The organism is Methylomonas sp. (assembly GCF_023228165.1).
Lineage (GTDB): Bacteria > Pseudomonadota > Gammaproteobacteria > Methylococcales > Methylomonadaceae > Methylomonas.
This window is the reverse complement of the sequence record NZ_JALOBS010000014.1, coordinates 1-57,671: the sequence shown is the minus strand read 5'-3', so window position 1 is coordinate 57,671 and position 57,671 is coordinate 1. Positions and strand designations below refer to the sequence as shown.

The window sequence follows — 57,671 nt, the reverse complement described above, 5'->3', positions numbered from 1 at the left end:
AAGCTTCGGCTTTGCTCATGCCGCCACGGGAAGGCCGATAAGCGTTTTGCTGATTCTGATGTTCCTCGCCGCCACCGAAAATTTGCCATAACCGGTGCAGCTGCGGAGCATAATGTAAGATCACGGGCATTAATCGAACCGCGAATGCGATCGCCACACCCAGAGCGGCGAATAACACATTCAGTTTCCCAGTGCCTACCAGCAGCAAAAGCAGTAAAATGGCTAATAGCCATCCAACTTTTTTAATCTGTCTACCCACTTCTTCAGCAGGTGTTTTTTGAAACCAGCGAATAGTCCAATAAATCGCTATCACCGGCACTAACAGCAATAAGATGCGTATCACCTTTACTCCACCACCCGCAAAATCAATCTCATAATACCTTAGAATAACCGTTCATTCACTTTCACTCCGCCTGTCGATGACTTATCCGCCGATTTTAGGTTTTGCTGCTTTCAGCGGAACCGGTAAAACCCGTTTGCTGACACGACTGATACCGTTGCTGAAACAGCGCGGATTGAACATTGGTGTGATTAAACATAGCCATCACGATTTCGAAATCGATTATCCGGGTAAAGATAGCTATCAGCTGCGCGCTTCCGGTGCAACACCTGTCATGATCGTATCGCCATACCGCAGTGCGTTGATTACGGAATTTTATCCGCACCGCGAAATCAGTTTAAAGGAGCAACTCGCGAAATTTCCCATGGCAGGACTGGATTTGATTCTAGTCGAGGGGTTTCGGCATGAGCATTTTACCAAAATAGAATTACATCGACCCAGCCTAGGCAAGGAACTTCTATACCTTAATGATGCCGATATTATTGCCATTGCCAGCGATCAGCCACTCGGCACACCGGATTATCTACCTTGTTTGGATTTGAATAATCCGCTGGCGATCGCCGATTATATTTTTCATTATTTTTTTTGAACAGCTGAAATGACCGCTATTTGTTATCCCAAAACCGCAAAATTGCTTTCCGTAGCGCAAGCGCAACAAAATATTCGCCTGGCCGTACACAGCATAGATGAGCAAGAATGCGTTCCTCTGTCGAGTGCTTTCGGCCGCGTATTGGCCGAGAGCGTTTATTCGCCAATCGATATACCGCCACAGCGCAATGCCGCGATGGATGGATATGCCTTTTCCAGTGCCGATATTACTGCGGGTCATGCGTTTTCCTTGCGTGTAGTGGGTACCTCCTGGGCAGGAAAACCGTACTCCCACAACGTTGAAAAAAATCAATGTGTGCGAATTTATACCGGAGCCGTGCTGCCGGAATTTGCCGATAGTGTAATCGCTCAAGAGCAAGTTAGCAGATACGGTGACACTGTAGGCTTTCCTGAAGACAGCAAACCCTATAAAAACATCAGAGCCGCGGGTAGCGATGTGACTCAGGGTGAAGTGCTAGTCAGCGCACCCCAAAAATTAACAGCCAGAGATTTGGGTTTGCTGGCAGCGGCAGGTGTCGCTGAGGTGACGGTAAAACGGCGATTAAAAATCGGCTTTTTCTCCACCGGCGATGAATTAACAGGCTTGGAGAACACATTACTGCCCGGGCAAATATATGACAGTAATCGTTACCTGTTGGCTGGATTATTGATCGATCCCAATTACTTAATAACCGACTTGGGGGTAATTAAGGACGACCCTCGCTTACTGGAACAAACCTTAGTGTCTGCTGCCGGATGTTTTGATGCACTGATTTCCACCGGCGGCGCATCGGTCGGTGATGCCGATTTTGTAAAACAAACCCTGCAAAAATGCGGGCAGGTTAATTTCTGGAAGTTGGCTATTAAACCCGGCAAACCGCTGACATTCGGCCGTATCAACCATTGCTGGTTTTTCGGCCTGCCCGGCAATCCGATAGCCGTTCTGGTCACCTACCGACAATTCGTCGAACCGGCGCTGCGGCAAATGGCTGGCACTTTACCCACAACGCCGCTGCAATTAAAGGCCCGCTGCGAAACCGAGCTGCGCAAATCGCCGGGCCGCCAGGAATATCAACGCGGCATTCTCAAGCAAACGGCTCCCGGAGCGTTTACTGTAAAACCGGCGGGGCAACAAGATTCTCATCAACTTAAAGTCGCCAGTTTGGCGAATTGCTTTATCGTGCTCGATGACGACTGCAGCGGCGTGTCAGCCGGCGATATGGTAACCGTTGAGCCTTTTGAGGTATACATCTCCAGCTAATTAGCGTTTGCGGCTTATCGATCGTCAAAAATTAAACCGGGTGGATAATTGCACCCGCTGCAATTCGCCATTTTGCCCGTTGACCAATTCGCGATTGGCATAAATGTATTCCAGTCCGATCGTGGTCTGCAGGAAAGGGCTCCACAGCAAGTTGGCATGTACCGATTGAGCCTGATGATTCGCATTGCCGGCAAAACCCGGTTGATCGGCCCCGGCAAAGCCATATGCAACCGTGGAACGCCAAGCCTTGTCCCACCAATACTGGTAAGCAAGCATGCTACTGTAACCGACGAGGGTATCGAATTCTCCTGAGCCGTTAACAGTCCCATCCGCAAAGAAATTATTGACCGCATAACGGCCGAAGGCGTCACCGTAACCGAGCATAAACCGAATGTTATCGGAACCGAAAGTATTGATTTTTCCAGCCAGATTGACCGCGCCGCCCCATACTGTCTTTTCAACATTCAGTTCAGTGGGTCTAATCAGCAATTGCCTACCCATGGCAGCCAGCGAGATATTTCCCCAATCTGGATTAAGGTTAAGCCGCGCCACCAGATCAGGATAATGACTAGCGCTGAGCGTGGTCATGGTCTGATTTCGCGCGTCCCAGACACGGCTTCTTGGCGCTTCGGCCGCCAATTGCCACTCCATGGCTAAACCATCGAATGAAAATGGTTGGGTCCAACGAATTTGGGGCTGACGTAATGTCAACAGAGAGCCAACTGAGTTACTGTTATCCAAGGTATCGGCTATTGCCTGACTATTTAAAAACGTACTCCAGGTTTGCCCGGCCAGTAGATTACCTAATGAGCCATAGGCATGCCTTAAACGTGGCGTGTAGGTATATGCTGCAGAATCGCCAAACAAGTCGAACTCCAGATAAGTGGTCATGTCGCCCCATTGGCTGGGAGTCAGCGCCTTAATCCAAAAGCGGCTTTCCTTGGCATGCATGCTGATTTGATCGCTTTCACCGGCTGGTGTTGTGCCTACCGGTATTTCAGCCACTTCCAAGCGTTGATTACCTAATTTATCGTTGCCCACGCTACTGCTACTAAAAAGCGTATCCAGTTTGACATAACCGCCGAAGCCAATCGAGGTGGCCGTACCGGGTATTTTTAGAGCACCTTTGATGTCGCCGGCGGATACCGCGGCTTTGGTATTGCCGTTGGCCGCGGATTGCATGACTGGTATCCTGTCGGGTTGCGGTTGAGTAGTCGCAGCGTCGGTAGCGGAAAGCTGTTGCTCTGCTGTTGAACGGATCAGCTTTTGTTCTAAATCATCGATACGGGCATTGGATTTCGCTATTTGCGATTGTAATGCCTTGACTTGGTCAGTCAGTTGCACGACTAATTCACGTAGATCTTGTTCGGCACATGCCTTGTTCGGTAAGCCGCCCGCTAGCAGTATCGCGAGAAGAATCGAATAGCGAATGATCATGAAAAACGGCTCAGAATTGACGAAATAAGGTGTGGCAAGCCGCGCAGGTTGATTTCATCTCATGTAAAGTTGCTGGGATGGCATTAAACGCATCATGCTCGGCTTGAGTCTTTAACAACGTTGCATATTGGCTTAACTTATCAGCCAAGCCGCGAAAGGCATTTTCTTCATCCGTAGTCAAATTTAAATGCGGTATTTTATTTACTAAATGACCCGCGGTATTCTGCAAAGTAATTGCGGTAGCTATAATTTGTCGGGTATATTTTCCACGTACTACATCCATTTCATGTTCGGTCATAAACCGCTCCAACATCAAGCCGTTCATCCTGTCCATTAATTCCCGTAGCTCTTGATCTTGAATGGCGTGTAACGCCGGTCGATCACTAGTGCGGCTGTCTTTGAATTCATCTTGCGAAAGTGATGCGGAGCAACTGCAGATAAAATTGACAACCAGGATGGCAGGAACAATTCGGTTCATGAGGTTAGACATACCCGGCAACGGCTGACATATACCAGCAAGTGAAACGGCTTGAGATAAGTGAACTATTTCAATCAATGCCGAAGATGGTTTATATTTCCCAAAAGGAATTATCTTCAAAATAAAACAGCTCGGATTCAGGCTTGGGTTGAACTATTAACTCATTTAAAGGCATGGGTTTATGAATAAAATATCCTTGGCCATAATCAACCCCTATTTCCTTAAGAATCTGTTTAATTTCGGCGGACTCGACGTATTCCGCAATAGTCTTTAAGTTTAAAGAATGTGCAATCTCGTTCATGGATTTAACTATGGCCAAGTCTGCTTTATTATTTGTCAGGTCTTTCACAAACATGCCGTCAATTTTAAGAAAATCGACATTCAAATTTTTTAAATAAGCATAAGAAGAGTAACCGGAACCAAAATCGTCTAAAGAAAATTTACAACCAAATTCTTTAATCGCCTTGATAAACTTTTTGGTAAAAATCAGGTTTTCGGACGCAACGGTTTCGGTGATCTCGAAAACCAATTTCTCAAGCGGAAACTCGGAAGCGGATAAAAGCGCCTGTAGAAATTGCAAAAATTCTTCACTATTTAAAGACTCTCCGGACAAGTTAATGGAAAAACCATCCATGTTATCGAAACTTTGTCTATTACTGTCAATCCAGTCAAACACTGTATTGATTACCCACTTATCGATTTCATGCATCCTTTTACTACGCTCCACCGCAGGTATAAAATGATCTGGCGGTATGATATTGCCATCCTCATCTTTTATGCCGAGTAAAATTTCATAATGTACGTGGTTATCTTGAAGCGGATCTATCGTGGCGATCATCTGGCAACGAGCAAACAGCCTATCCTCGGAAAAAACGGTGTCAATTCGGCCTATCCACTCGAGCAACTTGTTTTGATATTTTAAATTCTCATTATCGCCCTCAAACACTAGCACAGCATTTTGACCGGAATGCCCGGCGGATAAGCTCGCGGAATCGGCTTGTTGAAGTAATTGGTTAATATCGAGACAGTTATTTTCGAATGGGGCTAGACCCATGCCAAGGGTAATGGGGAAGCTTTTTTCCTGCCATTTAAAATGGGAATCGCTAACCAGTTTTATTACCTGCATTGATAAATCAAAGGCTTCATCGGCCTGGCAGTTTTTATACAAAATTGCAAAAGAGTTATCGGCCAACCTAGCAAACAGATCGGAAGTTCTGAGTTGCGCAGATATTAGTTGCGCAATATTTTTCAACATCTGTGTACTGCCCGTAACGCCGCAAATATTTGTTAGTACTCGAAAATCCAATATATCAACGTGACATAGCATATGCTGAGTATTACCGAGTTTCGGTAATTCATTTTTTAGTTGCTTAATAAATTCATCGCGCGTCATTAAATTGGTGTCAGGATCATGCGTAGCATTAAAGACAAATTTGTCATGCATACCTTGCAGCATTGAATTAGTGGTTCGCTCGGTGAGCGGCACATCCAAATTGTCGGTTTTTTCCGCACAACCTTGTCGAAAAAGCGTTACTAATTCATTTCTATCAAACTGTAGGCTTTTTAGCCCTTCAGTATCCACAAATACATAAATGAGCGGAATATCACCAATCCATATCAGTTTCATGGGCTCGAATAAGCCATCGTCATGCTTTATTTTTAACCATTCGCCGACGGTTAATTGATCTATCAATAACTCCCAGTGATTATTCGCCTCATCCTGCAAACGGATATCATCCAACTTTTGTTTTGCAATTTTAATGGTTTGAACGGATTTTCGAACCTTGGGGCTACCGACACCTAATAAAAGTGCGGTCAGTTCTTCAATCACTTGCTTACGTTCAAAAACAGGCGTGCCAGTTGAACTCAACTGGTCTTCGATAAATGTAATAGTTGTTTGTATGCTGCTGGTCTGAATTTTCAGCACCGAGTCTTGCTCAAAAAGCCAAAACATTAAATCATCGATAACATTTAAATAATCAGCTTTTTTGCCGCTTAATTTTTCTTTATTTAATTCTGCCAAAACCAGTAAATCTTGCCAGCCGGCATCCAGCAACATCGGGATCACGGTCGGCACTGCGCGACCTGAAATACGCTTATCGACTTCATCCTGAATAACCTGCCTCGCCATAGCTAGTTTCTGTTGCCCTTCGTGAATATCAATGACATGCTTAATTCTTGAATCTATTGGTTTTTTTACCTGCTTTGTAAATGTATTTAATTTTTTGTCAATTTCTAATAGGACATTTGGATTAGTGGAGGCTTCCTGCGCAATCCGTGTGGTAATTTTATGCAAAAACTCTTTGATTACGTCCTTTTTAGCGGACCTATTACTTTTCATGGCTTGGTCCAAAATGGCCAGCTGGTTAAGTATATTTTTGACAGGATGGGAATCCGCTTGTAAAAACTCGTTGCCTTGTAAGGGTAAAGCTATCAAGGGTAAGTATATACTTTCCAGATAAGGTAATATTTCTTCCGAAATATTAGGGTCCTTGAATAAAGTATCAAAAAAACTTCCGTAAATATCCAAACGATTGCTATCGTCATGGGAAAGTACCTTGGGCTTATTGATAAGTTTGCTTAAATTTTGTTGAATGCTGTCTTTCAGTTGCGCATAGTCATGATGAACAACTTTCGCGGCGGGGTCATGCTGTAATTTGGAAATAGCTGCCGTGATTTCCGCTTCATCATAAAAATCGACCGGCTGAGAAAAAACATGTTCCGCACTATCTTGCTGCTCGGGTTTGGAAGCTCCCGTATCGGGTGAATCGACGTCATTTAAAAGATCAAGCAATTTGCCGGCAATATAGGTTAACGGTTGGCTTTGATGGCTTTCTATCTTGTAATCGCCTTGTAATACCGGAACCTTATGCGAGTCTAGAAAAAAATCCTGCCCCTGCTCGGAGCGCGTGATTTTTGAAGTTTTGTGCGGATCAAAGGCCGCTTCGCCGAGGTTCTTTTCGGCGGATTTGACTGGAGCTAAAAATCCACCGGCTTGTTGATAAAATTCAGGTAGTGATTCTAACAAAGTGTTACCGAAACCAATATAGAGTACCTTATTGATTTTATTGTCTAATTTAAATTGTAGAATAATTTCTCTGAAGCAATCACAAAGTACCGCGGGACTAATCGGATTGTTAATAGTTGTTTTAGAGCGACCCAATATTCTACTTAATTCACGAGTCACTTGATTTATCGAGTCTTCAAAGTGATTGGTCAGCTTTCTTATAATTGCCGACATATTCAACCAGTCTTCAAAATCTTCTTTTTCGACTAGAGAAAGGGTTCTATCGAAATGTGTAATGTCTTCTTTTTTTTGGTTGTGCTCGGTAATCCAATCTATTTGATCAATAACAGAGTGGCAAAATTCGCTAGTAATCGTTTCGATGTTCAACTTTAATGTAGTGACCAAATCATCTAATTCCGAGCGATTGGTAAAATAATCGGAATGTACATTAGCCCTTTTCAAGTTTTCGCCGAGGGCTTCAAAAAAGTCGGTCACTAACGTGGACAAATGCTCAACCAAGCTTTGCTTCAAAAACAGTTTGAAGGATTCATAGTCGAAAGGCTTATGGTCGTTATCTGAACCCTTGAAAATGTCCTCGCCTTGAATTGTTTGTGCCTTTAGGGCATCGAAGGCGGCAAGCGGCATGTTATCGATCATAACCCCAACACCATCCGGGGAGTGGTGCATCAATTGAGCATCGATTTCGAATGCTTGCTTTCCAAAATCGGCTGGAACCGCGAACTGAATTTTGACGTGTTTGGGTAACGGCGTTTCAAGACTGGCTTGGTTGATTCTTAAAAACAGTCCGTGCGAACAAAAATCCAGGATTATGCAATCAAAGCGCTCCGATTGGCTCACTAGGAGCACAGCGTCCAGTTCTATTGCATAGCGAATATGTCTACGCTGTTTGGTTTTTTTGCTATTGAGTTGCATTCCCGGATAAATCTCAGAGTCGATAACAGAAGAAAAGCAAATACTGATAATAGCTCAACTAGGAAAACCTTTGTTGTAAGCGTAAGTTCGGATAGAGCACAGCATTAACTGCGCGTTTCCAAAGACGAAACGCGCAGTTAAAAAACCTGCCGTAACTTAAAATTGCTCGCTGATGGAACGTTAGGTAATAAGTTGATCCGGCAACGATACTAACATTAAAAATGCATCGCGGGTATTGAAGAGTATTACCTCCCAACCAGTTCAGCTAAATAACCGTTTTTTCGTGCCAGGTATTCGTCCACAAATGCCTGCATAGGTAAGGCTTCGTAGGCACGCAGACCGCTGACAGCCAGTTTTTTAAACCCAGACCCAACAACTTCATCGCCGGACTTGATCTGAAAATGCAGATAAGCTGTGGCGCGTTTGCCGTTAACTTCCATTTTCGGCTCCAACATCTTGAGACTGGGGTTTTGCACATCCAGTTTCTGCATGCGCAACGTCATGCTTTCGTAGATCACTAAAGGGCGATCTATATTGAACATGACGTTTTCTTTTTCAAGTAAAGGCACCAGCACGTATGGGAAATTTTGCCCCGAAAATGCCACATAATCCCGTATCAATGTTTCGATCATGGCATGATCGTGACTGACTTTACCGGATCGCTCAATCCGCAGGTAGGTTTTGCCTTGATTGTCGGTAACTTCAATCTGCTCGGCATTGCTATCCGGAAAGTTCAATAAAACACCGTCGCCCACCATGCCGGAAAAAATAAAATGCATCTGTTCGCTAAGACCGTACTTTTCCAGAACCAGCGAAAATAATAAATCACCAGGTACGCAAAATCGCTTGGCATCCACGTCGTGCAGCGGGTTGAAATCGTGGGCAATTTCTTTAGCAAACATACTGGCCTGTTGAGCGGCGATACGAATGCTGCTGTCGTGAGTATCGTAAAATTCTTTCAAAAACATGATTATTATTATTTTTTTTTAATAACGTGGGACAGTGGGATCGCAGCTAACAGACCAGGCATCGATACCGCCCTTAAGGTTGTAGAGCTGGTTAAACCCGTATTGCTCTAAGAACAAACAAGCCTGCTGACTGCGCATGCCGTGATGGCAAACCACCACAATATCTTGTTCGCTATTCAGCTCCGGCATCCTTTCCGGAATTTGGTTTAATGGAATATGTATGCTGCCGTCAATATGGGCAAAAGCATATTCATTGGGTTCACGTACATCAAGAAGCAGAAATGTGTCTCCCTTTTGCAAGCGTTCCTGTAGGTACTGAACAGTACATTGTGTTATCGGCATATAAATCGTTCCAATCTGGTTAAAGCGGCGGCCATTCTATCCATAGATGCGGTATATGCAAAACGGATATGTTTATCCGCCAAATATTCTCCAAAATCCCGGCCCGGCGTCACGGCCACCCCCTCCTGTTCCAATAAAAGCCGGGCAAATTCGAAACTGTTATCCGTAAAGGCACTGCAATCAGCATAAATATAAAATGCGCCTTCGGGCTTGCAGGTGATTTTGAAGCCCAATCTCAATAAATTTTCGTATAAAAAATCACGTCTGGCTTTAAATTCCAATCTACGCCGCTCAAGTTCGGCCATATTTTCGTCGGTAAACGAGGCCAGTGCCGCGTATTGCGAATGCGTGGGCGTGGATATGAAGATATTCTGCGCTAATTTCTCTGCGGCCTCGACAAAATCATCCGGCACCACCAACCAGCCGACGCGCCAGCCAGTCATACCGAAGAATTTGGAAAAACTATTAATCACGAAGGTATCGTCGCTGTAGGCTAATGCGCTCATGGCTGGCTGGTCGTAAATCAAGCCGTGGTAAATTTCATCGGAATAGAAACACCCACCCAACTCATGCACTTTGTCTATGGCAAGTCTTAACTCGTCGCCCCCCAACAAGGTTCCGGTTGGGTTGGAGGGCGACGCCACAAATACGCCTTTACTGCTTGGGCACCAATTTTCACCAATCAGATCGGCAGTAAGTTGATAATTGCTACCCGAATCGACATTGATAAAGTGGGTGTGGCCATTAAAAAGGCGCACAAAGTTATCGTTACAGGGATAACACGGGTCGGCCATCATGACTTGTTCGCCTGGATTCAAACTGATTCCGAATGCCAACAAGAAGGCACCCGAAGCCCCCGGCGTAACAAATATTCGAGCTGGGTCGAGTTGAACGCCGTATTGCCGACGATAATGTTCAGCTATACTGCCGCGCAATTCGGGCAGACCGGCCGCGGCGGTATATTTAACTTCACCTGTTTTCAGTAAGGCGCGGCCCGCATCGATCACACCCTGTGGGGTTGGAAAATCCGGCTCACCGATTTCCATGTGAATAATATCCCTACCTTCCCGCTCCAATTGCTTGGCGCGTTGTAATAATTCCATGACATAAAATGCAGAAATACCCTGCATTCTGTCCGCGACTTGTTGTTTCATAGTGGCTTTACCAATGGGCTATTGCGCGGGCATGATAACAAACTTCTTGCTTGCCCTTGCCCATTCTGATAAAAAGCCCCGATTTTTTTAAAAGATAGCCAGGAGTCAATGGATGAATAGTTCCACGTTAGAATTCACCTTCAAACCTTATCAAGAGACTGAAGGTGAAGAATACATGAACGAGGCCCAGTTACAGCATTTCACCAATATCCTGAACAACTGGAAATCCGAGTTGATGGAAGAGGTGGATCGTACTGTGCATCATATGCAAGATGATGCGGCCAACTTTCCCGATCCTAATGACCGAGCCACTCAGGAGTCGGAGTTTAGCCTGGAGTTGCGCACCCGTGATCGTGAGCGAAAGCTGATCAAGAAAATTGAAGAATCGCTTAAAAACATTGAATCCGGGGACTACGGTTATTGCGAAACCTGTGGCGTGGAAATCGGTATTCGCCGTCTGGAAGCACGCCCAACGGCAACCTTGTGTATCGACTGCAAAACCCTGGATGAAATCAGGGAAAAACAAATGGGTTAACCCTGGCGCAACTCCCCCCCTCCTATATCGGCCGGTTTGCGCCTTCGCCTACCGGCCCGCTTCATTTAGGCTCGCTCTACACGGCACTGGCCAGTTATCTGGATGCTCGTCGGCACCAGGGGCAATGGCTGCTGCGTATCGACGACTTGGATACCCCGCGCAATGTGCCTGGAGCCGGCGATGCCATTTTACGATGTCTAAACCGGTTTCAGTTACACTACGATGGCGCCGTGTATTACCAAAGCCAGCAATTGGAAAGCTATGCCGAAGCCTTTGCGAGATTACGCCAACAGCAATGGCTCTATGCTTGCCGTTGCAGCCGCAAGAGCTTAGCCGGTATATCGGTTTATCCCGGGCATTGCAGGGAAGCCGGCTTTCCTCTAACCGGTTCGTCGGCTTGGCGGTTGCGAGTAACAGATTTATCGATAGGCTTTTACGACACACTGCAAGGCTGGATCAATGAAAATCCAGCTCTCGAACATGGCGACTTCATCGTGCGCCGTAAAGACGGTATTGTGGCCTATCAATTTGCAGTGGTGATAGACGACTTTCGGCAACGGGTCAATCGCGTGGTGCGCGGTGTCGATCTGCTCGACTCGACAATTAAACAACTTTATTTACAAACCCTATTGGACTATCCGGAACCGCGTTACATGCACCTGCCGGTGCTCGTCGACTCACATGGCAACAAACTGAGCAAGCAAACCCTGGCCGCACCGGTTGACGCTAATCACCCGTCTGATACATTGTTCCTATTATTGCAACTGCTGCGGCAAGAGCCGCCATTATCCTTGCGTAAGGCACCCGTTAATGAACAACTAGCCTGGGCCATCGCGCACTGGAGCCCCAAAACGCTGAAAAAAATACCTATTATTCATGCGCCGGAATAAGATGGTTGCGAGGCCATCCTACTCAGCCATAATGCATTCATGCAACTTAACTAGGTAAACAAAGCGCCGACCCATCTATAATATCGCAAAGAGATATTGCCAATAACGCCAAATCCCCTAAAGAACATCAACTTAAAGCCCCAACGATGACAGTAGAATTTATAATTTATTTCGCCGTGCAGTGCCTTGGAACCGGTGCAACCCTGTTCCTTGCCTACCGTTCATTTCAAAAACGCCGAATACAGCTAGGCGACGCCCCCACGTTACCTCAGTATTTCAGTCGCAGGAGCGCTTACTGGAGCGGAATAGCGCTATATTGCGCGCTGATGGTTTGCATTTATTGGCTGCTGACTTGGCAGTGGCTGTCCTTGGAACCGCTATTTACGCTGATCGTCAGCAACCTGCGTTCCAGCGAATGGCTGGATCTGCTACAAGGTCTGGACGGCGGCACCTTGATTCCGCTCATCGTTGCGGGTTTGTTCCTGTTCTTTATCGACTGGGAAAACCGCTTAAACCCCTTGCTGATACTTAGAGACAGCGTTCACGACGCATTCGCCATTCCGACCAAAGCCGCGCAAGTCTATAATGCACTGATGGCATCGAGGCTATCGGCGGTGGACGATCACATTAAGGCGCAAATTGCCGATCGCTTATTGGTGCAAAGCATCGATTCCGGTGACTTCGACAAATCCGGGGCCACGGTCGAATATAAATGGGCTCACAATTGCCTGTTATTCGATCGGATACAACATTATGCGGACCAGTCGTCTTATCGACGCTTTTTCAACGAGCCTTCGCTGAAATGGGGGGAAATCTGCATTACCTACAATGCGATGTCTGAGAAGGTCGCCATATGGAAAGACGCGGAACCGCACTACACCAAGACAGTGCTGCTGATCAAGGATCTGGACGCCCTGACTGGGCTGCTTTGTCGCCTGCTCGCCTCGCTGATCGTGTTCGGCAGTGCCAGTGAGAATGAAATGTGGGACACCGTCAAGCAACTCGGCGGTAAAGTGCATGAGTCCCATTTAAAGCACACTTACAAATATGTGCTGATATTTACCGCGGTTACTACCCTCGGCGTCATACTCGGTCGGGAAATTTCAGTGGCACTGCACAACTCTATCCTTTTCCCGGATAAACCGCTGCCGCATTTTAGCTATACCACATTACGCTGGATTGCCTATGCCATACCGATGTATGTGCTGCCGATAGCTTTGGTGTTTGTTGCCCGGGCGTTTACCTTTAGACAACAGCACGAGCAATCGGACCGCTACTATGGATTTTACATGGCCATGATGATCATGGGAGCCATAGTAAGCACTACCACGGCGACAGTGGTGCTGGAAGTGACTTTTTATCATAGAGAGCACTTCGAGTTCCTGAGCAGCTTTATCCAACACATTCGCTGGGGCATTCTGCCGGCGCTTATCAGCGGTTATGTCGCCTATCGCATGGATACGCCGATCGCCGAAGCCGAAGCACCGGTTAAGTTATTGCTGTCCGGCGTCTTGCGGTTTCTCGGCTGGGGAGCCGTAGCGGTGATATTTATGTTGTACGCCACCGACGATTTGCCTGTAGAGGTTTCCAACCTGCGCTTCATTCTGGTCGGCACCGCCTTCTTTGTGATCGGGCTATTGGCGGCATTCGCCTGTTTCAAGACCACGCGCTCTTAACGCGATGCTTGCTCAAAAATCGATACCGATTCGAAAATTTTACATTTGCTGCAGGGGCCGGTATTTGGTGGTTGAATTTATTGGATTGAGTTACGCTTAACCGCACGAAAACGCTGTCGGTGAGTCCCGAGCCGACAGCTCGATAAAAAGAACCGGAACAGGACCCAAGGACTTAGCATGTCAGAACATCACATTTATCCAGTCAAACCCGAAATTGCCGCCATGGCGCATGTCGATGCGGATAGCTATCAACGCCTGTATCAACAATCGCTAACCGATCCCGAAGGCTTTTGGGCCGAGCAAGCCCGGCAATTTCTGGACTGGGAACAACCCTGGCAACAGGTGATGAAATGCGATTTTCAAACAGGCGAGATACATTGGTTCATGGGCGGTAAACTGAATGTCAGCGTCAACTGCCTGGATAGACACCTGGATACACGCGGCGACCAAGTAGCGATCATATGGGAAGGCGATCACCCGGATTATGATGACAAACTGACCTATCGCCAGTTACACAGCGAAGTCTGCAAATTCGCCAACGTCCTGAAAGCCCATGGCGTCAAAAAAGGCGACCGGGTGTGTATTTATCTGCCCATGATCAGCGAGGCGGCGGTGGTTATTTTGGCTTGTACCCGGATAGGCGCGGTGCATTCCATCGTGTTTGGCGGTTTTTCGGCGGACGCCTTGCGCGACCGAATCCTGGATGCCGATTGCAGACATTTGATTTGTGCGGACGAAAGCTTTCGGGGCGGCAAAATCGTCCCCGCCAAAATCAATGCCGATAAAGCGGCCGCGCAATGCCCTAACTTATCGACCGTCATCGTCATCAAACACACCGGCCACGCTATTCCATGGACCGAAGGCCGCGACGTCTGTTATCGCGAAGCCATGGCCCAGGCTTCCGCCGATTGCCCGCCGGAAATGATGGATGCGGAAGATCCGTTATTTATCCTGTATACCTCCGGCTCCACGGGTCAACCCAAAGGCGTGTTGCACACCACAGGCGGTTACCTGCTGTACGCAGCCATGACCCACAAATATGTGTTCGACTATCACGACGGCGACATTATTGGTGTACCGCCGACATCGGCTGGATTACCGGCCATTCCTATGTGCTTTACGGCCCTTTATGTAACGGCGCCACTACCTTGATGTTCGAAGGCGTCCCCACCTTCCCGGCCGCCGATCGATTTTGGCAGGTAGTCGATAAGCACCAGGTCAATATTTTTTATACGGCGCCGACCGCGATCCGCTCACTGATGGCGCAAGGCGATGATTATGTAACCCGCACCGATCGCGGCAGCCTGCGCATCTTAGGCAGCGTTGGTGAGCCGATTAACCCGGAAGCCTGGGAATGGTATTACCATGTGGTTGGCGAGGCGCGTTGCCCTATTGTCGACACTTGGTGGCAAACCGAAACCGGAGGGATTCTGATCACGCCGTTGCCGGGCGCTACCGAGTTAAAACCCGGGTCGGCTGCATTACCGTTTTTTGGCATCAAACCGGCGCTGGTGGATAATGATGGCCATCTTCTGGAAGGCGTGGCCGAAGGCAATTTAGTCATCACCGATTCATGGCCGGGACAAATGCGCTCGATTTACGGCGACCACGAACGTTTCATCGAAACCTATTTTAAAAAATTCCCCGGCCTTTACTTCGCCGGCGACGGCGCCCGGCGCGACGAACACGGTTATTACTGGATTACCGGTCGGGTGGATGATGTAATCAACGTCTCCGGCCATCGGCTGGGTACCGCGGAAATTGAAAGCGCCCTGGTTTTACATCACGACGTGGCTGAAGCCGCCGTGGTGGGTTTTCCGCATGCGATTAAAGGCCAAGGTATTTACGCTTATGTGACGTTAAATGCCGGCGTCCAACCAAGCGACGAATTAAAAAGACAACTAAAGGAATTGGTTAAGGAAGAGATCAGCGCCATTGCTCTGCCGGATTTCATTCAATGGGCGCCCGGCTTGCCGAAAACTCGCTCCGGTAAAATCATGCGGCGCATTTTGCGCAAAATTGCCGCCAACGACATCAGTCGCTTAGGCGACACCTCCACCCTGGCCGACCCGGCGGTGGTGGACGATCTACTGGCGCAACGCGCCCAGCAATAAACCGCGTGCGCATCTTCCTGGCTTACCTGGGTGTGGTGCTGATATGGTCCACAACGCCGTTAGCGATCAAATGGAGTTCGGTGGATGTCAGCTATGTGTTTGGTGTCACCGCTCGCATGAGCATAGGCGCAGTCTGCTTATTTTTATTGATGTTGCTGGCCCGCCAGCCGTTAAAGCTAACTCGCAAAGCGCTGCAAACCTATTTGGCGGTTGCCTTACAGCTCTATCTGAGCATGCTGATCACTTACTGGGGCGCCCAATTCATTCCCTCGGGCTGGGTGTCTGTGATATTCGGTTTAAGCCCGTTTATGACCGCATTTTTGGCGGCGGCCTTTTTAAACGAACGCAGCTTAGGCATTGGCAAGCTGATTTCCTACATCATGGGGGTAATCGGCTTGTTGGTGATGTTCAACTCCGCGTGGGACATAAACGCGCTGGCCATACAGGGCATGATTGCCATGCTGATAGCTACTTTTTTATATTCGGTCAGCTCGGTATGGGTAAAACAGATTCACGCCCAGCTGCCCGCCTTGACGCAAATCAGCGGCGGCATGTTGTTTGCCCTACCCGCTTATTTAGTCACCTGGTATTGGCTGGATGACGCCGCCTTACCGGATATCCTGTCCAAACAAACCCAATTAGCTATTCTGTATCTGGGCATGATTGCCACGCCCATCGGCTTTGCGTTGTTCTACTATTTGCTGCTCTATATGCCGGCTACCTCGGTTGCCATGATTACCTTAGTAACGCCGATCTTTTCGTTGGTTCTCGGTTACTTCGTTAACCAAGAACCATTGACGCTGAAAATCGCACTCGGCACCGGTATGATTTTATTGGCCTTGGCGATTCATGCCTTTACTGACCGCCGCCGGAATCAAACGTGATAACCCAACCCCTATTCCCGGCACTTTTCATCGGCGTCGGAATGAATTCCGGCTAAGCCGTGGGCCAAACTCTCTTTCGACAGCAAATCGGATAACTTCGCCCCATCCAATACCTGTAAAAATTGTCCCACCGCACGCCCCAACAACCCCGTTAATCCGCAGTTAGGCTGGAATACGCACTGGCCTTGTTTGCTTGGATTGAAACACTCGGCCATTTGAAAATGACCTTCCAATTCTCTGACTACACTACCCACGCTGATTTGGTCCGCCGGGCTGGCCAGACGGATGCCGCCGCCTTTACCGCGCACGGTACGTACAAAACCTTTTAACCCCAGGTTGTGCACCACCTTAACCAAATGATTTTTGGAAATAGCAAAAAACTCTGCCAGTTCGTTGATGGTAACCAGTCTGTCCGGGTGTAAAGTCAAATAAATTAAAACCCGTAATCCGTAATCCGTGTGCGCGGTCAGCTGCATAAGTTAATTGTTGTTTAATAATGTATTTGAAATAAATCTTTAGAGGTTTTACACTTTATCCATAGCCTGCATGTAAGATGCCTGTTTATTATAAACGTTCCCTTTTATCGGTAAATTCTAATGTTGGTTGAACCCGTAGCTCTATCCGATTTTTTCCTGAGTTTTTTTAGCGCTGCAATGATTATTTTGACTGCAGTCGTGTATACGGCTCTTTATACCTGGGCCAAAATTAAAACCCATACAGGGTTTTACCTGGGAGCATGGCTTGCCTATGCGACTTTATTGATCTGCGTCGGCATTTTCAGCGTCGTTAATCATTTTACCGGTTACTGGCTGTTGTTGTCGCTAACCATGGCGGTGGGATATGCCTTTATGCCCCAATTTATCTGGCGGCTGTGCGTAGCGACCCACGCCGACGAATCCGAACATTCTCATCAATCTGGAGGTCATCATGACTGAGCAAGTCCCGCGCTGGGCATCCGAAACGTTCTGGAAAAAAACAGCTATCTGGGTGACCGGCGGCTCCTTTGTGTTGCTGGTGATTTTGACCTTCGATTCCATGTCCCAAATCACAGCCGGCGGCTCCCGCGTGCAGGCTTACAGCGTCATCAACAAAGATGTTAGTTACCGCTTCGATAAAGCCAAACAGCGTTATCAGCCGGTCATCGGTGGCGATGCGCCTTTATTCGGCAAACTGTTGAGCGAAGAGGAAGCCGAAAAACTGGTCGATCATGGTAAAAAAACCGTACAGGCTAAAAACTGTATGAACTGCCACACTATATTGGGTAACGGCGCTTATTACGCGCCGGATTTGACCAAAGCCTGGCTGGATCAGGGCTGGGGTGCCAAAGCATCGCGGGAGGAGCTGATGATTAACTTCCTGCTCGATCCGGAAAAAAACGCCCGCACCTTCGGTTCCAATCGCAAGATGCCCAACCTGGACATCACCAAGCCGGAAGCGGAAGCCATCGTGGCATTCTTAAAATGGATGTCCACTATCGATACCAACGGGTTTCCGCACAATTTTACAGCCATCGGCGAAGAGGACTAATAGATGACGCTACAAGCCTATCAAGAAAAAGCCGCCGTTTGCGTGGCCGGTTGCAAACAACGTTATGCCGCTTTACAGGCTAATCCGTATCTTAGCGGCGGGCAAAAATTGGCGGTGCATTACTTTACCGTAGCCATGGTGCTGTTCATGGCGCAATTGCTATTCGGTTTACTGGCCGGGTTGCAGTTTATTTTTCCGAGTTTTCTGTACGAAATCCTGGATTTCAACGTCAACCGCATGGTGCATATCAATGCCATGGTCGTGTGGATGTTGTATGGTTTCATCGGCTCGGTGTACTGGTTTCTGGAAGAGGAAAGCGGTGTGCCCATCGTCGGCCTGAAATGGGGACAACTGGCATTCTGGGTGTTGACCGGCGCGGTCAGCATCGTGGTGCTGGTGTATTTGCTGATTCAGATCGGCAGCGGTGACGACACCTCATTATGGTTGATCAACGAAGGCCGTGAGTATATCGAAGCCCCGCGCTGGGCCGATATCGGCATTGTGGTTGTCATACTGATATTCTTTTACAACGTCGCGGCCACCTTCTCGGCCGGTAAATGGTCGGGTATTGCCGGGGTGTTGACGCTGGATTTGGTGGCGTTGGCCGGCTTATACACGGCGGGGATGTTCTACGTCACCAACATCAGTATCGATCAATATTGGTGGTGGTGGGTAATTCACTTATGGGTGGAGGCCACCTGGGAAGTGCTGGTCGGCTGCATCATGGCTTGGAGTTTGATGAAATTGTTGGGCGTGCGCCGGCAAGTGGTGCAGACTTGGCTATATATCGAAGTGGCCTTGATGTTCGGTTCCGGTATCTTGGGTTTGGGGCATCACTATTTCTGGATCGGCACACCTGAATATTGGTTTACCATCGGAGGTTTTTTCTCGGCGCTCGAACCGATTCCTTTGGTCGCCATGGTAGTGCATTCGATTTACGACTCGGGTGTGCATCGCTTTAAAAACAGCAACCATCCGGCCTTGGCCTGGGTGATCGCCCACGCTTTCGGCAACTTTTTAGGCGCGGGCGTTTGGGGATTTATGCATACCCTGCCGCAGATCAATCTATACACGCACGGCACGCAATGGTCGGCCTCGCATGGTCATTTGGCATTTTTCGGTGCCTACGCCACTATCAACATTGCCTTCTTTTATCTCGCCGTGCAACAAGCTCGCGGCAACGTCTGGATGGGCAGCGAGTTAATTAACGGCTGGCGCTGGAAAACCGCCGCGATACTTTTGAATTTGGGCGTATTGGGAATGACGGTAGCATTGTTGATTGCCGGTTACGAACAATCGTTTATCGAACGTGCCGTGGAAGGTTCGACCTGGGCCGGCTATTTCGCCGCACAGAACCATCCTTGGTTTATGCAAGCCATGATTTGGCGCATGGTATTCGGATTGATGACCGCCGTGGGCGGCGGCTTACTGTTTTGGGATTTGCTGGAAATCGGCAAGGGAGAGGATAGGCCGGCTGCTGTGATTGGAGACGCAGCAACCGCGGAATAACTATTTTTACCAGTTGAAACGGCTGGATGGATTGCCAAAACAGCCCATCCAGGTCAGGAAAAGTGCTTACTTGAAATTCAGTTAATTGCGTCGTTTTACAGCCAAGGCCTTAACAAGGAAAAGCGTTTTGAATATGCCGCTTGAAGAATCGGTTTTTCGAGCGGGCGTTAATAAAAGCTTTAAAAGTCTGCTCAGGTACATGACAAAATTCTTGCGGTTTGTCGTGCCTGAACGACACCCGCAGTCTATGGGTATGCTCGTCGTAACCCACGATATCAATAGTGCTGGATTTAACCGGTAGTACTTTCATGGGACACCCCACTTACCTTTTAAAGCCCATTAGGTCATATTGGATAAATAATAGTTCCGAAACGTAAATAAAAAATTCATACCTAGCAGCTTGGTTTTTCTGTAATGCTTACAGTTCGCCAATTTTCTAACGAATCTATGGCACTTAACGCTGCCGCGGCAAAAACGATAAGCTGTGCGCAACAATATTTGTCTGCATTGGCGAGGCAATGCCGGCCTGCCAGTAAGGTTGTTGGTCACGGTAATGAGCGGAGAAAGGATGCCCTGATTGCCCGCCCGGCATATGAAAGATGGCGTCCTCGGGATGTAAAGGCGACAATACCAACCGTTCACTGGCACCATGCGCGGTATCCATGACTTTTACGCAAAGACCGGCGCAACCATCGCTCTGGAAACGCGGCATGTCCAACAGTTCGCCCAGCAGCGGGGCAACTTTACTAAACGGGTGGTGTAAGGTTATCGGGTGGGTTTCGGCCCACCGCAAGTTTGCCAGGTGTTTGTGCGGATATTCTTGCTGTAACTGGTGAGCGGATTGACGTAAGCTTGCCACTATCATCCGCGGCCAATCGTCGCGATATTGCGCTCTTAATAACCTGGCCGGGCGTTGCACTAATAATAAACGCAACGGCGTTTCCATTTCTCGCCAGGCATATCTGAAATCCGCATCATAGAATTGGCAGGCGGCGACGATTTTGGCAAACACCTCGTTGGCCAATTGACCCCTAAATTCCGCCAATAAAGCCGCGCCAATACTATCGGTGCTCATATGGCCATCCCAGGCTTGCAGCGTTTGTTCTATTGTCTGCAATTCGTCGTCTTTATCGCTTATCGCCTGCAATTCATCCAAGGCTAATTGTCGATAAAAATCATACACGGCGTTGCGGGTATCCAATTGAATCGCCAATAAATCAGGTTCCGACAGGTGGTTTTGTTCGCGCAATAATTCCGCGATGCGAAACGCCCGGTAACCCAGCGCCCAATTATGGGCAATCGCATGCGGGTAATTGCGTCCCAACGTGCGGTTATTGGCGGTGACGATAAAGCCTTCCGGCGGATCGATTAAACGCGGCAAGGCGTCCGGCGCCAGAAATTGCTGCCAGGCTAAGTCGCCATTGGCCCAGGAACGACTGGCCAAGCCGTCAAATCCGACTCGTTGCGGAAAACGGCCCATATAGGTCCAGCCGATATGCCCTGCCCGGTCGGCAATCACCACATTCTGCGGCGGCGCGCCTATCCGGTTCAAAACAGCCATGGCTTGTTGCACGCTGTGCGCGTCGTCCATACCCAGTAAACCTAAGTCAACACCATGCGGCTGCAGGGCCGTCCATTTAATCACGACCGGCTTGCCGAGCAAGCTTTGCTCGGAAACCGGCCCCCAAAGCGTGTCGCGTACCGTTATTTCGATGGCAGGTGCATCCTTGATCTGAATCGTTTCGGTATGTTTGCCGAATTCAAGCCAACCGTTAGCGGTACGATATTCATCCGGGTTATCCGGATTGACATCCAGACTAACCAGATCCAGCAAATCGGCCGTGACATTGGTAAAACCCCAGGCTATATCATCGTTGCCGCCGACGATGATACCCGGCACGCCGGGCAAACTGACGCCGTAAACCTGCCGGTTCGGGTAGGCCATGTCCGCTCGATACCATATATTCGGCACACCTAAACCCAGGTGCATGTCGTTGGCTACCAGGGTGCGGCCATCAACGGTTTTACTGCCCGCCACCACCCAGTTATTGGAGCCGAGTACAAGGTTTTGCGCATCTACCCCGGCTTGGGTCAAAACAGCGTCCGGTTCGGGCAAACCGGCAAAGACCTGCGAAGAGACACTAGGGTTAAACCGCCGCGGCTTTTCGCCGCCCACCAATGTGGTGGTGTAACTGTCGGTATCGGGGGTTAAAAATACCAGTAAATCCTTGGGCAAGGCCTTTTCCATCACCGTGAACATGCGCTCATCTTGTTCATAACCGTTGAGGATTTGAAACATACCCAACACTACCAATAGAGTATCTTCCTCGCGCCACAGTTCCGACTGATGCCGCAACAGCAAAAACTCGGGCGGCAGAATGCGGGTCTGTGCCAAATAAGCATTTACGCCGGCCACATAGGCCTGCAACAGACGGCGCTGCTCGGCGGGCAAATCCTGCACGATTTTTTGGGCGGTTTTGGACAATTGATAAGCGCGCTGCTTGCGGTCGCTGGCGACAGCAACGGAGCCAAATAACTCCGCCAGACGCCCGGCGCTTTTGCGCCGCATCAGTTCCATTTGAAACAAACGGTCGCGGGCGTGTAAAAAACCCAACACCTGCAAGGCATCGGCGCGGTTTTCGGCGGAAATGGCCGGAACGCCCAATTCGTCGCTATTTACCGTTACCTGGGCGTTTAAGCCGGGCAACCTCAATTCGCCGTCTTCAACGGGTAACGAGGCCCGCATCAACAAATAAAGTATGCCAATGGCGGTTAATGCTATAAAAAGCGCGGTTAGTGAAACAAGCTTAAACGTGCGCATGAATTTATCTGAAAAAATCGTATTGGAGAGAAGTCGGTCGAGTTGTAGGTTTCACGTTGCACTACCCAGTGAAATGTAGGCCAGGATAAGCCGATAGGCGTTCCTGGCAATTTTAAGCTTTGTCTTGCCGGAAACGGTAAAGCTTATTCCGGCCTACTTGGCTTAACCCACGCAGCCTAGCTTAGCGATTGCGTAATCGAGGGGAACCGCGACCTCAACAAACATTCGTCCGATTACGCTGCGCTAATCGGACCTACGGCCCTCAAATACCAATACCTAACGCTTTACATAATTCACGAAAGCAATTATTCTCCCCCTGCAAAATTTACTACTTACTTTTTGGAGTTCTGCTCATGGATTTACGCTCTGTTTTCTCAGTAACTCTACTCTTGTCATTTTCCATGGTGACTCAAGCGGATAGCCTTTTCATTTTTAGTTATACCTTTAACAGCGTATTGATATATCCGGGACATAATACCGATATTATATCAGGCGTGTTCAAGGGAACCGCCAACGGCAATATTATAAGCAACCTATCAAATATAAAACTGAGTTTTAATGGTGAAGCGCTTCCGACGAACGCGGCAGGCTCGATGTACACAAATGATGGTGCACAAATTTCATTCAATGGCTTAGAAAATAACTTCTCATTTTCTGACACTCTCCCGGATCCATTTTTTGGTCAGAATGGTACGTTTTTTAATTCTTCCAATTCTGAAAATTATGGCACTATGGTGTCCCTCACCCAAGGCCCCAGCTACTCTTTCAATACTTTGGGCATTAACACTACAATTGGCGGCTACCCTGAGTTTAATCAATCGGCTTGGGTTATCACTGCGGCGGCAGTTCCTATTCCTGCAAGTATCTGGTTGTTCGGTTCAGTATTAGCCGGATTTGGCTTTCATTTGCAACGCCGAACCGCCTAATTCGGTAGCGCCAAGGATGGGCAACGGCGTTAAGCCCATCCTGTCTTCAGTTAACCGCCCCCACCCTTCTTCACCATCATCCCCTTAGACGGGTTATACCCCACTATCGCCGCCCCCATAAACAACAAAAACGCCGCGCCGGTATAAATCAGCGCTTGCTGGTTGAATTGTTCATACGCTGCGAATCCTTGGAAACGATGCGTTAGCGAGTGAAGGTTGAGTAGTCCCTGGAAGCCGCAGCGCCGGGCGGTTTTTCGACTAGAAAAACTGCAAGACATCGCGACACGGCGTCGAGTTATGCGAAAGCCAAGGCTTTGATCCCCTTGCTGGGTCAAAGCCGAGGTGACGCGGACAGCCAGGGCCGCCGAAGGCAATCACCGTGACGGTGTAGGCGCGATTATTCACTCAGGGATGGTGAATAATCTTTACCGCCGGAAGCCGTCACTCGCCGGCAACGCAAAGCGGATTAATTCCACGGCTTGCGAGAATGGGTTGTATTGGGCCAGGGTGTACAGAATCTGGCTGGACTCATTGATTTTCCATAAATGATACAAGGCCGTGGACATGAAGTCAGGTAGGGTGGGCACACTTTTATGGGCACGCGGATTTAAGCTATTGCCTCCAAACGGTGGGCAGAAAAGCATTGCCCACCCTACGTTACTATTTCTAAGTATTATTGTTTAACTAACCCCCGCTACCACCCTTCTTCACCATCATCCCCTTAGACGGGTTATAGCCCACTATCGCCGCGCTCATAAACAACAAAAATGCTGATGCTGTAAAAATCAGCGCTTCTTGGTTGAATTGTTCGTACAAGGCAAAGCGGATCAATTCCACGGCTTGCGAGAACGGGTTGTATTGGGCCAGGGTATAGAGAATCTGGCTGGATTCCTTGATTTTCCACAAGGGATACAAGGCCGTGGACATGAAGAATAGCGGGAAGATGACGAAATTCATCACGCCGGCGAAGTTTTCCAGCTGTTTGATAAAAGACGACAGTAACAAACCCAGCGCACCCAGCATCATGCCGACCAGCACCAGGGCCGGTAGTATCCAGACATAGCCCATCAGCGGCGCCTGAATATCGTAAAGCCAGGCAATTCCAAGAAACGCGTAGGATTGCAATACGCCGACCGCCGTGCCGGCAATCAGTTTGCTGCACAGCAAAAACCAGCGCGGCAGCGGACAGACCATCAACATGCGCATACTACCCATTTCCCGATCGTACACCATGGACAGCGAACTTTGCATGCCGTTGAACAGCAGTATCATGCCGAGCAGGCCGGGGGTGATATACACTTCGTACAAGATATAGGTTTCGTAAGGCGGGCTAATGGCGATGCCCAGTGCGGCGCGGAAACCGGCGGCAAATACGAACAGCCACACCAGCGGCCGCACCAATGCCGAAATAAAGCGTTCGCGTTGATGTAAAAAACGCAGCACTTCGCGGCCAACGATGCCCATCATGGCTCGCCAGTAATGTAACACTCTCATGCCTGCGATCCTTTATGCCCTTCAGGGTATTTATGCCCTTCAGGGTATTTATGCCCTTCAGGGTATTTATGCCCTTCAGGGTTTTGAGTCAGTTTTTGGAATACCTGGCCGGCATCAGCGCAACCGGTGGTTTGCAACACATCGACCAGCGTGCCTTTGGCTTTGATCTGACCTTTGTGCAGCACGATCAAACTGTCGTCGGTGGCAATTTCATCGATCAGATGCGTGGCCCACAGCACCGCCAAATCCTGCTGTTTGACCAAAGCATGCACATGCTCGACGATGGCTTGCCGGCTGGGCACATCCAATCCCACGGTAGGTTCGTCCAGCAATAACAATTTGGGTTTGTGCAGCAAAGCGCGGGCGATTTCCACCCGCCGCTTGTGGCCGCCGTTCAGTTGCCTGACTTTTTCACCGCGCCGTTCGAACATATCCAATCGCTCCAGTTCTTCTTGTATGCGTTTATTGGCCGCTTTACGGCTTATGCCATGCAGTGCGGCGTGGTAGCGCAAATTTTGGGTCACGGATAAATCGGGGTCCAGCGTGGTCTGTTGAAACACCACACCCAAGTTGGCCAAAGCTTTCAGACTTTGGCGCTTGATATCGAAGCCACATAGCTCGATACGACCTTCCCTGGCGTCGTACAACCGGGTAATCAGCGAAAACAAAGTGCTTTTACCGGCGCCGTTGGGACCTAATAAAATCGTGCATTCGCCGGAGTGGACCTTAAAGCCGACCTTATCCAGCGCCTTTTTCGCGCCGTAAGCAAAGCTGAGGTTTTCGATGTGTAAGGCAATATTCGTCATGGTTTGACCGCCACGCCCCAGGGATAACGGCCCACGGCTAAGGATTTAGTGACTTTATGCTCGGTCAAATCGATGATGGAAATGTCGTTGCTGACGCCATTAGTGGTATAAAGGCGTTTCTGATCCGGCGAAAAGGCCAGATTCCAGACCCTCTGACCGACCAGCAAGTATTTTTCGACGTGGTAATTTTGCGCATTAATCACCGCCACTCGATTAGCCGGCCCCATCGCTACATAGGCATAGTGTCTATCCTTATCAATCACCACACCGACCGGCTGAATCAACTCGTCGTTAACGGCCTGCACTTGCAGTTTGATGGTTTGTACAATCTGTTTGCTTGCGCTGTCCATCACTATCACGGTACCGGCCATTTCCGAGGTGGCCCACAGTTGCTGACTGTCTGCTGTAAAGTTGGCGGCGCGTGGGCGTGGATCAACCAAAGTGTTTTCGACAATTTTGCCGGTTTTTGTATCTATCCAGTGCAGCATATTGGTAGTCTCGGAAGCACTGATCACCCATTTGTTGTCAGGACTGACAGCAATACCTTCCGGCTCTACACCGACCTTAATTTTCTGCACCGCCTTTTTAGCTGCGATGTCGATTACTGTCACTTCGTTGTCATCTTCATTCGACACATACATCAATTTGCCGTCCGGACTGATAGCAAAGGTTTCCGGATCTTCGCCTGAAGGCAAATTGCCGATCTCTTTCAGGGTTTCGCTATCCAATACTTTTATGGTGTCGTCGTCACTAGTGGCGACATAGATTTGTTTGCCATCCAAGCTAACTGCGATGCCGCGCGGTCTTTGCCCGACCGGTACGGTTTTGATTAATTTCCCTTCAGCGGGATCGACAATTGCAATGGCGTTGTCTTTCTCCAGGGTGACGAAAACGGTTTCGGCGTTTGCCGCAGCCATGAACAGCGCGGCCACACAGAAACTGCTTAAAAATATTTTTTGCATAATGCATTCCTTACGTCGGTAGACAGTAGCGTCTAGTTCAATCTAGCCAGGCTAACTTAAATTTGTGGCGAAAAGTGTAACCCGAACCGGATCTGGATTAAATCCCCGCCTCAAGGCCGGTCGTTTAAGTTGCAAGCCAAACCTGCAAAAGCCTGGCTGAAAAATTATCGACAGGCGGTTTCCGGCTGGTCGTAACCCAAGGTATCGAGTTCGGATTTGGGATGTAAAAATCCATCTAGCGGCGCCACACCGACCATGGAACGTGGGGCAGCCAGTAAGATGGGTTGGCGTAGCTGCCCATCCCAGGAACGGAACGACAACGGTTTGCCTTTATAACCTTGCAGGGCGAATGCATCGGACAGCATGTAGTCTTTGATGGCTTGTACTTGGTCCGATTTAGCCCGCACGCTGGCTTCGCCTATCGCCCGTACCGCCAAATAAGCGGCATAGTCTTCTTCTTCCATCCAGCGCCCGGCCTGTTCCTTGAAGCGGTTTTGCAATTGCACCGCGCCCCATTGTTCATGGGTGCGATGCCAAGCCGTGGCGATCAAGCCTTGGGTGCCAATCACGGGTCTTGGCAGCCAGGTACGGTAATCCAGATATTCGCCGAACAGGCCTTGTTCGTCGGCCACCACCAGCACATCGTAATCCTCGCCCTGAGTAAATTGCGGCACGTCGGATTGCGCGGTGCGCCGGACATCGTAAGTATTGTCCCAGGCCTTTTCCGCCACCAGTTTCATCCCGTAACGCTTGGCGGCCCGTTTAATGGCGGCGGCATATAATTGATCTTCCGGCGTTTGACCCACCACCAGAAACCATTCCCGCCAGCGTTTTTTGAGCATGTATTGCGCCAGTGCGTCGGCGCGCATGGCTCGGCTGGGTAAAATATGCAGTACATGCTGCCGGCATTGAGCGCCGCGTAATTCATCATCGCTGCTAGCGGCATCGAACAATAATTTGTTTTGCGCGGCCGGCAGATCGGCTAGCTGGTTGACTTGGCCGGGGTTGACGTTTAACACCACCAAGCCGGTATCATCGCCCAAACTATTAAACGCCTTGACGAGATCACCTCCTAGAGGCACCACAATTTTTTTAAGCTCATACTGCTGCTGAGTAAATTGCCCGGTGGTGTTGTTATCGCTAATGGCCAGTTCAGCGCCGAATAGGCCTTTGTTTTGGATGAAATCGTCCAGATTGGATAGCGCGGCCGGCACAGCGCGCTCCTGGGAAACATAGGCAATTTTAATGCTCTGCTTGCCGACCGCTATTACATTGCCAACGGCGAAAAGCAGCATGAGTCCTACGAAGTATGGGTATTTTTTAAACATTTCCGTGACGTTAAAACTGCAAAATTGTGATTTTAACGGATAAATCCTGTAACGGCTTGCCGAATAATCCGTTAAGCTGCTATTGAATTTTCCGCACTTAACGACAATACTTAGTCGAGTTTATTATTCGGTTCATTGAAAATGGCAGATAACGATTTCATAGGGGATACGGATTTCTTGGAGGATTTTTTCTTTGATGAACTGGATCAGGATATCGAACTCGACTCCTTGCTCACCAATAAACGCGTCTCGGTGCGCTATCGGCGTAACGACATCAGGGCCGTCGTCAAAACCCACAGCCTGTTATTTCCCCGCCTGATCAAAGTACTGTTACTGGATATTAGCAGTAAAGGCGCAGCAATAAAATGCGAAAAAAAGTTAACCGTTAATAGCCGGGTGAGTTTTTTTTTACAGTTTAACGACGGCAGACGGTTCACGATTAAAGCAATCGTTGCTAATACGCAATCCGCGCCGCGTTACGGCCTGAAGTTCGATTCTTATCAAACCGAACTTGCCGATCATCTGCTGTCCACTCAAACCGATTTACAATTCGGTTAATTTCATCCATTTATACTCATGCCCGTTCTCAGCCAGATTTATATTTACCCGGTCAAATCCCTGACCGGCATAGCCGTGACGGAATGGCCGGTAGATAACAACGGTCTCCGATTCGATAGAAAATGGATGTTGATCGATGCGCAGCAGCAATTTTTGAGTCAACGCAGTCTGCCGCAAATGGCCTTGGTTAATACCCGTATCGAAGCAGATGGTTTAATCATGTCCGCCCCCAACCTGCCGGCGCTCGAGATATCGTTATATCCCACCGGCGGCGATGACGTCGAAGTGGGCATATGGCGGGACCGCTGCCTGGCTAAAACGGTTTCCCCTGCCGCCGACGAGTGGTTTAGCCGGTTTTTGCAAACCGATTGCCGATTGGTTTACCACCCCGACGATCAAATCCGCCAAGTCGATCAGCGTTACGCCCAACCGGCGGATCAAACGGCATTTTCAGACGGTTTTCCATTTCTGGTCATCTCTGAAAGCTCTCTTAATGCGCTGAATCATCTGTTGGCAACACCGGTTAACGTGCAACGTTTTCGCCCCAATCTGGTCATAGCGGATTGCGACGGCTATGCCGAAGACCAATGGCGGCAAATAAAAATAAACCAAATTGAGTTCAGACTGCCAAAACCCTGCTCCCGCTGCGCGGTACCCGGCATTGATCCGGAAACAGCGATTAGGAATAAAGAACCGCTTGCCACTTTAAACCGTACACGGAGGTGGGACAATAAAATCTATTTCGGTCAAAATGCCTTACACAATAGAACCGGCAATTTGGCCGTCGGCGATTGGGTTGATATCCTGGAATCGGGCCAAAAACAGCCGCCTCTGCCTTAAACAGTAATTAAGGCCGGTTTAAGCAAACGCATGCAAGATTGCCTCACACGACAGTTTATGTAATAGAGAAAATACATCCTAAAAACTACAAAAGGAATGCAACCATGAATAAAAAATTAATTGCGCTGGGGGTCGGTATCGGCCTGCTGTCCGGATGTGCTAACGCCCCTTACAACGGTCAGTCAGGTATCAGTAAAACCGGTGCAGGAGCAGGCATCGGTGCCGCCGTAGGTGCCGGCGCGGGTACTTTGTTTGGTGGTAATGACTGGAAAAACGCCGGTTTGGGCGCCCTGGCGGGTGCCGCCGTGGGTGCCGGTATCGGTTATTACATGGATAAACAAGAACAAGAGATGCAGCAATCATTGCAAGGCACCGGCATTCAAGTGCAACGCACCGCCGAAAATACTCTGACGCTGAACATGCCTAGTAACAGCAGCGTGAATTTTGCCTTCGCCAGATCCGATTTGAATTTCGACGCACAAAATGCACTGAATTCAGTCGCTCAGGTGTTAAACAACTATCCTGAATCCAACCTGATGGTCACGGGTCATACCGATGACATTGGTTCCGATGCAGACAATCAGCGTTTATCGGAAGCCCGCGCCTTGAGTGTTGCTAATTATTTAGCGCAACGCGGTGTCAATCCGATTCGAATTGCTAAACAAGGCATGGGCGAAAGCCAACCCAAAGTCCCCAATACCAGCGATGCAAACCGTGCCATCAACCGCCGGGTGGAAATTTCGATCATCGCCAACCAAAACGCGGGTGCAAACCAACAGCCTCAGCAGCAGCCTCAAGGTAACCAACAACCGCAAAGTTACCCGCAGCAACAGTATCCGCAACAGCAACAACCGTATCAGCAATATCCACAACAACAGTATCCTCAGCAGCAACAGCCTTATCAGCAATATCCGCAACAAGGTTACCCCCAGCCAACCACCAACCCTTACTATCAGTAAGCCGGATCACAGTTGGGCATGATCAACATGCCCAACTGCTTAGTCCGGTTTAATGGTCGCCGGCTCGCACATCAAACTCGATTTTCCAGCGCTTATCGTCCCGATTGGATACCGCTCTCAGCTCCAAAGTACCTACTTCGGTAACGGCAGCCGACAAATGCACAGGGACGATTTCACCGGGATGCTTATCCTCTTCCGGTAGCGTGATTTCAATCTCGTCCAGTTCTTCCAGTTCATCAGCGCCCCAGGTTTCCAGCCGAGTTCCAACGTGGTCTTCACGGCGGGTTTTGGAGGCGAAAAAACGGAACCGTACCTGCTCGCCGATAATCAAACCGAATTCGTCGTTAGGCAAGGCTTGTTCGCTACCCTCTTCCATGCCGAATGGAGCGATGCACAAGGCCTCGATTTCAGCCGGTAATCCAGGCACGGCAGGCATGGCGCTTTCAACGCCTACATAATATGACGCGGCGGTACCGCCTTTGATACGCACACCTTTACCTTTGCGCACAAAACCGTAATAGGCCGCACCGCGCGCCACGGCCAAATCCAGGTCGGCGCCGCTCAACGACCGGGCTTCCGGAGCCTGTTCCGCCTGCAACCAACTGTTTAAAATACCCATTAAGCGCTCGGACAAACCGGCGGCTTTTAAAACCCCGCCGTTGAATAATACCGCGGTGGGATGCAGGAAACTGGCATTTTCGGCCGGCTCCGCATGGTCTAACTCGGTGGTAGCCTGCTTTTGTTTGGCTAAAAAGGCCGCCAAATGGCGGGTTATGCCGGCATCCTGGGCATATGGCAAACCGGCGGAGCGCAAACCGCTGCGCGGCTTGACCATAGGCCTGTCACTCACGGCTACCTGTGGCAGGAAGCCGTCTATCAACACCCGGTTTAATTCGTCTCGGCTTAACTCGGTGCGCAGCGTGCCGCCGATTAAAGACGAGCCGCGACTGGCTACTACGATAGGTATGCTGCTTAACTCGGTCTGGTTGAACAGTTTTTCCTTGGCTTCCCGGCAGGCGTGGGTGAGCGCCTGTAATTGCCAGGACTCCAAGCGTTTGCCGCTTTCCTGTTCCATTTTGGCCTTAACGGTGTAGGCAAGCGCCAAATCCATGTTATCGCCGCCCAGCAGAATATGATCGCCGACCGCTACCCGAGTCAATTGCAGATTGCCCTCTTGTTCGGTTACCGCGATCAACGACAAGTCGGTGGTGCCGCCGCCGACGTCGATCACCAGAATCACGTCGCCGACATGCACGTGATTACGCCAATCGCCCTCACTTTTTTCAATCCAGCTATACAAAGCGGCTTGCGGTTCTTCCAGCAGCACGGCTTGATGTAACCCGACCGAGCGTGCGGCTTCCACGGTCAATTCCCGCGCGGCAGGGTCAAACGAGGCCGGCACGGTAATGGTGACATCCTGCTGTTCCAGACGATGCTCCGGAAATTGATGATTCCAGGCATCAAGTAAATGCTGCAAATAGGCCTTGCTGGCAGCGAAAGGTGAGATGCGTTCCACTTCTTCGGGCGCATCGACCGGCAAAATGGCCTGCTTGCAATCGACGCCGGCGTGGCATAACCAACTTTTAGCGCTGGCTACCAAGCGAATCGGAGTTTTGCTACCCAGGTTACGGGCAATTTCGCCGACCAGAAACGCGGGCTTTGCGGCCCAGGGCAACGCCGTCGCGCCTTCGACCATTTCCGCCGCATGCGGCAAATAGGTAAACGAGGCCAATTGCGATTTTTCTTCAATTGTACCCGGCCCGGTCAATTGCGGAATCGCTAAAACCGTCAATTCCACTTCGTCATCGCTATGTTCAAAATCCACATAAGAAATAACGCAATGCGTGGTGCCCAAGTCTATACCGACTGAATAACGGGCTTCCGTACTCATAATTCAACCTCGGCGGCGGCGATAATTTTGGCGTTGTGTCCTTCCGTCAATTTGGGCAAACGAAAATCGGTAACCTGCCATCCTTTGTGTACCAAAGTACCGTTAAACGGCGCTTCGCCGACAATATTGCCGGTCAACCGGTAACTGGCGGCATCGAAACCTTTGTTCAAAACCACCCGACTACCTTCCTGATCCTGACTGATGGGTGCCAAGCTAAAATGCTCATTGACGGCTTTGCTGCAACCTTGATGCACCACCCGCGCCGCCGCGCCGATATCGGCATCGGAATAAGCACTGACATCTTCCTTGATAAAGTCGATGAAGCGGGCCTCTTTTTGCAATAAACTCAACAGTTGCAGGGCCGCATCAGGGGTTGCCTCTTTGAGGATGACGGGTTCGGGCGCGGGCGCCTGGACTACTTTTTCAACTTCGACAATTTTTTCGACGATTTTGATTTCGGGTTGCGGGGCTGCTGCCGGCGCTACCAGTGTTGCCGGAACACTGCGTTTACAACGACGCATACCCAACAACACCGATATCAGCACGACAATTAAAAGCAAAGCCAATACGGCAACCGTGCCGGCCAGGCAAACGTGCCACAAATCGAACGTGTTCGGACGTAAAGCAAGATCGATAGTATAGGTATTCATTGTTTTAAATAGGGTTGATTAGGGTTGGCCGGCTTTTTTAGCGGCTTCGACATACATCAGTTCCTGCAATAAATTACGGGTAACCTGAATTCTAAGTTTTCTCAAATGCCGATCGGCAATCACACCGGGCACGCCGGCATCGATATACACATTACGCATTTCAGCCAAAGTCGGTTCGCAGACCTTAATGATGGCATCCGTGGCACGACGGCTTTCCAGTTGAGCGAAATCCGGTTTTTTCATGGCGTCGACCACGCATTTTTTATAAGTGAATTGGGCCTGTTGAATTTTTTGAATGGTTTCTTCTTTTAAGGTGGTCTCATTCCACTCGTCCTTGGCTGCTTCGTCGGCGAAAGTCAGATTGCTGACTAACAACAGCACGGCGATTAAAGAATATTTCATTGGGCTACTCCATGGGTTAAACATCGTTTAGGCGGGATTTTACGCGATGCAGGCGATTAGCCACAACCAAGCAGGCCGATAAACCCGATTACGCCTCATGACACACCGGATCAAATCAGCTTGAAATCGGTCAGAACCACCCAATAGTGGACGCGGCAAGGCGACTTCCAAAGTAAAATCCTTGCCTAAGCCGCCAGTTATACAAATCATGCTAGTCTTTGGACTAAAAATATGGTCTGAAATAGGTTTCCGCCAATTAATTGGCCGATTTTTTCGCTCCGGGCATATAGCCGGAGGGCACTTCGTAAATCCATTCCCACGAGACGTTCCGATTCGGGAGGATGTTTTTAGGAAATCCTTATCGGTGACCATCAGCCATTCTTGATTTAGCTAACGAACCAGCCCAAGACCCAGCATGAGCTCAAATACACCTATCCCTGAAACTGGATTATCCGACGACGATTTCACCCGACTGCGGCCTGACAATCCGGCCGCCGCCAAACAGCGAGCACAGTTGAGTGACTCGAAATACCCGGATCATCTGACTTTATTGGACTTGATCGACCAAGGCGGCATGGGACGGGTCAATCTGGCCTATGATGAAATCATTGGTCGCAGAGTCGCGGTCAAGGAACTGCTGGAAGAATACAGTCTAGACACTCCCGCCAATATCGAAATCGCCAACACCTTCATCCACGAAGCCAAGATTACCGGCAAACTTGAACATCCGGGCATCGTTCCGATCTATGAATTAGGCCGGCGCAAGGATGGACAGCCCTACTATGTCATGCGCTATGTCAAGGGAGAAACCCTGGAAAAATCGCTTAGAAAATGCATGCAAACGGCATCAGAAACGGCATTCGCCCAGCGCATCAGGCTTTTGGATATCATGATCGCGGCCTGCGACACGGTGGCCTACGCCCATTCAAAAGGCGTCATCCACCGCGATCTGAAACCCGGCAACATTATCAGCGGCAACTTTGGCGAAACCATCCTTTTCGACTGGGGCCTGGCTCAAGTGTTGGAAGATAACGACAACACCTATTTTTACCGTGAAGCACAGACTCATCAGCGCCACACCTTGAGCGACACTCACACTTCGGAAGTCCTGGGAACGCCGGCTTATATGGCGCCGGAACAATTTAACGGTCTTGCCAGCAAGGCCAGTGATGTTTACAGTCTTGGTGTCATCCTGTATCGAATCCTGACCGGCGAACTGCCCTATCGAGGTTCCTTAACCGACATTCAAAAGCAAATTGAATCTCGCAAAAAGTCGCCTTCAGCCAAGCAAATCAACCCGGCCGCACCGCCCGAATTGATCGCCATCTGCGCCAAGGCCATGCAGATGCAACCGGAAAATCGATTTGCCAATGCCGGTGAGTTGGCTGCCGAGCTGAAAGCCTTCCGCGAAGGACGCATGGTCAATGTATACGCCTATAGTAAACAGGAATTATTGCACCGCTTTCTGGTACAAAACAGGACCATGCTGGTCATGGCTAGCTTATTGCTGACCGCCGTTATCGGCGGCGCCGGCTTTTCGGTCTATTATGCCAGGCAGATGGAACAGGCCAAGCTTCAGGCCGAAGAATCCTTGGTCGTGGTCACCGCTTTCGGCGAACAAGCGCAAAAGGAAGCCAGGGCGATCGCCAACAGCATTGAGAACGGAACTCGCCGTTTGTTCTCCGACCTGAATCAGGCCGCCGCCCAAATCAAGGTTTCGGATAGTGACGCCAGCCAGCAGTTGCTTGCCCAACTCCAAAGCCAATATCCTAAATTCGAGTCTTTTAGCCTGCGTAATACCTCCGAAATCTCGACCGTGTTCAGCAAAGACGGCGATGATAACGCGGAACATTTACTAAGGCCTCTTGCCAAGATCGAAAATAAGCGCGTGATATTGATTTATCGAGTTCCGGTAGTGCGAGAGGGGCAGGTGGTCAATTATCTCGAAGCCCGCATGCATCCAGAAAAAGTGCTGCCGGATTTCATTCCGCTGAATACCCAGTCCGACACCCATCCCAGACATACCTGGATCATGCGCGAAGATGGCTTGATCGTATTTGACGAATTGCCGGAATTCATCGGCAGTAATCTGTTTATCGACCCGGCCACTAACGCGTCTCCGTCTTTGCAGTCTTTTGGCCGCCAGATACTGGTGGATGACGATAGCATCGGCTACTATTTTTTTACCCATGCCGGCATCGAGACTCACAAAATCGCGGCCTGGGACTCGGTCAACTTCGGCCCAAACCACAGCTGGAAAGTCATCGTCGATTATGCCTATATGCGTAAAGCGGCAGCACCTGAGTAATCATTTTGACAGCATGCCTGCCGCGTTGTTAAATCAGTTGTCCTCACCAACAAAACCAGGGCGGGTTGTCGCATTTACGACAGGGATAAAGGATGTCAGACAGCTCCGCATTCACCTAATCCATGATTAACCCGCTAACAGTGGGCCGTTTTCGTCGTTCAAGCGGTTTTTTCAGATTGGCCCCATTATTGAATGTCAGTTTGAATTTCACTCGCATCGGCAATCGATATCGCCTAATCCATGGATTACATTTTCCAGCTACCCCTCCCGGCCCGGCCCAAGCCGATAGCCCGAGAGATCAATATTTTTGCGGGTCACCGCTATCGCATCGCATCGCCGGAAGGAATGAGCGGCAAACTAGCCGATTTGGAGCTTGGCCTGCAAAGCGGACTGCTCGGCTCATACCGGTTGAGTACTGCCGCGACCAACCTGGCGGCAGTGAATCAGTCTGATCAACCTTTACGGGCTTTTGTCTGGGATGCGGATTTATTAAGCCCACAACGCCGTCAAGCCTTGCAAGCCGATCCATACCAGCCGCGTTCAACCGAAAATAACAAATTAACTCTGATCGACTCTAGCCTGGACACTCCTGAAGTGCGGTTGATACGTGATCAAGCGACGTTGACCATCGCACCCCGCTTCGAGCTGGAATGGCGCACTGCGGCACACGCTAGCCAACTCGGCATCGTGCAGTTGGTAGAATCAAGTCGTACCCTTGTTCTGGCGGACGGTGAATCGATCACATTACTGGATACCGAAGCCGCCGAAGCGCCCGTGCTCTACCTGAACGACGCGGCCGACAGCTCGCCGGTTAAACCGGTTTGTACTTTTCAGGCCAAGGCCCGGCAACAGCGTTTTCAGTTCAGTAGCCCGGTGACACAAAGCATACCCGGCGAAGTCGACGGTAAAGCCATTGTCTCGCTCAGCGTCCTGGAAAAGTACACCATGTACTTCATGCAAAATGCCGATCCGGACGACCCCGGGCATTACATCTGGGCGCCGGTGCATTTGCCTATCGTCTTGGGCTGGAGTATCAGGGTGCAGCAACGCTATGACGGTTTCTGGGACATTTTCCGTAAGAAACTGATCATGCCGACGCCCTCCACCGAAGCGCCGGCCTTACCGCGCTGGCAAAGCAACTCATTGCGATGCCGACCTAGGGTCGAGATCTGACAGCGATGCTGGATATAGCCATTATCGGTGCCGGACTATCGGGTTTAGCCCTAGCCGAGCAATTGCAAAACGGCGAGCGGAAAATCGCCGTGTTCGAAGCGCGGGCCCGTGGTGGCGGCAGAATCCTCACCCAAACCTTGGCGGACCCGAAATTGGCACTGGATTTAGGCCCCACCTGGTTGTGGCCCGATCAGCAACCCCGTATTGCCAAACTGGTGCATCGACTGCGATTAAAGTTGTTTCAGCAATGGGATAAAGGCCACGGCTTATATCAGATAGATGCCGGGCAAGCGCCTTCCCTGTATATTGATCTGGAAACCCATGCCGGCTCGCGCCGTATCGAAGGTGGTTGCGGGCAATTGATTAACGGTTTAATGCAGCTGTTGCCGCAAGCCTCAATCCACTTGCAACATCGTTTGTTCGGCCTGACAGACCGAGGCGCTTACATTGATTTGGAATTCGCCACTCCCACCGTCCACAGGCATGTGCGGGCCCGGCAAGTGGTACTGGCTGCTCCCCCGCGTTTGCTGGCCGACACGATAACCTTCGAACCGCCATTATCGGCCAAGTTTATTCGGCTGTTGCGCGATACGCCGACCTGGATGGCGGGTCACGCCAAAGCGGTGCTGGTGTATGAGCAGCCATTCTGGCGTCAATTCGGCTTTTCCGGCAACGGCCTGCTGCGTTATCACGGCGCGGTGCTGACCGAACTATACGATGCCTGCCCCTCTGATCCGCAAAAGGCGGCATTGTTCGGGTTTTTCGGACTGCCATCGGCAGTCCGCGCCTATTACCGGGAAAACCTGGAAGAACGGGTAGTGCAACAATTAACCGGGCTGTTCGGCGAACAGGCGGCCAACCCTTTACGAATCAGTATTCAAGATTGGAGCACGGAAACCTTTACAGCCCGTAGTGAGGATCAAATCCCACCCAACACACACCCTGCTTACGGCCATCCCTTGCTGCAACTGGATCATTGGCAAGACAAACTGTATTTCTGCGGCACCGAAACCGCCTCTCGCGAAGGCGGCTACATGGAAGGCGCGCTGGAATCCGCCGAGCGGGTCTACAAAGCCTTAATGCTCTGAACACCCGACCTTTTTATTCGCCCGCAGACAGGTAAGGGAATCAAGCGCCCGAAAAACCCGGCCCGGTTTTCGCAAAGTGACGCCCGGTTAATGGCTGGCAATTTCTATTGCATTTCTTTGTTAGTCAAAAAGTTCCGTGAACATAAACGCGTCCCATTGGAAAGGCGGGCAAGACGCTACACGCTCCTTGTGTTTTGATATTTCGACAAGCGTGCCCTTTATACGAATGGATTGAAGGTGCGTTTCACAGTCGCTGTGTTGCCGGGGCATTTGCTTTGATGACTCGATTAAAATATAAACATAACCCGATTCATCCAGGGTTCGTATGTTACCCATTTTGTCGGTATGAAAGTGGCATGGCGCGGGCATATCCAAAGCATACCGGACGATCGTACCATCCTCGGTTAACGAGATGGCCTGACAGTTGCCATGGTATTCCAGCAGTCGTATTTGGGTTCCGGCCTTATTGCTATAAAGCTGTTGTTGCGCGATATCCGAGGTGTTTGCCTTCCCGCAGGATACGTTATTTGAAAAGACGGCAACCGACATTAGCAAAGTTTTTGAAATCCGCTTCATGACAATTCCCAAAACCAAATTTGGGCGGATTTATTTGCCGGGTCCGAATAGGTTTTGGTGGTACCTTTGTTCCATAGATCGATATGGTCGCCCCTTCTGGCCGTTTCACCCGCGCGTGTAAAGCAGTCTTTGAAAAAGATGATACCGGTTTTGTTGTTGATGTTAAATTTGCCGTCGGCCCCATCACTATAAATCTTGGGACGGCCTAAATGATTCTTCCAAAGCCAGTTTGCGAGCGATTCGGCGCCTCTTGCATGGCCGTGAGCGCATTTGGGCTCCGAGTAGGTGTTTTTGTTGACCTTGATCGTCAATTCGGCATTCAGGGTTATGCTCATACGTATTGCGCACTGGTTGCTCCAAGGACCGTCGCAAGGCGCACTTTCGGTTGGATAGTTGCCCCACAAATTAATAAACGCGGGCTTAGACATCTTAATTCCCCTTTGCGACAAGCTGTGCCGGGTGATCTAGCCAGCTGTTTGTTAAGTATCGGATCCGCGCATCAGTCAAGCGCAACTCAGTATAGCCGGTAATTTTTCGATTTCAATCGATGCAGTCGCCGGATTTTCAGCCTTATAGCGGATTGAGACTATCAGCGTAGTACCGCCCGGCCAAACAAATCGCCACCCCGTCGCACACCCCAATGCGTGCAGTCCCTTACTCTGTCACGATACCCCTTGCCAGCTATAACCGGCAGGCTTAAGGGCGGCATGATAGTCGCATCCGCGGTCGCACTTGTTTAGGAACGTTGCTTGACGGAGTGTCAGCCAAGGCGCAGAATCCATATCGAATCGGCGAAATCCACCGCTGGAATTCTAATCTATCATCGGTGTCACATGGGCAATCCGCGAATCACCTTAAGGTACTTACACTGGCTACCGGTTTTGCTGATTTTCAGCGCCTCTTCCGCCGGAGTGGACCAACAAGTCGACCCCCGGATCGAGCGGGTACGTCAGGATCTAGGCTATTATCAGGCCGGCGCTCAATCGGCTATCGAGGAGCTGAAAACCGAAATCCGCGCCTTGCGCGACGAGCTTCAGAAGATGCGGGAAAGCGAAGACAGCCGCCTTCAACGCATAGAAGAGGCCTTGATACTCAAAGCCGGTCACGACACCGCGCGCGCGCAACCTGTTCCGGTAGTGCCTGCTGCTGCCAGTCAGCCCCCAACCGATCCCAAGGCATTGTCGGTTTGCAGTCAAGGTTGCGATTTCAACAACCTGCAAAAAGCCGTGGACGCCGCTCCAATCGGCGGGGAAATCCGCTTAGCCCCGGAAATCAATGGCACATGCGCCGTAATCCGAAAACCTTTGCACATTATTGGCGAGCGAAGCGCGGACGGCCATCGCGCGCATCTTGTCGGTGGTGTTTGCGCGGGGAAAGGCGCATTGGTCACGGCTGCCCCGAATATCATTGTCGAGGGTCTGGAAATCTCCGACATCTCGGTTGGAGACGGCAATGGCGCTTGCATCAGACTGGATCCCGGCACCCGCGACTTGACGGTTCGGAACCTATACTGTCACGACAATCAGGAGGGGATGCTCGGTGCAAGCGACGGACATCTCCTGATAGAGGACTCGATATTTAGCGGCAATGGTTTCGGTAATGGTCGGGCGCACGGCCTTTACCTCAACGGCGGCGACGATGTATTGATTCGCCGCTGCCGAATATTGTCGAGCCAGAACGCCGGCCATTTACTGAAATCGGGTGCGCGCGTTCTAACCGTCGAAGATAGTATCCTGGCGGCGTTGAATGGACATAATTCGCGGGTATTGGATGCTTTTGCCGGCGGCAAAATCATTTTGCGCCGTAACGTGCTGCAGCAAGGTCCGCAGTCCGACAACAGCGACATGATAGGCCTTGCCTTGGAATCACGCTTACTTCCCGACGGACACTCTTTCAGGATGGAGGACAACTGGGTGATTTATGACCGAAGTGGCCGGGGCGTGCTAATTAGAGGCCGTAAACTCGGCCCGGTCGCTATTTTGAATAACAGTTTTGTAGGGGTGGATAATCTGGGTCTCACCGGAGCCGATGAATCCGGTAATCACAGATTTGCCACCCGTAGCGAAGCCGGCCTGCCAGTGTTTGACGGCACCCTTGCCAGTCTGCCCGGTAAGACTGCCGCGAAATGAGGCTGCTGTGCACGGTTATGCATAAACGGACGGAACCTTTGCTTTACGTATTTCTCGTTGCCCCTTTAAATCCTCGGGTTCAACTTGAGATGATTGCGGGTGGCAAGAAGTCCGTTCATCTTCCATCCGCCCTTTTGTTGCGCCGTAGAATTAACTTGAAATGCCCCAAACATACAAGTTCTGCCGGACAGGTAACTCCGGTTTTCAACAAAATACTGTTGAGATGTCTATTTAGACAGCAATTTCGAATGGCAATATAGTGTCGGCCAGCGCCCCGCTTAACAGGAAAGCGGCAGGTAGCGTGGCCTACAAGGAAATCGCTAAAATTGATCGTACTACGCCTCTAAACCGCTCACCGATCCCCTCAATCTAACAAAACCAGTCCGTGCAAAATTATTAACAAGACAAGCGACGGATTTTCAAGGAAAATGCTTAAATTTTCCTTTCGCCGTATCGCATGTATAAATATGACGGTCTGGTTGTGCACCAAAGCCATGATGACGAAGGCATCATAGAAATCGTTGATAAAGAAGGTGTTAGAGCCTTGCATTTCGGCTCGCACTCCCGCCAAAGCACCATGTTGTTGTCAAATCCCAACCGGCTGCATTCCCTGTATGCGCGGGCCATGATGGCCTTGCTGCTATTTAACGATGCTCCCAAAGACGTGTTAATGATTGGCTTGGGCGGCGGTACTATCGCCAAATTCATGCTGCATCAATTTAGCGATTGCCGGTTAAAAGTGGTGGAATTTCGCAGCAGTGTGTTAAAAGTGGCACGCAGTCATTTTGCATTACCCTTCGATCCGCGCCTGAAGATCAAGATCGGTTGCGGGGCGCAACATGTACTGCAACAAAGCCGGTCTCTTGATGGCTTATACGACTTGGTGATGATCGATGCCTACGACCACGCCGGCATGGCACCGGAAGTGAGTAGCGAACTCTTTTTCGATAACTGTCGAACCTTAATGACCAAAAACGGTCTGTTGGTTATCAATTTATGGGGTACCGACAAAGACTTGTTCAAACAAGTTACCTGGAATCTCGGTCGGGTATTTGGCGGGCGCATGCTGTTTTTGCCGGTACGCAAACGGGGCAACATCATCGGCTTTGCCTTTGGCGAAGAGTTCCCCAAACCCAGCATGAAAGCCTTAAGCGAAAAAGCCATACGCCTGGAACAACAGTATCAGCTGGAATTTCCTACTTTTATTCAAGACATCAAACGCAACAATACCAGCGTTATCAATCGGGTAATCAATAAGTGAATCACAACGCAGCCAATATCTTCGGCTACAAAAAATACTGGGCCCAACGCTTCGGACCGGCACCGGAACTGCCGATGAGCATGCAGCAAATGCAACAACTGGGCTGGGATGCCTGCGATATCATCCTGGTCACAGGCGATGCTTATGTCGATCATCCCAGCTTCGGCATGGCGGTGATTGGCCGGGTATTGGAAGCGCAGGGATTCCGGGTGGGGATTATTTCGCAACCGGACTGGCATAGCGCCGAGGATTTTAAAAAGCTCGGTCAGCCCAAGCTGTTTTTCGGCGTTACCGGCGGCAACATGGATTCCATGGTTAACCGCTACACGTCGGATAAAAAAATTCGCTCCAATGACGCCTATACCGCCGACGGTTCAGCCGGCAGGCGGCCGGATCGGGCGGTCAATGTGTATTCGCATCGCTGCCGGGAAGCCTTTAAAAACGTTCCCATCATCATCGGCGGCATCGAAGCCAGCCTACGCCGGATTGCGCATTACGATTATTGGTCGGACAAGGTGCGTAAATCGATAATTCTGGATGCTAAAGCCGATTTATTGGTGTATGGCAACGGCGAGCGGCAGATCGTCGAAATCGCCCACCGTTTGGCCAAAGGCGAAAATATTCATGACTTAAAAGGCATCCGTGGCACCGTGCATTTTGTAAAACAAGTGCCGCTGGGCTGGATGGAAAAAGACTCTACCGACATCGACAAACCCGGCGCGGTCATCGTGCATCAAAGTCCGTATCAGGAACAGCCTGCATGCGAAGACAAACCTAAGACCAGCGGCGACGAAAAAGTCATCCAGTTCAAACCCATCGCCAACAAACAACGCGCGCAAACCGTGATCCGCCTGCCGGATTACGAAGCGGTAAAGGACGACCCGATTCTGTACGCCCATGCTTCAAGGGTGATGCACGGCGAAACCAACCCCGGCAACGCCCGCGCCCTGATTCAACGCCACGGCAGCCGCGAGGTGTGGATTAATCCGCCGCCATTGCCGCTGACGACACCGGAAATGGATGGTGTATTCGACCTGCCCTATTCCCGTTTACCGCATACGCATTACGGTAAATCTAATATTCCGGCCTTTGAAATGATTCAGCATTCGGTGCTGATCATGCGCGGCTGTTTCGGTGGTTGCAGTTTTTGTTCGATTACCGAACACGAAGGCCGCATCATTCAGAATCGTTCGGAAGATTCCATCATCCGCGAGATCGAAGCCATCCGCGACACCTCACCCAACTTCACCGGCCATATTTCCGACCTGGGCGGGCCGACCGCCAACATGTGGAGACTGGCTTGCAAGGACCCTGAAATCGAAGCCTCCTGCCGTAAGCCTTCCTGCGTCTACCCCGGCATTTGCCAAAATTTGAATACCGACCAAACCCCGCTGGTGAAACTATATCGCCGGGCCAGGAAGTTACCGGGCATCAAAAAAATCTTTATCGCTTCCGGTTTGCGTTACGACCTTGCCGTGGAGACGCCGGAATACGTCAAGGAATTGGTTACGCATCATGTCGGCGGTTATCTGAAAATCGCTCCCGAACACACCGAACAAGGCCCACTGTCGAAAATGATGAAACCGGGCATGGGGAGTTACGATCGCTTCAAGCAGATGTTCGATAAGTTTTCCAAGGAAGCCGGTAAAGAACAGTATTTGATCCCCTACTTCATAGCCGCCCATCCCGGCACCGAAGATAAAGACATGCTAAATCTGGCCTTATGGCTGAAACGGAACGGCTTTAGAGCCGATCAGGTGCAGGCATTTTTGCCGTCACCGATGTCTATAGCCACCGCCATGTACCATTCCGGCAAGGATACGCTGCATAAAGTCGGTCGCAACGTGCCGGACATGCCGATTCCGCGTAGCGTCAAGCAACGGCGTATTCATAAAGCGTTTTTACGTTATCACGACCCGAAAAACTGGCCGTTGTTACGGGAGGCATTAAAAGACATGGGGCGAGCTGATTTGATCGGCAATGGTAAACAGCATCTAATCCCCAGTTATCAGCCCAAGATGGCTGAAAATCCGTTGGATAAGTCGCAGCCAAATAAACGCCCCTTTACTACCAAATATAACGGCATCAAGACAAAATCATCGCCCCCCAAACTCCGCAGGTCCAAGTGAATAAGCCGGGCATTCACGCCTTTGACTTTAGCTAACAATGCGTCTATGTTAAGCCATAAGCCGCAACCGTTAGCTGCGGGTATTTAACGGATTATTGAGGGGTTGGCCATGATAGAAACCTTTACCGACGCTTATCGCAAAACCCAGGATGTCATCAAGAAAGAAACCTTCGAAAAAGACTGGGACAATTTTCTAAAGACTAAAATCAAAAAACTCATGGGCGACGACGGTTTGAACGATGCCGAGGCGTCCAGCCTGACCAAATTACAAAACGACATCAAATACCCGAAAGGTGCCGCCAAAACCAGCCGCAGCGTGGAAGCAGACGCCGTTCTCGAGGCCGCTAAACAAGACGCTGCCAACAAATTACAGGATCGGGCCGCGGCGCTTAAATTTCTCAGGCATGTTTACTTTATCAGCAAACGCGGCGCGCAAAGCATCTGGGTCTGCTCGCCACCGAAACGCTACGCCAACTGGACCTACGATGAATTTAACGGACTGAATAAGGTAGAACTTAAATCAAAGCTGGCCCATACGACCGAGATTTTCAGCTCGGGCAATATGAATAAAATGTCGGCGGGCACCCAAGACGCGCTGACATGGTGCCAAAAAGTCCTGATCAGTCTGGCCTCGGCCAAAAATAAGGTCAAAAAAGACCGTAATTTGGTGAGCCGATGGTTCGCGGACGAAAATACCGACGATGCCAAGCTCGATGAGCTGATCGAAAAATTGACCGCGGGCTTCAAGAAGATACGTGACGTCTGCAATTCCAACCAACTGATATTCTCGGACGACACCGTGGATCGAAGTACCCAGCCTAATCTCTGGAAAACCACCTATGCCTTGGTGCACGACGAAAAACTACACGTCATCTATGTGGAAAAAGTCTTGCTGGGACGGTCCGGGACTAAGCTGGAATGGGCGATCACCATTGTGCACGAGCTTTCGCACCGGGAAATCAAGACCAAGGATCATTTTTATAGCGAATCCGGCCTGAAACCGAACGCCGGCAGTTTTCCCGCCGACAAAGCGCTCGAAAACGCCGATAACTGGGGCTTTTATGCCGCGAATGTCAACGGCGCCCTGACCAAGGGAAAAATCCAGGCGGTTTTGAAAAAGCCATAGACTTTCGCGAACCCGTAATGAACCGAGAAACCAATGTGCTAAGTTTCAAGCGTTTTTTCCTTATTTTAATTTTGACGGTTATGGGTTCCGCATCCGCCTGTTCCGACAGCGCGCAACAGCAAGCGACGACCGGCGAACACGAACTCAAGCAAGCGGAGAGCAAAACCATGAATACAATCGGTAGCAGACGCCGGCGCTTACCGCCGGAACTCGAACCCATCACGGTCGACGGCGTGGTTTACAAGGAATTGCGCCAGGGCAATAAATTGGGCTTTGAACAAAAAAGCGGATTTTTGATCGCGCTTGATCAGAAAACCGGGCAAATGCTTTGGCATGTTCGAGCCTACCCGATTAACTATATCGAGGGCAAGGAAACAGACGTACAGGAGGTATTCTTTACCCGCCTGGAGTTATTGCCGGGCAACCAGGAAATTTTGATCGAAAACGAACTGGAGAAACACTATATCGTCAATCTGGCAGACCACTCAGTCACCGAGAAATAGCCAACAGGCGGCTCACACGGGTTGGGGTAAGAAATATTTGCCTCTGCTTGGCGTTTTTGTGGATTAATTGACGTAGAGAATGGCAACGGTTGAGCTGTTGACCTGTTGAAATAAACGCGATCCAAACACCGCTAACGTCAAACAAAATCAAACAAGCCGAGTCAGTGCGTTTATAATCGGGTCACCTTTCCACAACATTTATTAAGGTACGCAATGGACCCAAAATACAGCTTCTCATTTGACAAAGGCAATGGTAAAGACAAGGCGTTATTAGGCGGCAAGGGTGCCAACCTTTGCGAAATGACGCAAATGGGGCTCAACGTACCGCCGGGCTTCGTCATTACTACTGCCACCTGTTTGCAATACCTGGAAAACAAACAGCTGCCGGTTGACCTGATGGAGGAAGTTCGCCAGCAAATTACCGCCATCGAACAGGCCACCGGCAAGCTGTTCGGCTGTACCAACAACCCCTTGTTAGTATCGGTGCGTTCCGGTTCCGCGATTTCGATGCCCGGCATGATGGACACTATTCTCAACCTGGGTTTAAACAAGCAAACCCTGGCCGGTCTGATCGAAATGACCGACGACCCGCGCTTTGTTTATGATGCCTATCGGCGTTTTATTCAATTGTTTGGCAAAGTGGCGCTGGGCATTGACGACGAAAAATTCGACCTGCATTTTCAAGCCGTGAAACGCAATGCCGGCATCAAGGCCGATGTAGCTTTAAGTGCCGATCAGTTGCAGGAGATCAGCGAGTTGTTCCTGCAAGTCGTCAAAGACGAAACCGGGCGGCCTTTCCCCGAGGATGTCTACGAGCAACTGGAAATTTCCATCAAAGCGGTATTCAATTCCTGGCTGGGACGCCGCGCGGTGGATTATCGCCGCGAATTTCATATCACGCCGGATATGGCCAGCGGCACTGCCGTGAATATCGTCACCATGGTATTCGGTAACATGGGCGACGACTGTGCTACCGGGGTGGGTTTCACCCGCAACCCCGGCACCGGCGAAAACGAAATGTACGGCGAATATCTGGTCAATGCCCAGGGCGAAGACGTGGTGGCCGGCATCCGCACCCCCAAGCCAGTGCAAGAAATGGCCAAGGAAATGCCCGAGCAATATCGGCAGCTGGTCGAACTGCGTAACAAACTGGAAGCGCATTACCAGGAAGTACAAGATTATGAATACACCATAGAGCGCGGTGTGTTGTATTGCTTGCAAACCCGTAACGGTAAAATGAATGCGGCTGCCATGGTTAAAACGTCTATAGACATGGTCAACGAAGGCTTAATCGGCAAGGAACGCGCCCTGCTCCGCATCAATCCAGAATTGCTGGAACAACTGCTGCATCCGCAATTGACCCTCGATCACGGTCAAGCCGCCATTGCCCAAGGTTTACCGGCCTCCCCGGGAGCAGCCTGCGGCAAATGCGTATTCGACGCGGATACAGCGGTGCGTCTAGGCAAAACCGGCGCCGACCTGATTTTATTGCGCGAGGAAACCAAACCCGAGGATATCCACGGCTTTTTCGCCGCCCAAGGTATTTTGACCAGCCGCGGCGGTAAAACCTCGCATGCGGCGGTGGTTGCCCGCGGCATGGGTAAGGCTTGCGTGGCCGGCGCGGAAGATATACGCGTCGACGTGCGGGCCCGATTAGCCATTGTCGGCGATATTCATATCAAAGAGGGCGATTTAATCACCATCGACGGCAGCACAGGTGATATCTTTTTGGGACGCATTCCGACCATCAAACCCACTTTTTCTCAGGAACTTAAAATCCTGTTGAGCTGGGCGGACGAAAACGCCCGCCTGCGCGTACATGCCAATGCCGACACCCCCGTCATGGCTAAACTGGCGGCGGAATATGGTGCCAAGGGAATCGGTTTGTGCCGTACCGAACGGATGTTTAATGCGGTCGATCGCTTGCCGCTGGTTATCGATATGATTCTGGCCAATGACACCGAGGAACGCGAAGCCGCGCTGGCAAAACTGTTCCCGATACAACGCGACGATTTCGAGCAACTATTTGAAGCGATGTCACCGTATCCGGTCACCGTTCGCCTGCTCGACCCGCCCATGCACGAATTTTTGCCCAATGAGCACCAGTTGCTGGAAGACATCGATTCCCTGAGACATTATCTGACTATCGTTAAAGGCCAGCGCGTCACCTTGGACACCCTGACCGGCCATGCCGAGTTACCGGCACCGTTTAATTTGCTGAACGAAGAAGTGATTCTGGAAGCCATCGCTAAAAAGCAAATGATGCTGGATAAAGTGTTGGAGTTGTACGAAGTCAACCCCATGCTGGGCCATCGCGGCGTGCGGTTGGGCATGAGTTATCCGGAAATCTATAAAATGCAGATACGCTCGATTCTGGAAGCGGCAGCCCGTTGTGTCAAACAGCGTATCCCGGTCGAACCGGAAATCATGGTGCCGCAGGTCATCACCGTACAGGAGTTGAAAAAAGTGAAGCAGTATGTTGATGAGATTCAGGCCGAGGTGGAAGCGCAATATAAAATCAGCCTGAAATTCAAATTCGGCACCATGATCGAAACCGTACGTGCATGCACCCGCGCCGATAGTCTGGCTGAAATTGCCGATTTCTTTTCGTTCGGCACCAATGACCTGACTCAGGCGACTTTCTCCTTCTCCAGAGAGGACGCGGAAAATAAGTTTCTACCTCTTTATGAAGATTCCGGCCTGTTGCAGGATAACCCATTCGAAACCCTGGACATTCAAGGCTTGGGCAAGCTAATGAAGATGGCGGTGGAATGGGGCCGCCAACAAAGGCCGGCGTTAAAAGTGGGCATATGCGGCGAACACGGCGGCCACCCGCGCTCCATTCAATTCGTGCATGGGTTGGGCTTGAATTATGTATCTTGTTCTGCGCCCAGAATTCCGGTCGCGCGACTGGCCGCAGCCCATGCGCAGTTGTTGGAAAAGTCGTAACTATTCACAACAAGCCCTCCTCCTCCTACTACCTGCATCCATGCCGGTTGGTAGTAGGCGGGAGGCTTGGTGAGCGCAATAAAAGCGTGCGGCTTGGCAATCCTTTAACCTCTATATTTTTCGACCCGGTTTCTGCCTGAGTGCTTGGCGTCATATAAAGCACGGTCCGCGTGCAATAATAAATCGCCGAACTCGATATTTTCTCTAGGTATCAAAGTTGCCACACCCAGGCTGATAGTGACGTATTGCGAGATTTTGGATTCGGGGTGGGGCAATTTCATACTCTCGACGGCCATCCGTAAAATTTCAGCCAATTGCATGATTTGCAACGAATCGCAGGCCGCCACCACGCAAAATTCCTCACCGCCGTAACGGGCAATCAAATCGCCGGAGCGTCTAAAATAGCGCCTTAAGGTACGGGCTACTTGTCTTAAACATTGATCACCTTCGACATGCCCCAGGTTATCGTTGTAAGCTTTAAAAAAGTCGATATCGATCATGATCATCGATAACGGATAATGATGTCGAGTGGCGCGTTTCCATTCCCGCCTGACAAATGCATCGTAATATCGCCTGTTAGGCAACAAGGTTAGCGAGTCCAGATAAGCCAGTTGCAGATGACTGCGCGCCTTGGTCAGGCGCTTATTCAGCCTCTCCTGAGCCCAATAGGCAATCAATAAAGCCATTAATCCTATTGCCGCGATCAATAGATGGGATTGCTTCAACCATTCCAGGCGCACGGATAGAAAATCATTAATACTGGAACTGGGTATGCTGACGCTGATGCCGCCTCGAACATCGCCGACTTTAAAATCGGGCCCGGTATGGCATTTCAAACATGGCGACTCTAAAATTAGCGCCCCCATGTAACGAAAATAGCTTTGATCGCCAATATTGGTCAATTCTTCATACGATTTCCGGCCCTGGTGCAAAGTCTGTAAGGCCTTGATTTCCCAGTCATCGGCTTTATTTTCGGGCCGCAAGGGCTTTAAGCTGGTGATATGAAACCGAATACCGCTATGATTTTCCTCCATTTCCGCCAGTTGCCGCGTCATCAACGCCGGGTTAACCAAAGTCAACTTTCGGCCTTCGCTAGTCGTAACATCCCGATCGGGCATTCTCAGATAGGGGTTGGGTTGATTCTGTTCAGTCACGGGTACATACACGCCGCCATGGTCGGCATTCCATTGCCGCATCAATACGATATGTTGAAAAAACATCTCCGCTTGCTTATAGGCAATTTTTTGACCGTATTTTTTGTCGTCTTCCACTTGATAGTAAAAAGACAATCCGACCAACATCAACCAAAGAATGCTAAACAATAGAAAGCTGGTCGCTTTCATGTAAAACTCCCGTAGCCCGGATATAAGCGATAGTTCACTTTAAACATTAAACATTCCGTAACTTTTGCAATTAATTAGATGTGCCCTTCCTGGGATTGATTATAATCAATATCAAGAATTTGCCCGAAATTTCACGAAATTCCCTCAGATTACGCTTTACCAAAAACCCGACCGAAGACGCCAGGTTTCACTATGAAGCGATTTCCCGAGGTTGTTGATGAACTTGATCACTCTTTTAAAATGACTGCTCGATTTACGATATCCGATCAAACAGCGGAACATGACCACAATCAGTGCATCCGACATGCCATTTCGACTGCGGAAGACCTGTGTATCAGACGAGGCGTGCAATTAACGCCTATTCGTCACAAAATCCTGGAATTGATCTGGAACAGCCATAAAGCCATCAAAGCCTACGACTTACTGGACATGCTCCGTCCGGTTAATGATGCTGCCAAACCCGCTACAGTTTATCGTGCTTTGGATTTTTTACTAGAGCAAGGCTTGATTCATCGCGTAGAAAGCTTGAATGCTTTCGTGGGGTGCCGCAGTTCCGGCACCCGTCACGACCAATTATTATTGATCTGCACCGCTTGCCATAATGTGGAGGAGCGTTCGGCGTCTCAGGTGTTTTCAGCACTTGCCGATGAAATGCAAAGCGCTTTGTTCAGCCCGCAGCGCAAGACCATCGAGATCCATGGTCTGTGCAAAAGCTGCCGTACCGAATAACTTATCTCAACCTCGTTAAACATTGACCTACGTCAATATCCCGCGAACGATTCCGCCTAGAATATTACCCATGTCATCGTTTTCCTACCGTTGGCATATCCTCTTGAAAGATAGGTCTCTTGGCGGGTGAGTTTACTCATCCGCCTTTTTTTTGGTCAAATCCTCTATAATTCCCGGCCTGACAGATTTTGCTTGGCCCAACATGCTTACCACTCCTCAGAAAAACCTAATCGCACAAGCATCCCTAAGCTTTGACGCTTTAAGCGAACATCGTTTTTGCCAGCTATGTAATGACCCAGGTTCTATCTTAACCGCCAGCGATTCCGAATTGACGGCTTTTTTGCAATACGCCAATGCCTTGTACCGTGGCGGAGAACCGATTATCAGCGATGCCGATTACGATTTTATTTATCTGGCGGAGCTGAAAAAACGTAACCCTCGACATCCCTTATTACAGGTAGTGGAGCCTGAACCGGTTTTCGCCGGTAAAACCGTGGATTTACCGGCGATTATGCTATCCACCGATAAGGCTTATACCTTCGAGGATGTGGAACGCTGGGCCGTCCGTATCGAAAAAGCCGCCCAGGAGCTGGGTAAAAATTTTGCCGAGCTGACGTTTAAGGTCACCCCAAAACTGGACGGCTATGCGGCCTATGATGACGGCGAAATGCTCTACACTCGCGGCGACGGCCGCAAGGGCCAGGATATCAGCCGGGTCTTTGATCGCGGCCTGCAGATTGCCGATCACGGTCGACGCGGCTTGGGCGCGGGTGAAATCGTGGTGTCCCGTAGTTACTTCGACGCGCATCTTGCCGCGTATTTCGATAACGCCCGTAACTTTCAGGCCAGCGTCATCAAGGAGAAAGAACTGGATGAACACGCCGAATCCGCCATCAAGGACCATGCCGCGGTGTTTTATCCCTTTGCCATACTGCCTAGCTGGCTCGGGGCATGGGAAACCTTAAGCAGCGACTTCGAAAATATCGTCAAAAGCATATGGCATAAAGTGGATTACGATGTCGACGGCGTGATTCTGGAAATCGTCGACGAAGAACTGAAAAGTCACATGGGCGCCACCCGCCACCATCACCGCTGGCAATTGGCCTACAAGGAAAATTTGCAAACGGCTGAAGTCGAAGTGTTAAGCGTTACGCCGCAAACGTCGCGATCCGGACGCATTACGCCGGTCGCCGAGCTTGAACCGGTGCGTCTCAGCGGCGCGCTGCTGTCACGGGCCACGGCCCATCATTACAAAATGGTGCTGGATAAAGGCATAGGCCCCGGCGCGATCATCCAGCTGGCCCGCTCCGGCGAAGTGATTCCTAAAATAGAGCACGTAATACGTCCCGCCGAACCGCAAGTACCCGAGCGTTGTCCCAGTTGCAACCATACCTTGATCTGGGACAACGATTACTTGATCTGTCCCAACAACCTCGCCTGCCCGGCTCAGATTAGCAACAGCATGGAGCATTTTTTCCGGGTACTGAAAAACAACGACGGTTTCGGCGCCGCCAGTATCAAAAAGCTGTATGAATACGGTATTCGCCGGGTTGACGAAATTTATGCGTTAAGCGCCGAGCAATTCGAAAGCATGGGCTTTGGTCCCAAGCAATCGCAGAATCTGGTCGATCAACTGCTGCGGAGCCGCACGGAAGCCGTGGAGGACTGGCGTTTTTTGGCTGCTTTCGGTGTGTTTAGAATGGGCCTCGGTAATTGCGAACGCTTGCTCAGCCATCACGCCCTGACGGACATTTTCTCACTCAGCGAGGACGATATCGTAGCCATCGAGGGTTTTGCCGAAAAAACCGCGACCGTCATTACCGAAGGCTTTAAGACCATCAAACCTTTGTTCGATAAGCTGATGGCACTGGGATTTAATCTGCGGAGCACTCAACATCAACAAGATGATTTATCCCATCCGTTGGCGGGCAAAACCTTGGTATTCACCGGTACCTTGCATAGCGGCAACCGCGATGACCTCAGTAAACAAGCCAAAGCCAAAGGTGCCAAAATCGGTAGTTCGGTATCGGCCAAAACCGATTACCTGGTAGCCGGCGATAATGTGGGCGCCAACAAACTGAATGCCGCCCGCGATAAAGGGGTTAACATCGTTAGCGAGCAGGAATTTTTGCAATTGCTGAACGGAGCCGGCTCATGACTACAAACCGCCCTATCGTGCTGTGCTTTTCCGGGCATGATCCCAGTGGCGGTGCCGGCATACAAGCCGACATCGAAACCATCGCCAGCCACCATTGCCATGCCGCCAGTGTGATTACGGCATTGACCGAACAGGACAGCCGCAATGTCAAAAAATTACTGCCGCAGCGGCCCGCAGACATCATCAGTCAGGCGGAAACCCTGCTGAATGATTTCAAGGTTTCGTCCATCAAGATCGGCTTGTTGGGTCATCAAGATGCCGCACTGGCCATACAACGGATTTTGCAGCAATGTCCGGATATTCCGGTGGTACTCGACCCGGTCTTGGCCGCGGGCGGCGGTACCGAACTGGCCAGCCGGCAACTGATAACCACCATCACCGAAGAGCTACTGCCGTTAACTACGGTATTGACACCGAATAGCGACGAAGCGCGCAGACTGGCGGGTGTTGATGATTTAAGCGACTGCGCCCGGCTGCTGCGAGCCAAAGGCGCCCAAAACGTGTTAATCACCGGCACCCATGAACATTCCGAGCTGGTGCATAACCGTTTGTTCATGCCGGATAATTTGAGCGAAACCTTTAACTGGCAACGGCTGCCGCACCAATATCACGGTTCAGGCTGTACGCTGGCCAGCGCCATTGCCGCCCTGCTTGCCCAAGGGCTGGATGTATTTACCGCGGTCAATGAAGCCCAGGAATTTACCTGGCAAAGCTTAGCCGCCGCCTATCTGCCCGGCAAAGGCCAATACAATCCCAAGCGTTTATTCTGGATGGATGCATGAATTTTCCTAAACGCGGCTTGTATGCCATCACCCAGCCCGAACACAAATCCCTCGAACAAGTCCTGCGCGAGGTAGAAGCGGCCTTAAAAGGCGGCGCCGGGGTGATTCAATATCGCGATAAACAGCCGCTCGACGCAGAAGGTTTGGCTCGCCAATTATTAACGCTTTGCCATGCCTATCAAGCACCGTTACTGATCAACGATAGCGTGGAGTTGAGCTTGAAAGTCGGTGCCGACGGCGTGCATCTGGGTAGGGATGACGGCGATATCGCCGAAGCCAGGCACCAATTGGGGGCTAATGCCATTATCGGCGTATCGTGTTATAACGATGTAAACAAAGCCGGTGTTGCTGCCGAGCATGGCGCGGATTATGTGGCTTTCGGCCGCTTCTTTCCGTCCGGCTCCAAGCCGTTGGCGGCACCCGCCGATCCGGCCACCTTAACCCAGGCTAAACAACTGTTAAACCTGCCGATAGTCGCCATTGGCGGCATACTGCCGGAAAACGGTGGACAGTTAATTGCTGCGGGTGCAGACTTACTGGCGGTGATAGGCGGGGTCTTCGACCACGAGCCGCAAGCCGCGGCCCGCGCCTATCAAGCTCTATTTCATTCCTAAATCGAGGAGATTATTATGTCTGAACATGTATACAAAAAAGTCGAATTGACCGGTTCTTCCAGTGCCGGTATTCAACATGCCATCGAAACCGCCGTCGCCAAAGCCGGCCAAACCATTAAAAATATGCGCTGGTTTGAGGTGGTGGAAACTCGCGGCCATATCGAAAACGGCAAAGTCGCGCACTGGCAGGTCACCATTAAGGTTGGATTTACGGTCGAAGATTAACAATCCAATTAATGATGCTTAACATGGCGAGAAATAAGCTTTGTAAATCTCGCCGCTCCCCTCGCCGCCTTCCAACCATCATCTAGGGGCCCGAGCGAAGCAAACAATTGCTCACCTTTGGCACACTTGGCTGACCCCAATCCCAAAACAGCAATCGGCCGTTAAGCCGGATAACATCGTCCTGTTCCAAACTCCGATACAGGATCCGAGTTTGCGGCGGATTCTAATTTTAAAAAGTTTCGATCCCGGGAGGGGTTATGTGTTGGAGTGGAGAGGCATCGGCGGTGCTGGCGGTTACCGGCTTTGCAAGTACTGTTTATTTTTATCGTCAAGGGGAATCCAAGGTGCTGTGTCTGGCCTTGGCTTATTTTTCCTTGATGGAATTGCTGCAGGCGTATACCTACACGGTGATTGACGAGTGCTTTAATCCGAACAATCAGATTGCCACCTTCCTGGGTTACATGCACATTGCTTTCCAGCCGTTTTTCGTCAACGCGGTCACCATGCATTTCATCCCGCAACCCTTACGGCAGCGTATTGCACCCTATGTGTATGGCTTGTGTTTTGCCGCCGCCACCATTTTCATGATGCGTATTTATCCTTTCGACTGGACCAGTTTTTGCTATGACAGGTCTTACCAGTTTTTGCCCGGTACCGACATCAAATTCAGCATGCCGTTTTGCGGGCAACAAATCTGCTCGACCTCAGGCCAATGGCATATTGCCTGGGCCATTCCGGCCAGCGGCAGTATTGAAATGGCCAATAGCTACGTTTATGCGGCCTTTTTGCTACCGCTGATTTACGGCTCCTGGAAGCTGGTACTTTACCATCTCAATACCGGCCCCTTATTGGCCTTTTTGACCACCAACAATATGAACGAATGGGCTGCCGTATGGTGTTTATATTCTATCGGTTTGCTATTACTACTGATCAAAACCCCTGCCCGCCGCTTTTTACATGTCACCAGCTGGTATGGTCTAACCTATCCGAAATTTTTGACCCGCGAACGACTTGAGCAAAATACCCAGTCGAAATAATGATCAAATCCCGCTAAAACGTATATAGCGCCGCAACGGTGACCCCGCCGCCCAAACAAAGGCCTCGGTGTAGTAATGCATCAAGGCCAGGTAACCTATCAAGCCCAAGGTTACCGCTTTGTATATTTGGGTGGAAAACAATGTTTGCAAGATCACGTTGACTAAATCGTCGCCGTAAACCTGTAATAAATAAGTCAATAAAAACGATAGCACCGGCAATACCAATGCTACCGGCAAATGGCACCAGGCCGCCAGCCTGAACAGGGCGTTTTGCGGCTGGTCGCCGTGCCGGTTAACATCATGGCTGACGTAAAAACTGTAGGCGGTAATGTCGTGTACCAGTCGCGGCATCAGGATTGCCAAAAAATAATACTGCTGACTGAACACATACCAGCTCGCCACCACCAATAGGGTGTTGGCCCATAAAAAATACACCCCGAATCGACTCGGCACATATTTTTGGCAAACCAGCGTGGAAATTAACAAGACTGCGGTTAAGCCACTGGCGATCTGCAAGACTAGGTCCGCTTGCAGGGATGTGAGGCTATTTTTTAAAAAAATCCCCATGTAAATAAAAATACCCGCACTGACGCTCAGCCACAGTTGCAAATAAAACGCCCAACTCGGTAAACGGCACACCGCCTTGGCAACGCCGTGTTGCTGCTTTAACACGTGATAAACTGTCCAGCTGGCGCTAATGATGTACAACACTCGGTAAGGAATAAACAAACTGCCTATGCCAAAGAACACGGCAATAAACAAGGTCATACCCAACAGTTTATTTTTGAAGGTATTGACATAATCCACGTGCCCGAACAGCAGCAAACTACTGGCAATAATATGCGGGGTGCCGAACAAGACCTGAAACAGCAGAAAATGGCTGGGGCTACTGGGCAGCATGTCGCGCAAGGCATGCCGAAAACCGTATTGATCCAACCACAGCGCCACCAGACACAGCGGTATGATGGCATAAAGGCTTAACAGAAAACGAAACGAAACCGAAAGCTTAAGCTTACTGAGCTGATATGGAGCAAGAATACCTTGGGCCGACATAGTGCCACCTTTATTGTTATAGTTGTGGGTGGTTATTATCCTTAATCTACCTTATGTTTCAACTGCTTGCTTGGCGCATAACCATCCGGCGTGGTTAAATCCAGGTATGTCCGGTAAAATTTTGCCTAATTTATTTGCCGTTAATCGCCATCATGAACCTATTTCAGTTACACCCGCGCTTAGAACAAGACTGTCTAGATGTCGGCCATTTCGCGTTGTGCAAAATTTTACTGATGAATGACTGTCAATATCCCTGGCTAATCCTGGTACCGCGGCGCCACGACGTCACGGAAATATATCAACTAGCGGCCGGCGACAGACAGCAATTGCTGGACGAGTCCTGTTGGTTGGCGGAAGCACTGGTAGCGATTTACCGACCGGATAAGCTAAATATTGCCGCCATCGGCAATCTGGTACCGCAATTGCATCTCCATCATGTGGTTCGCTATCGGGCCGATATTGCCTGGCCAGGTCCGATCTGGGGCAAATTCGCAGCCAGCGCCTATACCAAACCGGAGGCCGAAACCCAGATAGCCCGGCTGCGAGAACACCTGCAGGGCCGTTTAGTTAATCATCCTTAACCCTAACTATTTCTTTATAAATGACTGTTATTTGCAGTCGATTTTTAAAGAGCGGATTTTCTTGCGGAAATTGAAGTCGCTGAGATCGTGTATCTTGGCATTTGCCCTAAAGATAAGCTCCTTATCTTCCATGGCGTCTTTTTCCGTTAACCCCAAGGAGCGAAGCAGTTCCGGGTATTTCTCCATTTCTTTTAAAGTCAATTTAAAATTGGTATTCTCAAATACGGTCACTCTGGCCTTGGGGCCGACTTTAAGGCTGTCGATATCCAACTCCCAATTTCTTCCTTGCACATTATGCAGGTTTGCCAATTGGGCAGGACCGTCGAGTCGAAAATGATCACCGCTATATTGACTACCCTGAAAAAACTCCACCCAACAATCCCTGTCCTTGGCATAAACCGCCGGTATGAAACTCAAAAGCACCGACAGCAAGAAAAACTTCTTAATTGCTCTAAATACTGGATTAATACTATTCATCCTTATTCTCCGTTAGTTATTAAATAGTCGTCCCTGAAAAAGCCGATATTTTCCGAACACCAGCATTCAGGCTGACAATAAAAACGGCGCGCTCAATGGCCGCGTCAAAATCCGACATAGCGGTCTCCAAAAATGAGGCAAAAAAATCCTC

The 57,671-nt window shown here is 50.1% G+C and carries 51 protein-coding genes and 3 pseudogenes (1 of these 54 running past the window's edge); 30 read left to right on the top strand and 24 right to left on the bottom strand.

The genetic code is table 11. The annotated features are described in order from the left end of the window. Window positions 1–343, bottom strand: the 5' portion of a protein-coding gene (locus M0R33_RS12195; protein WP_292569234.1) for a DnaJ domain-containing protein. It extends 155 nt beyond the left edge of the window; the window shows 343 of its 498 coding nt (coding positions 1–343); its start codon is at window positions 341–343; its stop codon lies off the left edge, out of view. 76 nt (window positions 344–419) lie between these two features. Between M0R33_RS12195 and mobB the strand changes: the two genes are divergently transcribed. Continuing rightward, entirely contained in the window at window positions 420–929 is a 510-nt protein-coding gene (gene mobB, locus M0R33_RS12190) for a molybdopterin-guanine dinucleotide biosynthesis protein B (RefSeq protein WP_292569231.1), read from the top strand. A 9-nt stretch (window positions 930–938) separates the two neighbouring features. After that, window positions 939–2,189, top strand: coding sequence for a gephyrin-like molybdotransferase Glp (gene glp / locus M0R33_RS12185; protein ID WP_292569228.1), 1,251 nt, complete (start codon window positions 939–941; stop codon window positions 2,187–2,189). 24 nt (window positions 2,190–2,213) lie between these two features. On the opposite strand, the gene M0R33_RS12180 is transcribed toward glp, so the two are convergent. The 6 genes from M0R33_RS12180 to M0R33_RS12155 form a co-directional block, all read right to left on the bottom strand. Further along, window positions 2,214–3,626: a DcaP family trimeric outer membrane transporter gene (locus M0R33_RS12180; protein WP_292569225.1), complete on the bottom strand. Its 1,413-nt coding sequence runs from the start codon at window positions 3,624–3,626 to the stop codon at window positions 2,214–2,216. Between the two features lie 10 nt (window positions 3,627–3,636). Then, entirely contained in the window at window positions 3,637–4,224 is a 588-nt protein-coding gene (locus M0R33_RS12175) for a hypothetical protein (protein WP_292569222.1), read from the bottom strand. Continuing rightward, a complete protein-coding gene (locus M0R33_RS12170) occupies window positions 4,196–8,044 on the bottom strand; it encodes a DUF1631 family protein (RefSeq protein WP_292569219.1) in 3,849 nt (1,282 codons plus the stop codon). The genes M0R33_RS12175 and M0R33_RS12170 overlap by 29 nt, the downstream gene beginning before the upstream one ends. Window positions 8,045–8,289: 245 nt before the next feature. Next, entirely contained in the window at window positions 8,290–9,012 is a 723-nt protein-coding gene (locus M0R33_RS12165; protein WP_292569216.1) for a DUF3581 domain-containing protein, read from the bottom strand. An 18-nt stretch (window positions 9,013–9,030) separates the two neighbouring features. After that, on the bottom strand, window positions 9,031–9,354 hold the full coding sequence (locus tag M0R33_RS12160; protein WP_292569213.1) for a rhodanese-like domain-containing protein: 324 nt from the start codon (window positions 9,352–9,354) through the stop codon (window positions 9,031–9,033). Continuing rightward, on the bottom strand, window positions 9,345–10,508 hold the full coding sequence (locus M0R33_RS12155) for an aminotransferase class I/II-fold pyridoxal phosphate-dependent enzyme (protein ID WP_292569210.1): 1,164 nt from the start codon (window positions 10,506–10,508) through the stop codon (window positions 9,345–9,347). The genes M0R33_RS12160 and M0R33_RS12155 overlap by 10 nt, the downstream gene beginning before the upstream one ends. A 112-nt stretch (window positions 10,509–10,620) precedes the next feature. Between M0R33_RS12155 and dksA the strand changes: the two genes are divergently transcribed. The 5 genes and pseudogenes from dksA (at window position 10,621) to M0R33_RS12130 (ending at window position 16,607) form a co-directional block, all read left to right on the top strand. Continuing rightward, entirely contained in the window at window positions 10,621–11,043 is a 423-nt protein-coding gene (gene dksA, locus M0R33_RS12150; protein WP_292569207.1) for an RNA polymerase-binding protein DksA, read from the top strand. 2 nt (window positions 11,044–11,045) lie between these two features. Continuing rightward, window positions 11,046–11,933, top strand: a complete 888-nt coding sequence (gluQRS, locus tag M0R33_RS12145) for a tRNA glutamyl-Q(34) synthetase GluQRS (protein WP_292569459.1) — start codon at window positions 11,046–11,048, stop codon at window positions 11,931–11,933. 146 nt (window positions 11,934–12,079) lie between these two features. Continuing rightward, entirely contained in the window at window positions 12,080–13,609 is a 1,530-nt protein-coding gene (locus tag M0R33_RS12140) for a hypothetical protein (protein ID WP_292569205.1), read from the top strand. A gap of 177 nt (window positions 13,610–13,786) precedes the next feature. Continuing rightward, window positions 13,787–15,723: pseudogene (gene acs, locus M0R33_RS12135) on the top strand (acetate--CoA ligase). 5 nt (window positions 15,724–15,728) lie between these two features. Next, on the top strand, window positions 15,729–16,607 hold the full coding sequence (locus M0R33_RS12130; RefSeq protein ID WP_292569203.1) for a DMT family transporter: 879 nt from the start codon (window positions 15,729–15,731) through the stop codon (window positions 16,605–16,607). 11 nt (window positions 16,608–16,618) lie between these two features. On the opposite strand, the gene M0R33_RS12125 is transcribed toward M0R33_RS12130, so the two are convergent. Next, the gene (locus tag M0R33_RS12125) at window positions 16,619–17,083 is read right to left on the bottom strand and encodes an Rrf2 family transcriptional regulator (protein WP_292569200.1); all 465 of its coding nucleotides are present in this window, start codon (window positions 17,081–17,083) and stop codon (window positions 16,619–16,621) included. A 120-nt stretch (window positions 17,084–17,203) separates the two neighbouring features. Here M0R33_RS12125 and M0R33_RS12120 point away from each other — a divergent pair, with 120 nt between their 5' ends. Genes M0R33_RS12120 through M0R33_RS12110 form a run of 3 tightly spaced genes read left to right on the top strand, consistent with a single transcriptional unit; the run spans window position 17,204 to window position 19,643 of the window. After that, window positions 17,204–17,542, top strand: coding sequence for a hypothetical protein (locus tag M0R33_RS12120; protein WP_292569197.1), 339 nt, complete (start codon window positions 17,204–17,206; stop codon window positions 17,540–17,542). Then, entirely contained in the window at window positions 17,535–18,134 is a 600-nt protein-coding gene (locus tag M0R33_RS12115) for a cytochrome c (RefSeq protein ID WP_292569195.1), read from the top strand. The genes M0R33_RS12120 and M0R33_RS12115 overlap by 8 nt, the downstream gene beginning before the upstream one ends. A 3-nt stretch (window positions 18,135–18,137) precedes the next feature. After that, on the top strand, window positions 18,138–19,643 hold the full coding sequence (locus tag M0R33_RS12110) for a cbb3-type cytochrome c oxidase subunit I (RefSeq protein ID WP_292569192.1): 1,506 nt from the start codon (window positions 18,138–18,140) through the stop codon (window positions 19,641–19,643). A gap of 109 nt (window positions 19,644–19,752) precedes the next feature. On the opposite strand, the gene M0R33_RS12105 is transcribed toward M0R33_RS12110, so the two are convergent. After that, window positions 19,753–19,953, bottom strand: coding sequence for a KTSC domain-containing protein (locus tag M0R33_RS12105; RefSeq protein WP_292569189.1), 201 nt, complete (start codon window positions 19,951–19,953; stop codon window positions 19,753–19,755). Window positions 19,954–20,097: 144 nt separating this feature from the next. Then, window positions 20,098–22,464 (bottom strand): penicillin acylase family protein, encoded by a 2,367-nt coding sequence (locus M0R33_RS12100; protein ID WP_292569187.1) that lies wholly within the window; start codon window positions 22,462–22,464, stop codon window positions 20,098–20,100. 353 nt (window positions 22,465–22,817) lie between these two features. Between M0R33_RS12100 and M0R33_RS12095 the strand changes: the two genes are divergently transcribed. Beyond that, window positions 22,818–23,390 carry a hypothetical protein gene (locus M0R33_RS12095; protein WP_292569184.1) on the top strand — a complete coding sequence of 191 codons (573 nt, stop codon included), beginning with the start codon at window positions 22,818–22,820 and terminating at the stop codon, window positions 23,388–23,390. Window positions 23,391–23,440: 50 nt separating this feature from the next. Here M0R33_RS12095 and M0R33_RS12090 read toward each other — a convergent pair. From M0R33_RS12090 to M0R33_RS12065, 6 genes and pseudogenes are all read right to left on the bottom strand, one after another. Next, a pseudogene (locus M0R33_RS12090) lies at window positions 23,441–23,575 on the bottom strand (multidrug ABC transporter permease); the annotation flags it as partial. Between the two features lie 267 nt (window positions 23,576–23,842). After that, window positions 23,843–23,959: pseudogene (locus tag M0R33_RS12085) on the bottom strand (multidrug ABC transporter permease); the annotation flags it as partial. A 115-nt stretch (window positions 23,960–24,074) separates the two neighbouring features. Further along, the gene (locus M0R33_RS12080) at window positions 24,075–24,884 is read right to left on the bottom strand and encodes an ABC transporter permease (RefSeq protein ID WP_292569180.1); all 810 of its coding nucleotides are present in this window, start codon (window positions 24,882–24,884) and stop codon (window positions 24,075–24,077) included. Further along, complete coding sequence (locus tag M0R33_RS12075; protein ID WP_292569177.1) at window positions 24,881–25,690, bottom strand: ABC transporter ATP-binding protein; 810 nt, start codon at window positions 25,688–25,690, stop codon at window positions 24,881–24,883. The genes M0R33_RS12080 and M0R33_RS12075 overlap by 4 nt, the downstream gene beginning before the upstream one ends. Beyond that, window positions 25,687–26,652: a PQQ-dependent catabolism-associated beta-propeller protein gene (locus tag M0R33_RS12070; protein ID WP_292569174.1), complete on the bottom strand. Its 966-nt coding sequence runs from the start codon at window positions 26,650–26,652 to the stop codon at window positions 25,687–25,689. The genes M0R33_RS12075 and M0R33_RS12070 overlap by 4 nt, the downstream gene beginning before the upstream one ends. Before the next feature lie 164 nt (window positions 26,653–26,816). Beyond that, window positions 26,817–27,947 carry an ABC transporter substrate-binding protein gene (locus tag M0R33_RS12065; RefSeq protein WP_292569171.1) on the bottom strand — a complete coding sequence of 377 codons (1,131 nt, stop codon included), beginning with the start codon at window positions 27,945–27,947 and terminating at the stop codon, window positions 26,817–26,819. A 174-nt stretch (window positions 27,948–28,121) separates the two neighbouring features. On the opposite strand from M0R33_RS12065, the gene M0R33_RS12060 reads away from it, so the two are divergent. The 3 genes from M0R33_RS12060 to M0R33_RS12050 all read left to right on the top strand — a co-directional run bounded on the left by M0R33_RS12060 (window position 28,122) and on the right by M0R33_RS12050 (window position 30,337). After that, window positions 28,122–28,538 carry a PilZ domain-containing protein gene (locus M0R33_RS12060; protein ID WP_292569168.1) on the top strand — a complete coding sequence of 139 codons (417 nt, stop codon included), beginning with the start codon at window positions 28,122–28,124 and terminating at the stop codon, window positions 28,536–28,538. 18 nt (window positions 28,539–28,556) lie between these two features. Beyond that, the gene (locus M0R33_RS12055) at window positions 28,557–29,378 is read left to right on the top strand and encodes an MOSC N-terminal beta barrel domain-containing protein (RefSeq protein ID WP_292569165.1); all 822 of its coding nucleotides are present in this window, start codon (window positions 28,557–28,559) and stop codon (window positions 29,376–29,378) included. A 104-nt stretch (window positions 29,379–29,482) separates the two neighbouring features. After that, on the top strand, window positions 29,483–30,337 hold the full coding sequence (locus M0R33_RS12050) for an OmpA family protein (protein ID WP_292569162.1): 855 nt from the start codon (window positions 29,483–29,485) through the stop codon (window positions 30,335–30,337). A gap of 49 nt (window positions 30,338–30,386) precedes the next feature. Here M0R33_RS12050 and M0R33_RS12045 read toward each other — a convergent pair whose 3' ends face one another. From M0R33_RS12045 to M0R33_RS12035, 3 genes are read right to left on the bottom strand one after another with little or no spacing between them, the layout of a single operon-like run. After that, the gene (locus tag M0R33_RS12045) at window positions 30,387–32,228 is read right to left on the bottom strand and encodes an Hsp70 family protein (protein ID WP_292569159.1); all 1,842 of its coding nucleotides are present in this window, start codon (window positions 32,226–32,228) and stop codon (window positions 30,387–30,389) included. After that, entirely contained in the window at window positions 32,225–32,878 is a 654-nt protein-coding gene (locus M0R33_RS12040) for a DUF2760 domain-containing protein (RefSeq protein WP_292569156.1), read from the bottom strand. The genes M0R33_RS12045 and M0R33_RS12040 overlap by 4 nt, the downstream gene beginning before the upstream one ends. A gap of 18 nt (window positions 32,879–32,896) precedes the next feature. Further along, window positions 32,897–33,280, bottom strand: coding sequence for a hypothetical protein (locus M0R33_RS12035; protein ID WP_292569154.1), 384 nt, complete (start codon window positions 33,278–33,280; stop codon window positions 32,897–32,899). Window positions 33,281–33,695: 415 nt separating this feature from the next. On the opposite strand from M0R33_RS12035, the gene M0R33_RS12030 reads away from it, so the two are divergent. The 3 genes from M0R33_RS12030 (at window position 33,696) to M0R33_RS12020 (ending at window position 37,849) form a co-directional block, all read left to right on the top strand. After that, complete coding sequence (locus M0R33_RS12030; RefSeq protein ID WP_292569151.1) at window positions 33,696–35,588, top strand: serine/threonine-protein kinase; 1,893 nt, start codon at window positions 33,696–33,698, stop codon at window positions 35,586–35,588. Between the two features lie 240 nt (window positions 35,589–35,828). Then, window positions 35,829–36,761: a hypothetical protein gene (locus M0R33_RS12025; RefSeq protein WP_292569149.1), complete on the top strand. Its 933-nt coding sequence runs from the start codon at window positions 35,829–35,831 to the stop codon at window positions 36,759–36,761. A 5-nt stretch (window positions 36,762–36,766) separates the two neighbouring features. Then, window positions 36,767–37,849: an NAD(P)/FAD-dependent oxidoreductase gene (locus M0R33_RS12020; RefSeq protein WP_292569147.1), complete on the top strand. Its 1,083-nt coding sequence runs from the start codon at window positions 36,767–36,769 to the stop codon at window positions 37,847–37,849. Window positions 37,850–37,969: 120 nt separating this feature from the next. Here M0R33_RS12020 and M0R33_RS12015 read toward each other — a convergent pair whose 3' ends face one another. Together M0R33_RS12015 and M0R33_RS12010 are read right to left on the bottom strand one after the other, a co-directional pair. Next, window positions 37,970–38,425 carry a hypothetical protein gene (locus tag M0R33_RS12015; RefSeq protein WP_292569144.1) on the bottom strand — a complete coding sequence of 152 codons (456 nt, stop codon included), beginning with the start codon at window positions 38,423–38,425 and terminating at the stop codon, window positions 37,970–37,972. After that, complete coding sequence (locus M0R33_RS12010; protein ID WP_292569142.1) at window positions 38,422–38,853, bottom strand: type VI secretion system amidase effector protein Tae4; 432 nt, start codon at window positions 38,851–38,853, stop codon at window positions 38,422–38,424. The genes M0R33_RS12015 and M0R33_RS12010 overlap by 4 nt, the downstream gene beginning before the upstream one ends. A gap of 405 nt (window positions 38,854–39,258) precedes the next feature. Between M0R33_RS12010 and M0R33_RS12005 the strand changes: the two genes are divergently transcribed. The 6 genes from M0R33_RS12005 (at window position 39,259) to ppdK (ending at window position 48,521) form a co-directional block, all read left to right on the top strand. Beyond that, the gene (locus M0R33_RS12005; RefSeq protein WP_292569139.1) at window positions 39,259–40,554 is read left to right on the top strand and encodes a right-handed parallel beta-helix repeat-containing protein; all 1,296 of its coding nucleotides are present in this window, start codon (window positions 39,259–39,261) and stop codon (window positions 40,552–40,554) included. Window positions 40,555–41,011: 457 nt separating this feature from the next. Then, window positions 41,012–41,815 (top strand): spermine synthase, encoded by an 804-nt coding sequence (locus M0R33_RS12000; protein WP_292569136.1) that lies wholly within the window; start codon window positions 41,012–41,014, stop codon window positions 41,813–41,815. Then, window positions 41,812–43,944, top strand: coding sequence for a YgiQ family radical SAM protein (locus tag M0R33_RS11995; protein ID WP_292569133.1), 2,133 nt, complete (start codon window positions 41,812–41,814; stop codon window positions 43,942–43,944). The genes M0R33_RS12000 and M0R33_RS11995 overlap by 4 nt, the downstream gene beginning before the upstream one ends. Window positions 43,945–44,052: 108 nt before the next feature. Continuing rightward, window positions 44,053–45,069 carry a M35 family metallo-endopeptidase gene (locus M0R33_RS11990; protein ID WP_292569130.1) on the top strand — a complete coding sequence of 339 codons (1,017 nt, stop codon included), beginning with the start codon at window positions 44,053–44,055 and terminating at the stop codon, window positions 45,067–45,069. Between the two features lie 17 nt (window positions 45,070–45,086). Then, window positions 45,087–45,572, top strand: coding sequence for a hypothetical protein (locus tag M0R33_RS11985; RefSeq protein WP_292569127.1), 486 nt, complete (start codon window positions 45,087–45,089; stop codon window positions 45,570–45,572). A gap of 213 nt (window positions 45,573–45,785) precedes the next feature. After that, window positions 45,786–48,521, top strand: coding sequence for a pyruvate, phosphate dikinase (ppdK, locus tag M0R33_RS11980; protein WP_292569124.1), 2,736 nt, complete (start codon window positions 45,786–45,788; stop codon window positions 48,519–48,521). A gap of 104 nt (window positions 48,522–48,625) precedes the next feature. Here ppdK and M0R33_RS11975 read toward each other — a convergent pair whose 3' ends face one another. Continuing rightward, window positions 48,626–49,864: a diguanylate cyclase gene (locus M0R33_RS11975; protein ID WP_292569121.1), complete on the bottom strand. Its 1,239-nt coding sequence runs from the start codon at window positions 49,862–49,864 to the stop codon at window positions 48,626–48,628. 240 nt (window positions 49,865–50,104) lie between these two features. On the opposite strand from M0R33_RS11975, the gene M0R33_RS11970 reads away from it, so the two are divergent. From M0R33_RS11970 to M0R33_RS11945, 6 genes are all read left to right on the top strand, one after another. Then, a complete protein-coding gene (locus tag M0R33_RS11970; protein WP_292569456.1) occupies window positions 50,105–50,593 on the top strand; it encodes a transcriptional repressor in 489 nt (162 codons plus the stop codon). Between the two features lie 202 nt (window positions 50,594–50,795). Further along, complete coding sequence (locus tag M0R33_RS11965) at window positions 50,796–52,751, top strand: BRCT domain-containing protein (protein ID WP_292569118.1); 1,956 nt, start codon at window positions 50,796–50,798, stop codon at window positions 52,749–52,751. Then, window positions 52,748–53,533 (top strand): hydroxymethylpyrimidine/phosphomethylpyrimidine kinase, encoded by a 786-nt coding sequence (locus M0R33_RS11960; protein WP_292569115.1) that lies wholly within the window; start codon window positions 52,748–52,750, stop codon window positions 53,531–53,533. Before M0R33_RS11965 ends, M0R33_RS11960 begins: the two co-directional genes overlap by 4 nt. Then, window positions 53,530–54,147 carry a thiamine phosphate synthase gene (thiE, locus tag M0R33_RS11955; RefSeq protein WP_292569112.1) on the top strand — a complete coding sequence of 206 codons (618 nt, stop codon included), beginning with the start codon at window positions 53,530–53,532 and terminating at the stop codon, window positions 54,145–54,147. Before M0R33_RS11960 ends, thiE begins: the two co-directional genes overlap by 4 nt. Window positions 54,148–54,159: 12 nt before the next feature. Beyond that, entirely contained in the window at window positions 54,160–54,372 is a 213-nt protein-coding gene (locus tag M0R33_RS11950; protein ID WP_366043768.1) for a dodecin, read from the top strand. A 257-nt stretch (window positions 54,373–54,629) separates the two neighbouring features. Continuing rightward, the gene (locus M0R33_RS11945; protein WP_292569107.1) at window positions 54,630–55,409 is read left to right on the top strand and encodes a DUF5765 domain-containing protein; all 780 of its coding nucleotides are present in this window, start codon (window positions 54,630–54,632) and stop codon (window positions 55,407–55,409) included. Between the two features lie 3 nt (window positions 55,410–55,412). Here M0R33_RS11945 and M0R33_RS11940 read toward each other — a convergent pair whose 3' ends face one another. After that, window positions 55,413–56,462, bottom strand: coding sequence for a hypothetical protein (locus M0R33_RS11940; RefSeq protein ID WP_292569104.1), 1,050 nt, complete (start codon window positions 56,460–56,462; stop codon window positions 55,413–55,415). A 152-nt stretch (window positions 56,463–56,614) separates the two neighbouring features. On the opposite strand from M0R33_RS11940, the gene M0R33_RS11935 reads away from it, so the two are divergent. Then, window positions 56,615–57,043, top strand: coding sequence for an HIT domain-containing protein (locus M0R33_RS11935; protein ID WP_292569101.1), 429 nt, complete (start codon window positions 56,615–56,617; stop codon window positions 57,041–57,043). Between the two features lie 27 nt (window positions 57,044–57,070). On the opposite strand, the gene M0R33_RS11930 is transcribed toward M0R33_RS11935, so the two are convergent. Then, complete coding sequence (locus tag M0R33_RS11930; RefSeq protein WP_292569098.1) at window positions 57,071–57,520, bottom strand: beta/gamma crystallin domain-containing protein; 450 nt, start codon at window positions 57,518–57,520, stop codon at window positions 57,071–57,073. Window positions 57,521–57,671 lie beyond the last annotated feature (151 nt).

What these genes read in the sequence shown, in the direction of transcription:
- M0R33_RS12025 (WP_292569149.1), top strand. Translation starts at nt 35,829, where the DNA reads ATGGATTACATTTTCCAGCTACCCCTCCCGGCCCGGCCCAAGCCGATA.
- M0R33_RS12165 (WP_292569216.1), bottom strand. Translation starts at nt 9,012, where the DNA reads ATGTTTTTGAAAGAATTTTACGATACTCACGACAGCAGCATTCGTATC.
- M0R33_RS11970 (WP_292569456.1), top strand. Translation starts at nt 50,105, where the DNA reads ATGACTGCTCGATTTACGATATCCGATCAAACAGCGGAACATGACCAC.
- M0R33_RS12120 (WP_292569197.1), top strand. Translation starts at nt 17,204, where the DNA reads ATGTTGGTTGAACCCGTAGCTCTATCCGATTTTTTCCTGAGTTTTTTT.
- M0R33_RS12075 (WP_292569177.1), bottom strand. Translation starts at nt 25,690, where the DNA reads ATGACGAATATTGCCTTACACATCGAAAACCTCAGCTTTGCTTACGGC.
- dksA (WP_292569207.1), top strand. Translation starts at nt 10,621, where the DNA reads ATGAATAGTTCCACGTTAGAATTCACCTTCAAACCTTATCAAGAGACT.
- glp (WP_292569228.1), top strand. Translation starts at nt 939, where the DNA reads ATGACCGCTATTTGTTATCCCAAAACCGCAAAATTGCTTTCCGTAGCG.
- M0R33_RS12035 (WP_292569154.1), bottom strand. Translation starts at nt 33,280, where the DNA reads ATGAAATATTCTTTAATCGCCGTGCTGTTGTTAGTCAGCAATCTGACT.
- M0R33_RS12005 (WP_292569139.1), top strand. Translation starts at nt 39,259, where the DNA reads ATGGGCAATCCGCGAATCACCTTAAGGTACTTACACTGGCTACCGGTT.
- M0R33_RS12155 (WP_292569210.1), bottom strand. Translation starts at nt 10,508, where the DNA reads ATGAAACAACAAGTCGCGGACAGAATGCAGGGTATTTCTGCATTTTAT.
- M0R33_RS11960 (WP_292569115.1), top strand. Translation starts at nt 52,748, where the DNA reads ATGACTACAAACCGCCCTATCGTGCTGTGCTTTTCCGGGCATGATCCC.
- M0R33_RS12170 (WP_292569219.1), bottom strand. Translation starts at nt 8,044, where the DNA reads ATGCAACTCAATAGCAAAAAAACCAAACAGCGTAGACATATTCGCTAT.
- M0R33_RS11985 (WP_292569127.1), top strand. Translation starts at nt 45,087, where the DNA reads ATGAACCGAGAAACCAATGTGCTAAGTTTCAAGCGTTTTTTCCTTATT.
- ppdK (WP_292569124.1), top strand. Translation starts at nt 45,786, where the DNA reads ATGGACCCAAAATACAGCTTCTCATTTGACAAAGGCAATGGTAAAGAC.
- M0R33_RS12065 (WP_292569171.1), bottom strand. Translation starts at nt 27,947, where the DNA reads ATGCTGCTTTTCGCCGTTGGCAATGTAATAGCGGTCGGCAAGCAGAGC.
- M0R33_RS12100 (WP_292569187.1), bottom strand. Translation starts at nt 22,464, where the DNA reads ATGCGCACGTTTAAGCTTGTTTCACTAACCGCGCTTTTTATAGCATTA.
- M0R33_RS12045 (WP_292569159.1), bottom strand. Translation starts at nt 32,228, where the DNA reads ATGAGTACGGAAGCCCGTTATTCAGTCGGTATAGACTTGGGCACCACG.
- M0R33_RS12040 (WP_292569156.1), bottom strand. Translation starts at nt 32,878, where the DNA reads ATGAATACCTATACTATCGATCTTGCTTTACGTCCGAACACGTTCGAT.
- thiE (WP_292569112.1), top strand. Translation starts at nt 53,530, where the DNA reads ATGAATTTTCCTAAACGCGGCTTGTATGCCATCACCCAGCCCGAACAC.
- mobB (WP_292569231.1), top strand. Translation starts at nt 420, where the DNA reads ATGACTTATCCGCCGATTTTAGGTTTTGCTGCTTTCAGCGGAACCGGT.
- M0R33_RS12050 (WP_292569162.1), top strand. Translation starts at nt 29,483, where the DNA reads ATGAATAAAAAATTAATTGCGCTGGGGGTCGGTATCGGCCTGCTGTCC.
- M0R33_RS12060 (WP_292569168.1), top strand. Translation starts at nt 28,122, where the DNA reads ATGGCAGATAACGATTTCATAGGGGATACGGATTTCTTGGAGGATTTT.
- M0R33_RS12125 (WP_292569200.1), bottom strand. Translation starts at nt 17,083, where the DNA reads ATGCAGCTGACCGCGCACACGGATTACGGATTACGGGTTTTAATTTAT.
- M0R33_RS12000 (WP_292569136.1), top strand. Translation starts at nt 41,012, where the DNA reads ATGTATAAATATGACGGTCTGGTTGTGCACCAAAGCCATGATGACGAA.
- M0R33_RS12140 (WP_292569205.1), top strand. Translation starts at nt 12,080, where the DNA reads ATGACAGTAGAATTTATAATTTATTTCGCCGTGCAGTGCCTTGGAACC.
- M0R33_RS12105 (WP_292569189.1), bottom strand. Translation starts at nt 19,953, where the DNA reads ATGAAAGTACTACCGGTTAAATCCAGCACTATTGATATCGTGGGTTAC.
- M0R33_RS11945 (WP_292569107.1), top strand. Translation starts at nt 54,630, where the DNA reads ATGTGTTGGAGTGGAGAGGCATCGGCGGTGCTGGCGGTTACCGGCTTT.
- M0R33_RS12095 (WP_292569184.1), top strand. Translation starts at nt 22,818, where the DNA reads ATGGATTTACGCTCTGTTTTCTCAGTAACTCTACTCTTGTCATTTTCC.
- M0R33_RS11975 (WP_292569121.1), bottom strand. Translation starts at nt 49,864, where the DNA reads ATGAAAGCGACCAGCTTTCTATTGTTTAGCATTCTTTGGTTGATGTTG.
- M0R33_RS12015 (WP_292569144.1), bottom strand. Translation starts at nt 38,425, where the DNA reads ATGAAGCGGATTTCAAAAACTTTGCTAATGTCGGTTGCCGTCTTTTCA.
- M0R33_RS11935 (WP_292569101.1), top strand. Translation starts at nt 56,615, where the DNA reads ATGAACCTATTTCAGTTACACCCGCGCTTAGAACAAGACTGTCTAGAT.
- M0R33_RS11940 (WP_292569104.1), bottom strand. Translation starts at nt 56,462, where the DNA reads ATGTCGGCCCAAGGTATTCTTGCTCCATATCAGCTCAGTAAGCTTAAG.
- M0R33_RS12070 (WP_292569174.1), bottom strand. Translation starts at nt 26,652, where the DNA reads ATGCAAAAAATATTTTTAAGCAGTTTCTGTGTGGCCGCGCTGTTCATG.
- M0R33_RS11990 (WP_292569130.1), top strand. Translation starts at nt 44,053, where the DNA reads ATGATAGAAACCTTTACCGACGCTTATCGCAAAACCCAGGATGTCATC.
- M0R33_RS12030 (WP_292569151.1), top strand. Translation starts at nt 33,696, where the DNA reads ATGAGCTCAAATACACCTATCCCTGAAACTGGATTATCCGACGACGAT.
- M0R33_RS12110 (WP_292569192.1), top strand. Translation starts at nt 18,138, where the DNA reads ATGACGCTACAAGCCTATCAAGAAAAAGCCGCCGTTTGCGTGGCCGGT.
- M0R33_RS12020 (WP_292569147.1), top strand. Translation starts at nt 36,767, where the DNA reads ATGCTGGATATAGCCATTATCGGTGCCGGACTATCGGGTTTAGCCCTA.
- M0R33_RS12055 (WP_292569165.1), top strand. Translation starts at nt 28,557, where the DNA reads ATGCCCGTTCTCAGCCAGATTTATATTTACCCGGTCAAATCCCTGACC.
- M0R33_RS12115 (WP_292569195.1), top strand. Translation starts at nt 17,535, where the DNA reads ATGACTGAGCAAGTCCCGCGCTGGGCATCCGAAACGTTCTGGAAAAAA.
- M0R33_RS12160 (WP_292569213.1), bottom strand. Translation starts at nt 9,354, where the DNA reads ATGCCGATAACACAATGTACTGTTCAGTACCTACAGGAACGCTTGCAA.
- M0R33_RS11965 (WP_292569118.1), top strand. Translation starts at nt 50,796, where the DNA reads ATGCTTACCACTCCTCAGAAAAACCTAATCGCACAAGCATCCCTAAGC.
- M0R33_RS12080 (WP_292569180.1), bottom strand. Translation starts at nt 24,884, where the DNA reads ATGAGAGTGTTACATTACTGGCGAGCCATGATGGGCATCGTTGGCCGC.
- M0R33_RS12010 (WP_292569142.1), bottom strand. Translation starts at nt 38,853, where the DNA reads ATGTCTAAGCCCGCGTTTATTAATTTGTGGGGCAACTATCCAACCGAA.
- M0R33_RS12180 (WP_292569225.1), bottom strand. Translation starts at nt 3,626, where the DNA reads ATGATCATTCGCTATTCGATTCTTCTCGCGATACTGCTAGCGGGCGGC.
- M0R33_RS11930 (WP_292569098.1), bottom strand. Translation starts at nt 57,520, where the DNA reads ATGAATAGTATTAATCCAGTATTTAGAGCAATTAAGAAGTTTTTCTTG.